At 70.3% G+C, this 57497-nt stretch carries 50 protein-coding genes, 5 tRNA genes and 1 pseudogene (1 of these 56 only partly in view); 19 read left to right on the top strand and 37 right to left on the bottom strand.

The genetic code is table 11. The features are described from left to right. Window positions 1-1571, bottom strand: the 5' portion of a protein-coding gene (gene recG / locus AMK22_RS13825; RefSeq protein WP_199883209.1) for an ATP-dependent DNA helicase RecG. 682 nt of this gene lie to the left of the window's left edge; only the first 1571 of its 2253 coding nucleotides appear in the window; the start codon lies at window positions 1569-1571; its stop codon lies off the left edge, out of view. 222 nt (window positions 1572-1793) lie between these two features. Continuing rightward, on the bottom strand, window positions 1794-3416 hold the full coding sequence (locus AMK22_RS13820) for a DAK2 domain-containing protein (RefSeq protein WP_073784829.1): 1623 nt from the start codon (window positions 3414-3416) through the stop codon (window positions 1794-1796). A gap of 256 nt (window positions 3417-3672) precedes the next feature. Between AMK22_RS13820 and rpmB the strand changes: the two genes are divergently transcribed. Then, a complete protein-coding gene (rpmB, locus tag AMK22_RS13815) occupies window positions 3673-3858 on the top strand; it encodes a 50S ribosomal protein L28 (protein WP_030928661.1) in 186 nt (61 codons plus the stop codon). Between the two features lie 122 nt (window positions 3859-3980). On the opposite strand, the gene thiD is transcribed toward rpmB, so the two are convergent. Both thiD and AMK22_RS13805 read right to left on the bottom strand, forming a co-directional pair. After that, window positions 3981-4811, bottom strand: coding sequence for a bifunctional hydroxymethylpyrimidine kinase/phosphomethylpyrimidine kinase (gene thiD / locus AMK22_RS13810; protein WP_073784827.1), 831 nt, complete (start codon window positions 4809-4811; stop codon window positions 3981-3983). 80 nt (window positions 4812-4891) lie between these two features. Continuing rightward, window positions 4892-5863, bottom strand: coding sequence for a thiamine-phosphate kinase (locus AMK22_RS13805; RefSeq protein WP_073784825.1), 972 nt, complete (start codon window positions 5861-5863; stop codon window positions 4892-4894). Window positions 5864-6186: 323 nt separating this feature from the next. Between AMK22_RS13805 and AMK22_RS13800 the strand changes: the two genes are divergently transcribed. Together AMK22_RS13800 and AMK22_RS13795 are read left to right on the top strand one after the other, a co-directional pair. Next, window positions 6187-6420 carry an Lrp/AsnC family transcriptional regulator gene (locus tag AMK22_RS13800; protein WP_073784823.1) on the top strand — a complete coding sequence of 78 codons (234 nt, stop codon included), beginning with the start codon at window positions 6187-6189 and terminating at the stop codon, window positions 6418-6420. 20 nt (window positions 6421-6440) lie between these two features. Next, window positions 6441-6926 carry a DUF3515 domain-containing protein gene (locus AMK22_RS13795; protein ID WP_073784821.1) on the top strand — a complete coding sequence of 162 codons (486 nt, stop codon included), beginning with the start codon at window positions 6441-6443 and terminating at the stop codon, window positions 6924-6926. Between the two features lie 160 nt (window positions 6927-7086). On the opposite strand, the gene AMK22_RS13790 is transcribed toward AMK22_RS13795, so the two are convergent. The 3 genes from AMK22_RS13790 to AMK22_RS13780 all read right to left on the bottom strand — a co-directional run bounded on the left by AMK22_RS13790 (window position 7087) and on the right by AMK22_RS13780 (window position 10237). Next, window positions 7087-8244 carry a D-alanine--D-alanine ligase family protein gene (locus tag AMK22_RS13790; RefSeq protein WP_073784819.1) on the bottom strand — a complete coding sequence of 386 codons (1158 nt, stop codon included), beginning with the start codon at window positions 8242-8244 and terminating at the stop codon, window positions 7087-7089. Between the two features lie 233 nt (window positions 8245-8477). Next, window positions 8478-9488: an NAD(P)H-dependent glycerol-3-phosphate dehydrogenase gene (locus AMK22_RS13785; RefSeq protein WP_073784817.1), complete on the bottom strand. Its 1011-nt coding sequence runs from the start codon at window positions 9486-9488 to the stop codon at window positions 8478-8480. Beyond that, window positions 9485-10237 carry a lysophospholipid acyltransferase family protein gene (locus AMK22_RS13780; protein ID WP_073784815.1) on the bottom strand — a complete coding sequence of 251 codons (753 nt, stop codon included), beginning with the start codon at window positions 10235-10237 and terminating at the stop codon, window positions 9485-9487. Before AMK22_RS13780 ends, AMK22_RS13785 begins: the two co-directional genes overlap by 4 nt. A 178-nt stretch (window positions 10238-10415) precedes the next feature. On the opposite strand from AMK22_RS13780, the gene cofC reads away from it, so the two are divergent. Together cofC and AMK22_RS13770 are read left to right on the top strand one after the other, a co-directional pair. After that, entirely contained in the window at window positions 10416-11090 is a 675-nt protein-coding gene (cofC, locus tag AMK22_RS13775; RefSeq protein WP_073784813.1) for a 2-phospho-L-lactate guanylyltransferase, read from the top strand. A gap of 10 nt (window positions 11091-11100) precedes the next feature. After that, window positions 11101-11304 (top strand): hypothetical protein, encoded by a 204-nt coding sequence (locus tag AMK22_RS13770; RefSeq protein ID WP_073784811.1) that lies wholly within the window; start codon window positions 11101-11103, stop codon window positions 11302-11304. A gap of 146 nt (window positions 11305-11450) precedes the next feature. On the opposite strand, the gene AMK22_RS13765 is transcribed toward AMK22_RS13770, so the two are convergent. From AMK22_RS13765 to leuC, 4 genes are all read right to left on the bottom strand, one after another. Next, the gene (locus AMK22_RS13765; RefSeq protein WP_073784809.1) at window positions 11451-12086 is read right to left on the bottom strand and encodes an HU family DNA-binding protein; all 636 of its coding nucleotides are present in this window, start codon (window positions 12084-12086) and stop codon (window positions 11451-11453) included. A 143-nt stretch (window positions 12087-12229) separates the two neighbouring features. Then, window positions 12230-12457: a hypothetical protein gene (locus tag AMK22_RS13760; protein ID WP_073784807.1), complete on the bottom strand. Its 228-nt coding sequence runs from the start codon at window positions 12455-12457 to the stop codon at window positions 12230-12232. 104 nt (window positions 12458-12561) lie between these two features. Continuing rightward, entirely contained in the window at window positions 12562-13155 is a 594-nt protein-coding gene (gene leuD, locus AMK22_RS13755; RefSeq protein WP_073784805.1) for a 3-isopropylmalate dehydratase small subunit, read from the bottom strand. Between the two features lie 5 nt (window positions 13156-13160). After that, entirely contained in the window at window positions 13161-14591 is a 1431-nt protein-coding gene (gene leuC / locus AMK22_RS13750) for a 3-isopropylmalate dehydratase large subunit (protein ID WP_073784803.1), read from the bottom strand. Between the two features lie 174 nt (window positions 14592-14765). Here leuC and ndgR point away from each other — a divergent pair, with 174 nt between their 5' ends. After that, on the top strand, window positions 14766-15482 hold the full coding sequence (gene ndgR / locus AMK22_RS13745) for an IclR family transcriptional regulator NdgR (protein WP_073784801.1): 717 nt from the start codon (window positions 14766-14768) through the stop codon (window positions 15480-15482). A gap of 263 nt (window positions 15483-15745) precedes the next feature. Here ndgR and AMK22_RS13740 read toward each other — a convergent pair. From AMK22_RS13740 to AMK22_RS13685, 13 genes are all read right to left on the bottom strand, one after another. After that, window positions 15746-15818 (bottom strand) — tRNA-Glu (locus AMK22_RS13740). A gap of 26 nt (window positions 15819-15844) precedes the next feature. Further along, window positions 15845-15916: transfer RNA gene (locus AMK22_RS13735), tRNA-Gln, on the bottom strand. 12 nt (window positions 15917-15928) lie between these two features. Further along, window positions 15929-16001 (bottom strand) — tRNA-Glu (locus AMK22_RS13730). A 61-nt stretch (window positions 16002-16062) separates the two neighbouring features. Next, window positions 16063-16135: transfer RNA gene (locus AMK22_RS13725), tRNA-Glu, on the bottom strand. Between the two features lie 26 nt (window positions 16136-16161). Next, a tRNA-Gln gene (locus AMK22_RS13720) sits at window positions 16162-16233 on the bottom strand. 87 nt (window positions 16234-16320) lie between these two features. Then, entirely contained in the window at window positions 16321-17040 is a 720-nt protein-coding gene (locus AMK22_RS13715; RefSeq protein WP_073784799.1) for an HAD family hydrolase, read from the bottom strand. Window positions 17041-17297: 257 nt separating this feature from the next. Continuing rightward, complete coding sequence (locus AMK22_RS39505) at window positions 17298-17450, bottom strand: hypothetical protein (protein WP_158072048.1); 153 nt, start codon at window positions 17448-17450, stop codon at window positions 17298-17300. Between the two features lie 182 nt (window positions 17451-17632). Further along, on the bottom strand, window positions 17633-18175 hold the full coding sequence (locus AMK22_RS13710; RefSeq protein ID WP_242433966.1) for a hypothetical protein: 543 nt from the start codon (window positions 18173-18175) through the stop codon (window positions 17633-17635). After that, on the bottom strand, window positions 18175-19803 hold the full coding sequence (locus AMK22_RS13705; protein ID WP_073784797.1) for an alpha/beta hydrolase: 1629 nt from the start codon (window positions 19801-19803) through the stop codon (window positions 18175-18177). Before AMK22_RS13705 ends, AMK22_RS13710 begins: the two co-directional genes overlap by 1 nt. Before the next feature lie 7 nt (window positions 19804-19810). Next, window positions 19811-20110 (bottom strand): hypothetical protein, encoded by a 300-nt coding sequence (locus AMK22_RS13700; RefSeq protein WP_073784795.1) that lies wholly within the window; start codon window positions 20108-20110, stop codon window positions 19811-19813. Between the two features lie 204 nt (window positions 20111-20314). Beyond that, window positions 20315-21787, bottom strand: coding sequence for a glutamate--tRNA ligase (gltX, locus tag AMK22_RS13695; RefSeq protein ID WP_073784793.1), 1473 nt, complete (start codon window positions 21785-21787; stop codon window positions 20315-20317). Continuing rightward, window positions 21780-22556 carry a fumarylacetoacetate hydrolase family protein gene (locus AMK22_RS13690; RefSeq protein WP_073784791.1) on the bottom strand — a complete coding sequence of 259 codons (777 nt, stop codon included), beginning with the start codon at window positions 22554-22556 and terminating at the stop codon, window positions 21780-21782. The genes gltX and AMK22_RS13690 overlap by 8 nt, the downstream gene beginning before the upstream one ends. Before the next feature lie 146 nt (window positions 22557-22702). Beyond that, window positions 22703-22891: a hypothetical protein gene (locus AMK22_RS13685; RefSeq protein WP_073784789.1), complete on the bottom strand. Its 189-nt coding sequence runs from the start codon at window positions 22889-22891 to the stop codon at window positions 22703-22705. A 579-nt stretch (window positions 22892-23470) separates the two neighbouring features. On the opposite strand from AMK22_RS13685, the gene AMK22_RS13680 reads away from it, so the two are divergent. The 8 genes from AMK22_RS13680 (at window position 23471) to AMK22_RS13645 (ending at window position 34208) form a co-directional block, all read left to right on the top strand. Further along, window positions 23471-27265: a sensor histidine kinase gene (locus AMK22_RS13680; RefSeq protein ID WP_073784787.1), complete on the top strand. Its 3795-nt coding sequence runs from the start codon at window positions 23471-23473 to the stop codon at window positions 27263-27265. Between the two features lie 9 nt (window positions 27266-27274). Beyond that, complete coding sequence (locus AMK22_RS13675; protein WP_073784785.1) at window positions 27275-27688, top strand: roadblock/LC7 domain-containing protein; 414 nt, start codon at window positions 27275-27277, stop codon at window positions 27686-27688. Between the two features lie 118 nt (window positions 27689-27806). After that, on the top strand, window positions 27807-28214 hold the full coding sequence (locus AMK22_RS13670; protein WP_073784783.1) for a DUF742 domain-containing protein: 408 nt from the start codon (window positions 27807-27809) through the stop codon (window positions 28212-28214). Further along, window positions 28195-28776, top strand: coding sequence for a GTP-binding protein (locus tag AMK22_RS13665; protein ID WP_073784781.1), 582 nt, complete (start codon window positions 28195-28197; stop codon window positions 28774-28776). The genes AMK22_RS13670 and AMK22_RS13665 overlap by 20 nt, the downstream gene beginning before the upstream one ends. Window positions 28777-29126: 350 nt before the next feature. Then, window positions 29127-32468 (top strand): sensor histidine kinase, encoded by a 3342-nt coding sequence (locus tag AMK22_RS13660; RefSeq protein ID WP_073784779.1) that lies wholly within the window; start codon window positions 29127-29129, stop codon window positions 32466-32468. 10 nt (window positions 32469-32478) lie between these two features. Beyond that, window positions 32479-32892: a roadblock/LC7 domain-containing protein gene (locus AMK22_RS13655; protein ID WP_009997645.1), complete on the top strand. Its 414-nt coding sequence runs from the start codon at window positions 32479-32481 to the stop codon at window positions 32890-32892. Window positions 32893-33004: 112 nt separating this feature from the next. Then, window positions 33005-33646 (top strand): DUF742 domain-containing protein, encoded by a 642-nt coding sequence (locus tag AMK22_RS13650; protein ID WP_073784778.1) that lies wholly within the window; start codon window positions 33005-33007, stop codon window positions 33644-33646. Then, complete coding sequence (locus AMK22_RS13645) at window positions 33627-34208, top strand: GTP-binding protein (RefSeq protein ID WP_014048542.1); 582 nt, start codon at window positions 33627-33629, stop codon at window positions 34206-34208. Before AMK22_RS13650 ends, AMK22_RS13645 begins: the two co-directional genes overlap by 20 nt. A 180-nt stretch (window positions 34209-34388) precedes the next feature. Here AMK22_RS13645 and AMK22_RS13640 read toward each other — a convergent pair whose 3' ends face one another. The 6 genes from AMK22_RS13640 to AMK22_RS13615 form a co-directional block, all read right to left on the bottom strand. Beyond that, window positions 34389-34592, bottom strand: a complete 204-nt coding sequence (locus AMK22_RS13640; protein ID WP_073784776.1) for an acyl-CoA carboxylase subunit epsilon — start codon at window positions 34590-34592, stop codon at window positions 34389-34391. Between the two features lie 90 nt (window positions 34593-34682). Further along, window positions 34683-36266: an acyl-CoA carboxylase subunit beta gene (locus AMK22_RS13635; RefSeq protein ID WP_073784774.1), complete on the bottom strand. Its 1584-nt coding sequence runs from the start codon at window positions 36264-36266 to the stop codon at window positions 34683-34685. Between the two features lie 450 nt (window positions 36267-36716). Then, window positions 36717-39095, bottom strand: a complete 2379-nt coding sequence (locus AMK22_RS13630) for a polysaccharide lyase 8 family protein (RefSeq protein WP_073784773.1) — start codon at window positions 39093-39095, stop codon at window positions 36717-36719. Window positions 39096-39198: 103 nt separating this feature from the next. Next, window positions 39199-43143: an endo-alpha-N-acetylgalactosaminidase family protein gene (locus AMK22_RS13625; protein ID WP_073784771.1), complete on the bottom strand. Its 3945-nt coding sequence runs from the start codon at window positions 43141-43143 to the stop codon at window positions 39199-39201. A gap of 282 nt (window positions 43144-43425) precedes the next feature. Then, window positions 43426-44295 (bottom strand): MBL fold metallo-hydrolase, encoded by an 870-nt coding sequence (locus AMK22_RS13620; protein WP_073784769.1) that lies wholly within the window; start codon window positions 44293-44295, stop codon window positions 43426-43428. 145 nt (window positions 44296-44440) lie between these two features. Beyond that, the gene (locus AMK22_RS13615; protein ID WP_073784767.1) at window positions 44441-44860 is read right to left on the bottom strand and encodes an ATP-binding protein; all 420 of its coding nucleotides are present in this window, start codon (window positions 44858-44860) and stop codon (window positions 44441-44443) included. Window positions 44861-44971: 111 nt separating this feature from the next. Here AMK22_RS13615 and AMK22_RS13610 point away from each other — a divergent pair, with 111 nt between their 5' ends. Both AMK22_RS13610 and AMK22_RS13605 read left to right on the top strand, forming a co-directional pair. Continuing rightward, window positions 44972-45793: a helix-turn-helix domain-containing protein gene (locus tag AMK22_RS13610; protein WP_073784765.1), complete on the top strand. Its 822-nt coding sequence runs from the start codon at window positions 44972-44974 to the stop codon at window positions 45791-45793. Continuing rightward, window positions 45790-46053: a DUF397 domain-containing protein gene (locus tag AMK22_RS13605; protein WP_073784763.1), complete on the top strand. Its 264-nt coding sequence runs from the start codon at window positions 45790-45792 to the stop codon at window positions 46051-46053. The genes AMK22_RS13610 and AMK22_RS13605 overlap by 4 nt, the downstream gene beginning before the upstream one ends. A gap of 63 nt (window positions 46054-46116) precedes the next feature. On the opposite strand, the gene AMK22_RS13600 is transcribed toward AMK22_RS13605, so the two are convergent. Continuing rightward, window positions 46117-46752, bottom strand: coding sequence for a LysE family translocator (locus tag AMK22_RS13600; RefSeq protein ID WP_073784761.1), 636 nt, complete (start codon window positions 46750-46752; stop codon window positions 46117-46119). Between the two features lie 382 nt (window positions 46753-47134). Here AMK22_RS13600 and AMK22_RS42295 point away from each other — a divergent pair, with 382 nt between their 5' ends. Then, the gene (locus tag AMK22_RS42295) at window positions 47135-47566 is read left to right on the top strand and encodes a DUF397 domain-containing protein (protein ID WP_384411382.1); all 432 of its coding nucleotides are present in this window, start codon (window positions 47135-47137) and stop codon (window positions 47564-47566) included. A 644-nt stretch (window positions 47567-48210) separates the two neighbouring features. Here the strand turns inward: AMK22_RS42295 and AMK22_RS13590 are convergent. Next, window positions 48211-49381, bottom strand: a pseudogene (locus tag AMK22_RS13590) (RHS repeat-associated core domain-containing protein); the annotation flags it as partial. A 774-nt stretch (window positions 49382-50155) separates the two neighbouring features. Here AMK22_RS13590 and AMK22_RS13585 point away from each other — a divergent pair. Then, complete coding sequence (locus AMK22_RS13585; protein WP_073784759.1) at window positions 50156-51388, top strand: glycoside hydrolase family 64 protein; 1233 nt, start codon at window positions 50156-50158, stop codon at window positions 51386-51388. A 31-nt stretch (window positions 51389-51419) separates the two neighbouring features. On the opposite strand, the gene helR is transcribed toward AMK22_RS13585, so the two are convergent. The 4 genes from helR to AMK22_RS13565 form a co-directional block, all read right to left on the bottom strand. After that, window positions 51420-53567: an RNA polymerase recycling motor ATPase HelR gene (gene helR / locus AMK22_RS13580; RefSeq protein ID WP_073784757.1), complete on the bottom strand. Its 2148-nt coding sequence runs from the start codon at window positions 53565-53567 to the stop codon at window positions 51420-51422. Between the two features lie 72 nt (window positions 53568-53639). After that, window positions 53640-53969, bottom strand: coding sequence for a hypothetical protein (locus AMK22_RS13575; protein WP_338014161.1), 330 nt, complete (start codon window positions 53967-53969; stop codon window positions 53640-53642). Window positions 53970-54151: 182 nt separating this feature from the next. Next, window positions 54152-55120 (bottom strand): hypothetical protein, encoded by a 969-nt coding sequence (locus AMK22_RS13570; protein ID WP_073784954.1) that lies wholly within the window; start codon window positions 55118-55120, stop codon window positions 54152-54154. Window positions 55121-55236: 116 nt separating this feature from the next. Next, window positions 55237-55878, bottom strand: a complete 642-nt coding sequence (locus tag AMK22_RS13565) for a PadR family transcriptional regulator (RefSeq protein ID WP_073784755.1) — start codon at window positions 55876-55878, stop codon at window positions 55237-55239. 94 nt (window positions 55879-55972) lie between these two features. Here AMK22_RS13565 and AMK22_RS13560 point away from each other — a divergent pair, with 94 nt between their 5' ends. Next, window positions 55973-56530 carry a YciI family protein gene (locus AMK22_RS13560; protein WP_073784753.1) on the top strand — a complete coding sequence of 186 codons (558 nt, stop codon included), beginning with the start codon at window positions 55973-55975 and terminating at the stop codon, window positions 56528-56530. Between the two features lie 289 nt (window positions 56531-56819). Here AMK22_RS13560 and AMK22_RS13555 read toward each other — a convergent pair whose 3' ends face one another. Then, window positions 56820-57344, bottom strand: a complete 525-nt coding sequence (locus AMK22_RS13555) for a hypothetical protein (RefSeq protein ID WP_073784751.1) — start codon at window positions 57342-57344, stop codon at window positions 56820-56822. Between the last annotated feature and the right edge of the window lie 153 nt (window positions 57345-57497).

The following is a 57497-nucleotide window of genomic DNA, read 5'->3' as shown; positions in this document are numbered from 1 at the left end:
CGGGGCTTCGCCTTCCCGGCCGACGCCTCGTCGTCGGCGTCGTCCCCGATGCGGGGGCAGACCACGTACGCCTGGTGGCCGTTCTCCACCTCCTCGCGGACCCGCTCCCAGGCGCGGCTGAGAAAGTGCGGCTTGTCCTTGGCGGGCACGACATGGCTGGCGATCGGCGAACGGCCGGCCGGCAACTGGTCGAGCACGGAGGTCTCCAGGTCGCCGAAGACGGTCATGGCGACCGTACGGGGAATGGGGGTGGCCGTCATGACCAGCAGGTGCGGCGGCTGCTTGCCCTTGGAGCGCAGGGCGTCGCGCTGTTCCACGCCGAAACGGTGCTGTTCGTCGACGACCACCAGGCCCAGATCGTGGAACTTCACCTTGTCCTCGATCAGGGCATGGGTGCCGATCACGATCCCGGCCTCACCGGTGACGAGGTCCAGCAGGGCCTGGCGGCGGGCGGCCGCGCCCATGGAACCGGTGAGCAGCACCACTTTCGTGCCCTGCTCGGAGCCGCCCAGCATCCCGCCCTCGGCCAGTTCCCCCATCATCTCGGTGATGGAGCGGTGGTGCTGCTGGGCGAGCACCTCGGTGGGGGCCAGCATGGCGGCCTGCCCGCCCGCGTCGACGACACCCAGCATCGCGCGGAGCGCGACCATGGTCTTGCCCGAACCCACCTCTCCCTGGAGCAGCCGGTGCATCGGGTGCTCGGTCGCCAGGTCGTCGAAGATCTCGGCGGAGACCTTCCGCTGGCCCTCGGTGAGGGTGAAGGGCAGCTTGGCGTCGAAGGCGTCGAGCAGCCCGCCGGACCGGGGCCTGCGGGCCACGGCCGGAAGCTGGGTGTCCGTGTAGCGACGACGGGCCAGCGCGACCTGGAGGACGAACGCCTCGTCCCACTTCAGGCGGTCCCGGGCGAGGGCGATGTCCGCCTTGGTCTGCGGACGGTGGATCTTCAGCAACGCCTCCGGGAGCGAGGCGAATCCACGGCCCTCGCGCAGCGCGGGCGGCAGCGGGTCGACGGCCTCCTGAGCACCGGGCAGCACGGTATCGACGGCCTTCGCGATCCGCCACGAGTCCAGTTGCTTGCAGGCGGGGTAGATCGGCAGCAGCCGCCCGGCGAAGGCGTCCACCGCCTCCGCGGCCTCGTCGGTGTCCTGGACGTCCAGCAGCTGGTACGTGGGATGGGCCAGCTGGAGCTTCCGGTTGAAGACGGACACCTTGCCCGCGAACATGGCCCGCCGGCCCGGCAGCAGCTCCTTGTGCGGCTTGTGGACCCCGTGGCCGAAGAAGACCAGCTGGAGGCGGCCGTGCCCGTCGGTGAGGGTCACTTCGAGCCGCTTGCCGCGGCCGTTGTTGAACGTCAGCACGCGGGCGTCGGCGACCTGGGCGACCACCGTCACGTGCTCGTCCAGCGGGAGATCGGTCAGCGCCGTGAGCCGGCCGCGCTCCTCGTACCGCCGCGGGTAGTGGTGCAGCAGATCACCGACCGTGTGCAGGTCGAGGTGGTCGGCCATCACCTTCGCGGTGGCTCCGCCGAGCAGCTTCCTGAGGGGTTCATCGAACGCAGACACGCGATCCATTGCACACCACACCACTGACAGATGCTGGACGCGCACCACCCGGAGCGTCCGATTCCGCTGCTCGGGGCAGTGACCGTGCCTCCGTCGGCGGCCGGTCCGGGCGCCGTCCCCGGGCACGGCGACAGCAAAGACGGGCCGGGCGGGGACACCTCGTCCGTGGTCCGCCGTCCCGTGCACGGACACTCACCGAGCGGCACCGTCCGGCGGGCCGGCGGTGGGCGGCTACTCCACCCCGATCAGCAACGGGGCGCTCTGCCGGCCGCCCCGGTACACCACCGTGTCGACCGCCAGATACCCCTCGCGCACGTGTTCCTCCAGCGCCTCGGCCAGGCTGTCCGGGACGTCCTCGCCCAGGACGAGGGTGACCAGTTCGCCGCCCGCCGCCAGCATGCGGTCGAGCACGCCGCGGGCGGTCTCCGGCACGTCCTGGCCGATGACCGCGACGTCGCCGTCGATCAGCCCCAGCACGTCGCCGGCCTGGCAGATGCCCGCCATGGTCCACGACTGCCGTTCGGCGACGGCGAGTTCGGCGTAGCGGGCGGCACCGGCCGCGGCGGTCATGGCCACGACGTCCTCGTCGAAGCTGCGGCCCGGTTCGTGGACGGCGAGGGCGGCGACGCCCTGGACGGCGGCCCGGGTCGGGATCAGGGCGACCCTGACCCCCTCGGCCCGGGCCTGCTCGGCGGCGGCAGCGGCGGTGTGCCGCAACTCGGCGTCGTTGGGCAGCAGGACGACCTCGCGGGCGTGCGCCCGGCGGATGGCGTCGACGATCTCGCCGCTGGCGGGCGGCTCCCCCGGGCGCGCCAGAACCGTCGTCGCCCCGGCCTCCTCGCACAGGCCGCGCAGCCCCTCGCCGGGGACCACCACGACGACGGCACGCTGCACGGGTTCGGCGGGGGGCGGCACCCGGTCCGCGCCGAAGTGGGTGATCCGGATGCGGTACGGGCGCCCGGCCTCGACACCCGCCTCCACCGCCGCGCCCGCGTCGTCGACGTGCACATGGACGTTCCACAGTCCGTCGCCGCCGACCACCACCAGCGAGTCGCCGAGCCCGTCGAGCCGCGCGCGCAGCCGGTCCACGGCGTCGTCGTCCGCCTCCAGCAGGTAGATGACCTCGAACGCCGGTCCGCCCGCCGCGCAGTCCCCCGGCACCGGCGCGACGGGCAGCGGGGCCACCGGCCCGGCGGCGTACGCGGGTTCGGGCGCCCGCCCGGAGACCGCCTCGACGAGTGCCCCGAGCACCGTCACCAGGCCCCGGCCCCCGGCGTCCACGACCCCGGCCCGGCCCAGCACCGCGAGTTGCCCGGGGGTCGCCTCCAGGGCCGCTCGCGCCCCCTCGTACGCCGCCCGCGCCACCGCCGCGGTCCCGGGGACGCCCGCCGTGCGCGCGGCGGCCTCGGCGGCCCGGTCGGCCACGGTGAGCACGGTGCCCTCGACGGGGTGGGCGACGGCCCGTCGGGCGGCGACGGCGGCGGCGGACAGCGCCCGGAGCAGGTGATGCGCGTCGTGTCCGTCGGCCAGCACCCCGGCCATCCCGCGCAGCAGCTGGGCCAGGATCGTGCCGGAGTTCCCCCGGGCGCCGATCAGCGCCCCGTGCGCCATGGCCCGTACCGCGTCGGCGGTCGCGGGCACGGTCGTACCGGTCTCGTGGGCGGCGAAGACGGCCTCGACGGCCCGGACCGCGGACTCCGCGGTCAGATAGAGGTTGGTGCCGGTGTCCCCGTCGGCGACCGGGTAGACGTTGATCGCGTCGATCGCCGCGCGCTCCCGGCCCAGCGCCTCCAGGGCCAGCGAGCACCAGGTGCGCACCGCGACGGCGTCCAGGTCGTCGGCGGGGTGTGGCACCTGTGGTCCTCCTCGGAATCGGCCGGTGGGGGTCGGCTGCACCGCAGAGTAGTCCCCGCGCGGCCGTCCCAGGCCGGGACGGGCGGGACCGGGGCGGCAAAAGCCATGGTAGTTTCGTTCTGCCGAAGCGGTCGTTGTATGCTGCTTCGGTTGCCCGATGAGAGTCGGGCCATTCCTCCGGTACCGCCACTTCAGTCATATGATTCCGGCGCGCCGGAATTCACTGTAAGTGCATCTGAAGTCTTTGGAGTGACCCGTGGCTGCCAACTGCGACGTCTGCGGCAAGGGGCCGGGCTTCGGCAACAACATTTCGCACTCGCACCGCCGTACGTCCCGTCGCTGGAACCCCAACATCCAGCGCGTGCGTGCCGTGGTCGGTCGGACGCCGAAGCGGCTCAACGTCTGCACCTCGTGCATCAAGGCCGGCAAGGTCGCGCGCTGACGTTCCCGTCGTAGCGCAGCCTTCCGGTTGCCCGAAAAGCCGGTCCATCTCGGTGGACCGGCTTTTTGTTGTGCGCTCGCGCCACGGCCGGGCGCGGGGCCGTCCACGGCGCGCGGGACCGCTCACACGCCGCGCGCCCGCCAGCCATGGTCGACGGGTCCGATCCCGGCACCCAGCGGGAAGCCCGCCGCGATCGCCCCGGTGACGTACTCCTTCGCGTTCCGCACCGCCGTGGGCACGTCGTGTCCCAGGGCCAGCCCGCAGGCGATCGCCGAGGCGAGGGTGCAGCCGGTGCCGTGGGTGTGGCGGTTGTCGTGCCTGGGTGCGCGCAGCCAGTGTTCCCGGTCGCCGTCCGTCAGGAGGTCGACGGGGTCGCCCGGCAGATGGCCGCCCTTGATGACGACCCAGCGCGGCCCGAAGCCCAGGACCGCGTCGGCGGCCCGCCGCATCCCGGCCTCGTCCGTGATGGTCGCCCCGGTGAGCTGCGCCACCTCGTCCAGGTTCGGGGTGGCGACCGTGGCGACCGGCAGCAGCCGCGTGCGTACGGAGTCGAGTGCTTCGGCGGCCAGCAGCGGATCTCCGTGCTTGGAGACCCCGACCGGGTCGACGACGACGGGGGCGTCCGTGCCGGCGAGGAGTCCGGCCACGGTGTCCACGAGCGCGGCCGACGACAGCATGCCGGTCTTCACCGCCTGCACCCCGATGTCGTCCACCACGGCGCGGTACTGGGCGCGCACCGCCTCGGCCGGCAGTTCCCAGGCGCCCTGCACCCCCAGGGAGTTCTGCGCGGTGACGGCGGTCAGCACGCTCATTCCGTGCACGCCGAACGCCGTCATCGTCTTCAGGTCGGCCTGGATGCCCGCGCCGCCGCCGGAGTCGGATCCGGCGACGGTGAGCACACGGGCGGGCGCGGTGACGGGCACGGCGACAGGCGTGGGGGCGGGTATGAGCATGTCCCGAATCTACTGGGCGCTCGTCGCGCCCCTGCCACGGGGCGATGCCCGGCGGCGGGCGACGACTTCGGCGCTCCGGATCACCGGGCGTCCTCTATGCCCCCGAAATGGTCCCAGCCGCTCTTGCTGGTCCAGGGCGCCCCGTCGACCGTCACCTGGGGCAGCGCCGAGGAGTTGAGGACCTCCCCGATCACCTTCCAGCGAGCGGGCAGCTTCACGTCCGGCGGGAACGTGGCGACGATCGCGTGGTCCTCTCCCCCGGTCAGCACCCACTGGAGGGGGTCCACGCCGACGGCCTGACCGATGTCGGACATCTGCGTGGGGATGTCGATGAGGCCGGAGCGGATGTCGATCCTGACGCCGCTGGCCTCCGCGATGTGCCCGAGGTCGGCGACCAGTCCGTCGCTCACGTCGGTCATCGCGGTGGCGCCGAGCCCGGCGGCGGCGGGGCCCGCGTGGTACGGCGGTTCGGGGCGCCGGTGGGCCTCGACGAAGGCGCGGGGCGAGCGGAAGCCACGCGAGAGGACGGCGTATCCGGCGGCGGACCAGCCGAGCCAGCCGGTCACGGCGACGACGTCGCCGGGCCGGGCTCCGGACCGGGTGACCGGTTCGTGGTTGCGCAGATCGCCGAGCGCGGTGATCGAGACGGTGATCATGTCGCCGCGCACCACGTCCCCGCCGACCACGGCCGCTCCGGCGACCTGGCACTCGTCGCGGAGGCCGTCCATCAGCTCCCCGGCCCAGGTGACCGGGAGTTCGGCCGGGACCACCAGGCCGAGCAGCAGCGCCGTCGGCACGGCGCCCATGGCGGCGATGTCGGCGAGGTTCTGTGCGGCGGCCTTGCGGCCGACGTCGTAGGCCGTCGACCAGTCACGGCGGAAGTGCCGTCCCTCCAGCAGGATGTCCGTGCTGGCCACGACCCTGCGGTCGGGAGCGGAGACGACCGCGGCGTCGTCGCCGGGACCGAGCCGTACCGCCGGAGTGGTGGTGAGCCGGGACGTCAACTCCCTGATGAGCCCGAACTCCCCCAACTCGCCCACGGTTCCCTTCACCGAGTCCCACCTCTCATCTGTCGCGCCGGACGGTCGCCCGGGCCGCCTCGACGGCCCGGGATCCGGTTCGTGGACCGGCCGCCGCCGCAGGGAGCAGTCTGCACCGGTTCCCGTCGGCGCGCCCCACCCCCTCCCGCGCCGCCGGGCCAGCGGTCGCGGGCCGTCATTGCTGTCGGTACTGTCAAGGCATACGTCAACTCGAGCCGTGCCCGTGCCACGCTGTGGGCGGCAACCGGCCCCCGGGTCTCCCCGCGGCCCGCGGCGACGCGATACCGTGGCGTCCCTTTCCCCCACATGATCCTCGTGGCCGCCCTGGAGGTTCCGTGGTACAGGCGTACATCCTCATTCAGACCGAGGTGGGCAAGGCGTCGACCGTCGCCGAAACCATCTCTGGTGTTCCGGGAGTGATCCAGGCGGAGGACGTCACCGGCCCCTACGACGTGATCGTGCGCGCGCAGGCCGACACGGTCGACGAACTCGGCCGCATGGTGGTCGCGAAGATCCAGCAGGTGGAAGGCATCACCAGAACCCTGACCTGCCCGGTCGTCCATCTGTAGTCCCCGTCTACGCTGGGCCGGTGACATCACCATGCCGCCGTCTCGGCCATCCCGTGCTTCTCGGTCCGTCCGTCGCCGCGCTGCTGCTGGCCGCGGTGGGCTGTTCCTCGGACGCGGCCCCGCCGGTCACGATTCCCACGCCGTCCGCGCAAGCCGCGGCGTACTGCCGCGCGCTGCACGAGGAGCTGCCTGAGACCGTCGCCGGACTCGACCGCGGTGACACCGCGACGAAGTCCGAACTGACCGCCCAGTGGGGGGACGGAGCGATCGTACTGCGCTGCGGCGTCCCCCGGCCCGCGAAGATGGACGACCCCTCGTCCAAGGCCGTCGAGGCGAACGGCGTCGACTGGATGCTGGAGCAGCAGGACGACGGCGGCCCGCTGTTCACGACCACCTACCGCAAGGCGTACGTCGAGGTGCGGCTCTCCGAGGCGTACGCCCATGACGCGAGCCCGCTGGCCGCGTTCGGCCCGGCCGTGCTGAAGACGGTGCCCGCCGCCCTCTGACCCCGGCGGCGGGGTGTCACACGCTCCGTGGCGCCGTACAGGGGCGTGCGCGGGTACGTGCGCCGCAGGGCGCGGGCGCCGTCCGTGGAACACACGCCCTGCGGGACGGCGCGCACGCCCCGCGCGGACCGCACACGCACCGCGCGTGGACGGCGCCGTCTCAGCGCAGGCCGGTCGGCCGGTTCAGCGCTGCCTGGATCAGCCGGTCCACCAGTTCCGGGTAGCTCACGCCGCTCTCCCGCCACATCCGCGGATACATGGAGATCGGGGTGAAGCCGGGCAGGGTGTTGATCTCGTTGATCACGAAATCGCCGTCCTCGGTGAGGAAGAAGTCGGCGCGCACCAGGCCCTCGCAGGACACGGCCTCGAACGCCTCGATCGCCAGGCGCTGGACCTCGGCGGTCTGCTCCTCGGTGAGCGGGGCGGGCACGATCCCGGAGGCCGAATCGATGTACTTGGCCTCGAAGTCATAGAAGTCGTGAGAGGTCACCGGAGGGATCTCGGCGGGCACGCTGGCACGCGGCCCGTCCTCGAACTCCAGCACCCCGCACTCGATCTCGCGTCCCCGCAGCAGCGACTCGACCAGGAACTTCGGGTCGTGGCGGCGGGCCTCCTCGATCGCCTCGTCGAGCCCGGACAGATCGTCGACCTTGGTGATGCCGAAGGACGAACCGGCCCGGGAGGGCTTCACGAACAGCGGCCAGCCGTGGTCCCCGGCGAAGTCCACGATGCGCTTGCGGACGGCGGACGGATCGGCGTCCCACTCGCGGGGGCGCACCACGAGGTACGGGCCGACCGGCAGCCCGAACGAGGTGAAGACCCGCTTCATGTACTCCTTGTCCTGACCGACCGCCGAGGCGAGCACCCCCGCGCCGACGTACGGTACACCGGAGAGCTCCAGCAGCCCCTGGAGGGTGCCGTCCTCGCCGTACGGGCCGTGCAGCACGGGGAAGACGACATCGACCTCGCCGAGCGCCTTGGGCACCGAGCCGGGCTCGCTGTACGTCACTTCACGGCTGCCGGGGTCGACGGAGAGCACCACGCCGCCCTCGGTGGACTCGGCCAGTTCGGCCACGTCCGGCATCCTGCGGTCCGCGATGGCCATGCGTTCGGGTTCGTCGGCGGTGAGCGCCCAGCGGCCGTCGGTCGTGATGCCGATCGGCAGGACGTCGTACTTGGTCCGGTCGATGGCGCTCAGGACGGCGCCCGCCGTGACGACCGAGATGCCGTGTTCGGAGCTGCGGCCGCCGAACACGACGGCCACGCGCGGCTTGCGGAGCTGCCGCTCCGGGCTCTGGGGGAGGTTCTCGCTGCTCATATCGCGTTGAGCGTACCTGCTGGTACCACGCGCGTCAGCGCGGCCGGGGCCGTCGGAGCGGTGGCGGCGGACGCCGTTCACCGCACCGCGCGCCCCGGAACCCGCCGCCCGGCGCGCCCTTCCCCCGGCTGCCCACGCCCTGCGCGCCGCCCACGCCGTACACGTGGTCGGCGCCTGCCGGCTCACGGCGCCGAGCGGGACCGGCACCGTGCGGAACTCGGGCCGCCCCGGTCTCAGCGCCGCTCGGGCTTCGCGCTGCGCGCCATCAGCTCGCGCAGCGCGACCACCGGCTGCTTGCCCCCGTGGACGATGTCGACGACCGTCTCGGTGATCGGCATGTCGACGTCGTACCTGTGTGCCAGATCCAGCACCGATTCACAGGACTTGACGCCTTCGGCGGTCTGCTTGGTGACCGCGATCGTCTCCTGGAGGGTCATGCCCCGGCCGAGGTTGGTGCCGAAGGTGTGGTTGCGCGAGAGCGGCGAGGAGCAGGTCGCCACCAGGTCGCCGAGGCCCGCGAGCCCGGAGAAGGTGAGCGGGTCGGCGCCCATGGCGAGGCCGAGCCGGGTCGTCTCGGCGAGCCCCCGCGTGATCAGCGAGCCCTTGGCATTGTCGCCGAGCCCCATGCCGTCCGCGATGCCGACGGCGAGACCGATGACGTTCTTGACCGCGCCGCCGAGTTCGCAGCCGACGACGTCGGTGTTGGTGTACGGGCGGAAGTACGAGGTGTGGCAGGCGGCCTGGAGGCGGCGGGCCACGGACTCGTCCCGGCAGGCGACGACCGCCGTGGTCGGGCGGCGTTCGGCGACCTCCTTGGCGAGGTTGGGGCCGGTGACGACGGCGATGCGGTCCGCGGAGACCTTGGTGACGTCCTCGATCACCTCGCTCATCCGCTTCGCGGTGCCGAGTTCGACGCCCTTCATCATCGAGACGAGGACGGTCTCGGAACCGAGATGCGGGGTCCAGTCGGCGAGGTTGGCGCGCAGGGTCTGCGAGGGCACGACGAGCACGGCGAAGTCGGCGCCGTCCAGCGCCTCGACGGCGTCCGTGGTGGCCCGGAGCGACGCGGGGAGTTCGATCCCGGGCAGGTAGTACGGGTTGGTACGGGTCGTGTTGACGGCCTCGGCGACCTCGGCACGGCGGCCCCAGAGGGTGACCTGGCAGCCGGCGTCGGCGAGCACCATGCCGAAGGCCGTACCCCATGAGCCGGTTCCGAAGACGGCCGCCTTCGTGGGGTGCGTCACTTGGGTCCCTCTCCTTCGGCCTTGCGGCGCTGTTCCGCACGGGCCGTGCGGTGGTCGTACGGCTGCGCGGGGGCCTTCTCGCCCCGGACGATCTCCAGCTGCTCGGTCACCGCGGCCATGATGACCTCGGTGGCCTCGCGCAGGACCTCGGGCGTCGGCTGTCTGTCGTAGAACCGGGAGAGGTCGACGGGCGGGCCGGCCTGCACCTGGAGCGTCTTGCGGGGGAAGAGCCGGATCTTCTTCTCCTTGGCGTACGGCGGCACCGCCAGATTGGCGCCCCACTGTGCGACCGGGATGACCGGGGCCCTCGTGAGCAACGCCACGCGGGCCGCTCCGGTCTTGCCGGCCATCGGCCACATCTCGGGGTCCCGGGTGAGGGTGCCCTCCGGGTAGAAGGCGACGCACTCACCGCGCTCGATGGCGTCGACGGCGGCGCGGAAGGCGTCCATCGCGTCGGACGTCTCGCGGTACACGGGGATCTGCCCGGTGCCGCGCAGCATCATCCCGACGAAGGGCGTCCTGAAGAGGCCGGCCTTCGCGAGAAGACGCGGCACGCGTCCGGTGTTGTACTGGAAATGGGCATAGGAGAGCGGGTCCAGATAAGAGTTGTGATTGACCGCGGTGATGAATCCGCCATCGGCCGGAATGTGCTCCATTCCCCGCCAGTCACGCTTGAACAGAACCACCAGCGGCGGTTTCGCGATGACCGCCGCCAGGCGGTACCAGAAGCCGATTCTGCGGCGGGACACTCGGACACCTTCCTCTAAGGACCTGAACTCTGCCTGGACTCTGCCTGGCTACTGACGGTCAAGTCTCGCCCCAGGCCCCTGCTCTGTCGAGAACACCGTACGCCCCGCTTTCCGGACCGACTCCTCGGGTTCTCGCGCCGGCAGGCGAGAATAGGCGGCGACGCGCAGCGAGGGGGAGATCGCCACGAACACCGACCCGGCCGGCCCGACCGGTTCCTGGACCCTGGTGGTCCCGTTGAAGCCCTTGGCCCTGGCCAAGAGCAGGCTCACGCCCACGACCGGCGACGCGCTGCGCCCGCGACTGGCCCTCGCGTTCGCCCGGGACACCGTGGCCGCCGCCCTGTCCTGCCCGGCGGTACGGGATGTGGTGGTCGTCACGGACGATCCCGGGGCCGGTGCGGCGCTCGCGACGCTCGGCGCGAACGTCGTGCCCGACGAACCGGGCCGGGGGCTCAACGCCGCCCTGGCGCACGGCGCGCGGACAGTAAGGTCCCGGCGCCCCGGGGCACCCCTCGCCGCGTTGGGCGCGGACCTCCCCGCACTCCGTCCCGCCGAATTGTCCCGGGTCCTCGAATTCGCCGCAGCATTTCCCCGCGCATTTGTCACGGATGCGGCGGGAATCGGAACGACATTCCTGTCGGCCGCGCCCGGGGCGGAATTGCACCCGCTTTTCGGCGGCCCCTCCCGGGCCCGGCACCTCGACTCCGGCGCGGTGGAAGTCGGCCTGACCGGCATCGATTCGGTACGCCAGGACGTGGACACCGGTGAGGATCTGCGCGCGGCCCTCGGCCTGGGAGTCGGCCCGCACACGGCGGGATGCCGGGCCACCGGCGCCGCACCGGCGGACCGATAGGCTGCCGTCCATGCAGGCGACCGCGTACACGTACGACCCCGAGACCCGCTCCGGCAGCGTGCTCCTCGACGACGGCACCCCGGTGGAGTTCGACTCCCGGGCCTTCGACGCGGGCGGCCTGCGGCTGCTGCGCCCCGGGCAGCGGGTGCGGATCGAGGGCACCGGCGAGGGCGCGGAGCTGCGGATCACACTGGTGACCCTGCAGACGTTCTGAACGGCCGCGGCTCCTCCACGGCACACCACGGACTCCATGACGGGCCGCAGGCTCCCTGAGGGGCCGCGGGCCCCGTAACAGCCGCGGGCCGGGCTCCCCGAGAGGAACCCGGCCCGGCGCGTACGAGCGGCCTGCGCTGCTCGGCCTCACTTCTTCCGTGCGGTGGTCTTCTTCGCCGTGGTCTTGCGCGCCGTGGTCTTCTTCGCGGGCGCCTTCTTCGCCGTGGCCTTCTTGGCCGGCGCGGTCTTCTTGGCCGCCGCCGCCGTCTTCTTCGCCGCGGCCGCCGTGGTCTTCTTCGCCGCCGCCGTCGTCTTCTTGGCCGCAGTGGTCTTCTTCGCGGCGGCCTTCTTGGCGGCGGCGGTCTTCGCCGCGGTGGTCTTCTTCGCCACGGCCTTCTTCGCGGCGGCCTTCTTGGCCGCGGCCTTGGCCGTCGTACGGGTGGAAGGACCGCCCGAGAGGCTGCCCTTGGGCGCCTTCTTCACGGCCACGTCATGCTTGGGGAGCTTCTTCGAGCCGCTCACCAGGTCCTTGAAGCCCTGCCCCGCGCGGAAGCGCGGCACCGAGGTCTTCTTGACCCGCACCCGCTCGCCCGTCTGCGGGTTGCGGGCGTAACGGGCCGGGCGGTCGACCTTCTCGAACGAGCCGAAGCCTGTGACCGAGACCCGATCCCCCGCGACGACCGCACGGACGATCGCGTCGAGCACCGCGTCGACGGCGTCCGCGGCCTGCTGACGGCCGCCGAGCTTGTCGGCAATCGCTTCTACGAGCTGCGCCTTGTTCACGTCTTCCCCTTCGGAGACATTGCCAGAACGAAAGTGTTCAAGCGTTTTCGCACGTTAGGCAGATATATACCGCAAATCAAACACGAAACGGGCTAATCACCCTAGTGCCGCAACGAAGTCGACCGCTGCGTCGTTCCGCAGAGTCACTCACCTTCGGGGAGTCGGCCCTCGTCGAGGTCCTTCATCAACCGGTCCAGACGCCTTGCCGCATCCGGGAGATCGTGCTTAGCCGCGGCCGTGATGACCAACAGCTTCCGGGACAGCGCCATCCGTACGCCCTCCGGGACTTGCAGTGCGCGCACTCTTGTGTGCGCTTCCTTCAATCGGTCGGCGACTTGGCCGTAAAGCTCGAGTTGGCTGTCGCGTTCCATGCACCGATTGTGCCATCTGGGGCGAGTTGTCGCCCGACGGGGTCTCAACAAGCGACTGCGCCCCCTGCCGGGAGGCAGAGGGCGCAGTCATGGAAACGTCCTGCTCAGACCTTGAGCGTACGCGGTTTGAAGGCCGGCCTGGCCGCCTCGTACGCCGCGATGTCCGCTTCGTTCTGAAGGGTGAGACTGATGTCGTCCAGCCCGTTCAGCAGACGCCAGCGGGCGTTCTCGTCGAGTTCGAAGTCCGCCGTGATTCCCTCGGCGCGGACCTGCCGCGCCTCCAGGTCGACGGTGATCTCGGCCGTCGGGTCGGCCTCGGTCAGCGCCCAGATCCGGTCGACGGTGTCCTGGTCGAGCACGACGGTCAGCAAGCCGTTCTTCAGCGAGTTGCCACGGAAGATGTCGGCGAACCGGGAGGAGATGACGGCCTTGAAGCCGTAGTTCTGCAGCGCCCACACGGCGTGTTCGCGGGACGAACCGGTACCGAAGTCGGGACCGGCCACCAGGACCGTCGCGCCGTCGCGCTCGGGGCGGTTGAGGACGAAGTCGGCGTCCTTGCGCCATGCCTCGAAGAGCCCGTCCTCGAAGCCGTCGCGGGTGACCTTCTTCAGCCAGTGGGCGGGGATGATCTGGTCGGTGTCGACGTTGCTGCGGCGCAGCGGGACGGCCCGGCCGGTGTGCGTGGTGAAGGCTTCCATGTCTCTCAGACTCCAGCGGGCGTACGGACGTCGGCGTCGGACAGGTCGGCGGGCGAGGCCAGGTGGCCCAGCACGGCGGTGGCGGCGGCGACCTGCGGGGAGACCAGGTGTGTACGGCCGCCCTTGCCCTGCCGGCCCTCGAAGTTGCGGTTCGAGGTGGAGGCGGAGCGCTCGCCGGGGGCCAGCTGGTCGGGGTTCATGCCGAGACACATCGAGCAGCCGGCGTGCCGCCACTCGGCGCCCGCGGCGGTGAAGACCTTGTCCAGGCCCTCCTCGACGGCCTGGAGGGCGACGCGGACGGAGCCCGGGACGACCAGCATCCGTACGCCGTCGGCGACTTTGCGGCCACCCAGGACGGCGGCCGCGCCCCGCAGGTCCTCGATCCGGCCGTTGGTGCAGGAACCGACGAAGACGGTGTCCACATTGATGTCGCGCAGCGGCTGCCCGGCGGTCAACCCCATGTATTCCAGGGCCTTTTCGGCGGCGAACCGCTCCGATGCGTCTTCGTACGAAGCCGGGTCGGGGACGCTGGCCGACAGGGGCGCACCCTGGCCGGGGTTGGTGCCCCAGGTGACGAACGGCGCCAGTTCGGCGGCGTCGATGACGACCTCGGCGTCGAAGGCCGCGTCGTCGTCGGTGCGCAGCGTCTTCCAGTACGCGACGGCCGCGTCCCAGTCCTCGCCCTGCGGGGCGTGGTCGCGGCCCTTCAGATAGGCGAAGGTGGTCTCGTCCGGGGCGATCATGCCGGCGCGGGCCCCGGCCTCGATCGACATGTTGCAGACGGTCATCCGGGCCTCCATCGAGAGCTTCTCGATGGCGGAGCCGCGGTACTCGATGATGTAGCCCTGGCCGCCGCCGGTGCCGATCCGGGCGATGATCGCGAGGATCAGGTCCTTGGCGGTGACGCCCTCGGGCAGTTCGCCGTCGACGGTGATCGCCATGGTCTTCGGGCGGGCCATCGGCAGCGTCTGGGTGGCCAGGACGTGCTCGACCTGGCTGGTGCCGATGCCGAACGCCAGCGCGCCGAACGCGCCGTGCGTGGACGTATGGGAGTCGCCGCACACGACCGTCGTGCCGGGCTGGGTCAGGCCCAGCTGGGGGCCGACCACGTGCACGACGCCCTGCTCGACGTCGCCCAGCGGGTGCAGCCGTACCCCGAACTCCGCGCAGTTCTTGCGCAGGGTCTCCAGCTGGGCGCGCGAGACCGGGTCGGCGATCGGCTTGTCGATGTCGAGGGTCGGGGTGTTGTGATCCTCGGTGGCGATGGTGAGGTCGAGGCGCCGCACCCGGCGGCCGGCCTGGCGGAGGCCGTCGAACGCCTGAGGGCTGGTGACCTCGTGCAGCAGGTGCAGATCGATGAAGAGGAGGTCGGGCTCGCCCTCGGCGCGCCGGACGACGTGGTCGTCCCAGACCTTCTCCGCGAGTGTCCTACCCATCGCTTTCCCTCCGGCCGGCGTCTTCGCCGGCCCAACTAGAGATGTGGTGCGCCACCGTCCGGACCCCCGAGCGGGGCGGTGGCCGCGGGCCGTTGTGCGGCCGCCCTTCCAGGTTGGCAACTTCTGCCGAAAATTGAACTTGCGTTTCACAGAGTGAGACGGGAGTATCGTCGTATGGACAACTCTAGCGGCGTCGGCGTTCTCGACAAGGCGGCTCTGGTACTGAGCGCCCTGGAGTCCGGCCCGGCCACCCTCGCCGGGCTGGTCGCGGCGACCGGGCTCGCACGACCCACGGCCCATCGACTCGCCGTGGCACTGGAACACCACCGTCTGGTGGCGAGGGACATGCAGGGCCGTTTCATCCTCGGCCCCCGGCTGGCCGAGCTGGCCGCGGCGGCGGGCGAGGACCGTCTGCTGGCGACGGCCGGGCCGGTGCTCACGCATCTGCGTGACATCACGGGCGAGAGCGCGCAGCTCTACCGGCGCCAGGGCGACATGCGGATCTGCGTGGCGGCGGCGGAGCGGCTGTCCGGTCTGCGGGACACCGTGCCGGTCGGCTCCACGCTCACCATGAAGGCCGGCTCGTCGGCCCAGATCCTGCTGGCCTGGGAGGAGCCGGAGCGCCTGCACCGCGGCCTCCAGGGTGCCCGCTTCACGGCGACGGCGCTCTCGGGCGTGCGGCGCAGGGGCTGGGCCCAGTCGATCGGCGAGCGCGAGCCGGGCGTGGCCTCGGTCTCGGCGCCGGTGCGCGGTCCCTCCAACCGCGTGGTCGCCGCCGTCTCGGTCTCCGGACCCATCGAGCGGCTGACCCGCCACCCGGGCCGGATGCACGCCCAGGCGGTCATCGACTCGGCCGCGCGACTCAGCGAGGCCCTGCGCCGGAACGGCTGACGGCCGTACGCTCCTCGCTCGCACACCCCGTCGCGCACTCTCCCGCGGATGTGCGACTCCTCCCCCGGCCGCCCCAGCGTCGTGGCGGCCCCATCCCGTTCTCCGCCGGAGCCAAGTCCCCTCACAGGCACCGGACATGACCGAACGACACCCCCTGCTCACCGGGAACGCGCCACGGGGCGCCGGACACGGGTCGACCCGCCCCGCGCACAAGCAGAAGGACCCTTCACCGGAGTGAAGGGCCCTTGTCCGTCCTGCTGTTGTACCCCCGACCGGATTCGAACCGGCGCTACTGCCGTGAGAGGGCAGCGTGCTAGGCCGCTACACAACGGGGGCTTGTTTCCTGCGTTTGCATTTCTGCGCTGGGCTACCAGGACTCGAACCTAGAATGACGGTACCAGAAACCGTAGTGTTGCCAATTACACCATAGCCCACAGTGATACAAGTACCCCCGACCGGATTCGAACCGGCGCTACTGCCGTGAGAGGGCAGCGTGCTAGGCCGCTACACAACGGGGGCCCTAGCGATCCTGCATCGAGTTCGACGGGAGCTACCCTGACGATCTCGCGGGAAGGATCTGTACCCCCGACCGGATTCGAACCGGCGCTACTGCCGTGAGAGGGCAGCGTGCTAGGCCGCTACACAACGGGGGCTTGTTTCCTGCGTTTGCATTTCTGCGCTGGGCTACCAGGACTCGAACCTAGAATGACGGTACCAGAAACCGTAGTGTTGCCAATTACACCATAGCCCACTGGAACGCAACCCCTTGCGGAGTCTTTGCTCCTGCTGCGCTTCCCGTTCGGATCTTTCGTCCCGCTCGGGCGGCGCAGGAAGAACATTACCCGAAGGTGTCCGGCGCTCCAAAACGGGTATCGCCCGCCAGCAGCCCGGGCAGCTGATCGAGCCCGCTGATGCGGACCAGCTCGGGCCGTCCGCCGCGCTCCTGCCGGTCCAGCCAGATCCCCGCGAGCCCCGCGGCGGTCGCGCCGACCGCGTCGATGTCCGGCTCGTCGCCCACGTACGCGACCTCCCCCGGCTCCAGCGCGAGCGCGTCGCACGCGGCATGGAAGGCGCCGGGCTCGGGCTTGGAGACGCCCAACTCCACGGCGCACACCACGGCCTCGAACCGGTCCCGCACGCCGAGTACGCGCAGCTTCCGGTCCTGGTTGTGGATGCTGGAGTTCGACAGCACCGCGTGCCGGAACCGGCCGGCCAGCCGGTCCAGGACGGGCAGGACGTCCGGGAAGAGCGACCAGGCGGCCTCGTAGTGGGCCGCGTGCCGAGCAAACCAGTCGTCGGCCTCGGCGTCGTCCAGTGCCCGCGAGAGGAATTCCCGGACCCGGTCCCTGCGCTGCCCCAAAAAGTCCGTCTCCCCGGCCGCGAACCGCGCCCAGTGCACATCGGTGATCGCCCGCCATGCGACGAGGGCCTGCTCCACGGCGCCGTATCCGTCGGGCAGGCCCTCCAGTTCGAGATGCGTGCGCATGCCGGCGCGGTCGGCGCCGCTGTAGTCGAAGATCGTGTCGTCGATGTCCCAGAGCACGGCTCGAATGACCATGCGGCCAGGCTAGCGGGCATGCGCCGAGCCCGGGAGGGCGTCGCACGCCCGCTCCCGGAGCCGCGACTGCCGCCGAGGCCGGTCCTGCCGCGGCGGGAGGCGACGAGCGCCGCGCAGCTGATCCCGCCGCACCCCGGGAGCGCCGGTTCCCCGGCACCGCCGCGGCCGATGCCCCGGCCGCGGACGGGAGTCGGCCCGGGACTCGGCAGCGGGAGACGACGGCGGACCGAAGACACGGTGCGTGATCCGGCGGGCCGTCAGGGAGCAGGGCAGCCGTGCCGTTCGCCGGAGGCGGCGGCGTACTCCTCGCCCGCGAGGGAGCCCTGGCATCGGTCTGCGAGGTCGTCGCCGTCCGCGTCCCGGAACCAGGCTGTCCAGGCCAGCCCGCCGGCGACCAGCGCCAGGAGCAACCCCCGACGTACAGGGACAGTCTCAGCCGCGTCATTCGTTCCCCCGGATCCGCGGATGCGATTGTGCCGATCACGGCCCACGACGGCCGTGCGGACCCGGCACCCGCTACCGCGGGCCGGCCGCGGGCGGGCGCGACCGCGTCTCGGGTAATGATCCGCCACGCGTCGGACCGCGCGCCGATTCAGAACTCCTGCTGCTCGACTCCGGGCGGCAGGAGACAGGGGGTGCTGACGATGAAGACCAGGAGGTCCTTGTCCACGGACCCCACGGAGACGAACTGCTGATCCTTCGGGTGCTTGGCGTCGACCACGTTTGCCGGCTCGGTGTCCTCGCCGACGACGAAGGTCTGGATGTCGAAACCCTTGTCCTTGAGGGTGTCCTTGATGGCGGTGACCGCTTCGGCATGGGCGGTCCGCGGAAGGGTTCCCCGGACCGAGTAGCGCAGGGTGAATCTGCCGTCGTCCGCCGACTCGCCCTTCTCACCCGTGCAATCCGTGAAGCTCGCGGTGGGACGGGCCGTCTTCGGGTCGAGCCGCGCACGCGCGGTGCCGACCATGGAATCGGTCCAGTGCTTGGCCCACTTCTCCGCCTTCTCCCTGCTCATGCGCGGAAGCGGGTCGTTCACTCCGTCGTCGGACATGCAGCCTCCCAGCAGCAGCGTCAGGGCCAGCGCCGCGATGCCCCGGCACCGGGGAATCACGTATGCGGTCGATGTCTGAGTCATCAGCCTGCACCTCCGCCCCGTGGACGGAGTCCGGCGATGATGCGGCCCTGGTTCTCCAGACTCTTGCTGCCGTCGTTCCAATAGCCGCCGTGGCCCTTGGTGTCCACATACATGCGCTGCGCCCCGAACTCCGCCTTCTTGGGGTCCGCTCCGAGCGTGGCATCGGAGAACAGGTTGGAGACTACGTCGTTTTCTGCAGCGCCCACATACAAGTGCCGGGCATCCACGTGGAGTTGGTCGGCACGGTCGACCGTCAGTCCTGGGCTGCCGACCACGACCATGTCGTCGGCGTCCAGTCCTGATCCCCCTGCGTCGGCGGCACCGGCCACCGTGGAGCCATAGCTGTGGGCCAGGACCGTGAGATGACTCCGCTCACCCTGATGGGCCGCCCTCAGACCATGGGTGAAGTCCCGCAGGGCTTCCGCCCCGTCCTGGGCGCGGCCTTGAGTCGCGATTCCCAGGTTCAGTTCCGCTTCCCTCACGGAATCGAAGTTCGCCTCCGGCGCGTTGTAGTCGAGCCAGGAGATGACCGAGACGCCGTCGGGCCCCGCAGATCCGTTCCAGTCAGCGGCGGAGTCCTGGAGTTTACTGACGCGATTGATCTGATCGCCCACGTTGTCCAGCTGGTTACTCGTCCCAGGAACCTGGACCGCGGTATGGCGAGCCGTGTCCGGGTTGCCGATGGCGACAATGGCCCGCCCGTCCTTCGACGTGTCGAACCCCAGCAGGTACAGCCGCTTGTGCGCGGGCTCCGCGTCCGCACGGTCCAGGCGGTCCTTGAGGGCGCTGAGTGAGCGGTAGCTGTAGCGATCGTGGTAGCCCAGGTCGCCCTCGCGAAGCGCGTAGTCGTTGAGCCGCATGTCCAGCGCCGCTCGGTTCGCGTCGTCGCGAGTGGCTGCGGGAAGCCCGTCCAGTTTGCCGATCTGGTCGGGGAAGGCCGCCAGGTAGAAGTCGCGCTGGTCGGACGGGAGGTCCGCCCACCAGTCGGCGGTGCGTTGCGGGTCTTTCCCGTTCGGAATGTTCTTCCTGTCGAGCCCGGCGAACTCGGCGATCCGTGCGGCGTCCTCCGCGGCGCTGGCAGCTCCGTACTGTTTGTCCAGGTCGAAGGGGTCGATCTGATGGAGCAGTTCGGTCGCTTCGTTGCTGACTCGTTCCGCTTCCGCCAACGCCCCGTCGATTCGGGCCCGGTAGCCTCCCAGCCCGGCGTTGGCCTGCTGCTGAACACCCTGATAGTCCGGGTCGTTGTGATACTTCGGGTCGACCACCTGCTTCGGCTCGACCCAGCCGTCTTCCGTGACGGTATGGCCGGCCGCCTCGGCATCCGAAACCGCATGGCGCAGTTTGCGCTGGGCGGCCTGCATCCGGGTGCTGAGCGTGTCCAGGACCGTGTGGATGAGTTGCGCGTTCGTCTGCGCCGTCTTCAGTTTGCTCTCGGTGGCTTCAAGCGCGTTGAAGCCGTAGTGGGCGGCAACGCCCGACCAACTTGCCTTGTGCAGCGGTCCGGAGACCCGCTTCCCGCTGCCGATCCGGGTGTCACCGAAGACCTCGGCCAGTTTCTGCCACGAGCCGGCGGCCGCTTCCAAATCGGAGAAGTCCTGACGCAGGAGTTGAGCGAAGAGCTCTGGCATTCCGGGCTCACCAGCCCTTGAAGCAGTTGCCGACGTCCGCATCGTTGATGCTGTGGCCATCGGCCACCAGCCGTAGGCCGTTCGCGTGTTCCGCGAGACGGTCCTTCAGGGTGGTCAGGGCGTCGCCCCAGCCGGTACCGACAGCCTCGATATACCCCTTGTCGTCCCATGCCCGGAATGCGGCGGCCGCCGCAGCCGTGTCGTCGATCGCCTTCCGTAAAGGCCCCTGCAAATTCTCTACCAGCGCGTCCGCAGCACCCGCCGAGGCGTACAACTCGGTTGCGGAGACGTTGAGATCCTCTGTCATCTGCCCTTCGTCCCTGCGTCACGCGCCCCTGTCGGGGCAAGGCAACCGATCTTAGCCGCACCAGACGTTCCCGTAAGCGAACGGCGAAATTCGGCTGAATCCCGCACCCGGCCCCGGCTGAAACGTGTCTCATGACCGAGAAAGGACGGAGGGGGCGGCCCCGGGTGAACCGGTGACCGCCCCCTCAGGGCGTGACCTGAACGGTTACGCCGCCAGCTTCGCCAGGGCCGCGTCGATGCGGGCGATGGTCTTCTCGCGGCCCAGGATCTCCAGGGACTCGAAGAGCGGCAGGCCGATCGTGCGGCCGGTGACCGCGACGCGGACCGGGGCCTGGGCCTTGCCGAGCTTCAGGCCGTGCTCCTCGCCGGCGGTGAGGATGGCGTTCTTCAGGGCGTCCGCGTTCCACTCGGCGTTGATCAGGTTGGCGCGGGCCGTGACGAGCAGGGCGTCGGAGCCCTCCTTCATCGCCTTGTTCCAGGACGCCTCGTCCTCCACCGGCGCATCCAGGAAGAGGAAGTCGACGTTGGCCGTGATGTCGGAGAGGACCGTGACACGGGTCTGCGCGTGCGGGGCGATCGCGGCGAACCGCTCCGCGTCGAAGGACTCCGGGGCCCAGGGGGCGAACGGGGCCTTCAGCCAGGGGCCGCACGCCTCGGTGAACGCCTTCACGTCCATCCTGCGGATGTGCTCGGCGTTGATGTGCTCGCACTTCTTCAGGTCGAAGCGCGCCGGGTTGGCGTTGACGTCCTTGATGTCGAACGCGGCCACCATCTCCTCGACGGAGAAGATGTCGCGGTCCTCGGAGATCGACCAGCCGAGCAGGGACAGGTAGTTGAGCAGTCCCTCCGGCACGAAGCCGCGCTCGCGGTAGAGGTTGAGGGACGCCTGCGGGTCGCGCTTGGAGAGCTTCTTGTTGCCCTCGCCCATGACGTACGGGAGGTGGCCGAAGGCGGGGATGTCCTTGGCGATATCCAGCTCGATGAGCGCCTTGTAAAGGGCGATCTGGCGCGGGGTGGAGGAGAGCAGGTCCTCGCCGCGCAGGACGTGGGTGATCTCCATCAGGGCGTCGTCGACCGGGTTGACCAGCGTGTAGAGCGGGGCGCCGTTGGCACGGACGATGCCGTAGTCCGGCACGTTCTCCGGCTGGAAGGTCAGCTCGCCGCGGACCAGGTCGGTGAAGGTGAGCGCCTCGTCGGGCATCCGGAAGCGGACGATGGAGGTGCGGCCCTCGTTCTCGTACGCGGCGGTCTGCTCGGCCGTGAGCTCGCGGCAGTGACCGTCGTAGCCGGACGGCTTCCCGGCGGCGCGGGCGGCGTCGCGGCGGGCGTCGAGCTCCTCGGTGGTGCAGTAGCAGTGGTACGCGTAGCCGCCCGCGAGGAGCTTCTCGGCGACGTCCTTGTAGAGGTCCATGCGCTGCGACTGGCGGTACGGGGCGTGCGGACCGCCCACCTCGGGGCCCTCGTCCCAGTCGAAGCCGAGCCAGCGCATCGAGTCCAGGAGCTGGTCGTAGGACTCCTCGGAGTCACGGGCGGCGTCGGTGTCCTCGATACGGAAGACGAGGGTGCCGCCGTGGTGCCGGGCGAAGGCCCAGTTGAACAGGGCGGTGCGGACCAGGCCCACGTGGGGGTTGCCGGTCGGGGAGGGACAGAAACGTACGCGTACGGGTGCGTTAGCCACGCTTGATCACCTTGTTGGTGAGAGTGCCGATGCCTTCGATGGTGACGGCGACCTCGTCGCCGACATGGAGGGGGCCGACCCCCGCGGGGGTGCCGGTGAGGATCACGTCGCCCGGAAGCAGCGTCATCGCTTCCGTGATGTGGACGACCAGGTCCTCGATCGAGCGGATCATGTCGCTCGTCCGGCCGAGTTGTCGTTGCTCGCCGTTGACCGTGGCCTGAATGGTCAGATCGCGGGGGTCGAGGTCGGTCTCCACCCAGGGACCGAGGGGGCAGGAGGTGTCGAAGCCCTTGGCCCGGGCCCACTGCTTCTCGCGCTTCTGGACGTCGCGGGCGGTGACATCGTTGGCGCACGTGTAACCGAAGATGACATCCTTCACGCGCTCGCGCGGCACTTCGCGGCACATGCGGCCGATGACCACGGCCAGTTCGGCCTCGTGGTGGAGCTCGTTCGAGAAGGAGGGGTACTCGATGGCGTCGCCGGAGCCGATCACCGAGGTGGTGGGCTTGAAGAAGGCGACGGGGACGTCCGGTACCTCGTTGCCGAGCTCCTTGGCGTGCTCCGCGTAGTTGCGGCCGATGGCCACGACCTTGTTGGGGAGCACCGGCGGGAGGAGGCGGACCTTGCTCAGCGGGACCTTGGTGCCGGAGAGCTCGAACTCGGCGTACGGGATGCCCTTGATGATGTCGAGGACGAGCCCGTCGGGACCTTCGCCCTCGACGGCGCCGAAGGCGACATTGCCGTCGATGGAGAACCTGGCGATGCGCACGGGATGCTGTCGCCCCTCACTTGCTGGCTGACTGAAGACTGAGGCTCCAGGCTAACGCCTCGGCCTGCGGGATCCGCCCGGAAGGAACGTCGTCCGGCGCGGGGTCGCGAGGCGGCGCGCGGGGTCGCGAGGGGCGGCCGTGCGTGCTACTCGGCGACCATGGCCGGGGCCGGGGCCTCCATCAGGATGGTGCGGCGGGGGTTGGCCGTCTGGGAGGGCAGCTCGACGGAGTGCTCCGGGCGTTCCGGCGTCCGCAGTTCGGCGACGTCCTCGAGGTGCGCCAGCGTGGTGCGGCGGGGGTTGGCGATGTTGCGGAGCGTCTGCGTCGTCTTCATCTGTCGCTGGGACCCTGTCGGTACGGGCGCCGCCCGGAGGGGCGCCGGTTGTCGGATGTGCCATCCCTGTAAAACGCCAGGCTAAACATCGAATTCCCTTGGAAAGCCCGGATGAGACGGCGATCATTGTGTGAGTTTGCTCACCACTCCAGGGATAAAAGTCCCAATTCGGTCACGTAATTACCTCCGACAAAACAGACATTCAGTAACTGAATCAACCATTCCGCTCCTGATCATGTCGACTGGGACACCCCGCACCGCCCGCCCATTGATGATCAATATTCCGTTTTGTCCATGATCACCGTCCACCACTGGTTACCCCTCCATCACAACGGGTCACCCGCATCCCGCCCTGACACGGGGCCCTTGTTGGAGATCCGGCACTGTGCTGGAATTCCACGCACCGCCGCGGGTTTCAGGCCGGCGCGCAGGGGCGCAAGCAGCGCCGAGTGGCGGCGGGAAGGGGGAAGAGCGCCGGTCACTCACGACCGACAGGGGCGGACACCTCGCCCCACGACGCCGACACCGTCCCACCCGCCTCGCGCGGAGGGGGCGCCTGGTCCAGAGGTTGCGACGCTAGTGCAGGGACGTTTCAAGAGGGATGGCGCCGGGTCTCCCCAGGCCCGCCAGGGCCGGGGGGAAGCCGCGGCGGAGCCGGAGCCGCACGGCGGGACCGACCGCGGCTCCTCGCCCCAGCACGCCCAGGGCCCCGGACCCTCCAGATCCGGCGACGGGGACGACCGCCGTCCCGGCAGCGCGCCGGACGCCGGCGGCGAGCCGGACGCGTCGTCCAAGTCCCGCGAGCCCTCCGGCGCGGGTTCGCGCATGGCCCTTCGCAACTGGCGTATCAGCACGCGCCTGGTCTCGCTGCTCGCACTGCCCGTGGTCGCGGCGACCACGCTCGGCGGTCTGCGGATCAACGACTCCATGAACGACATGCAGCAGCTGGACCACATGCAGCTGCTCACCAAGCTGACCACGCAGGCGACCGCGCTCGCCCGGGCGCTCCAGGAGGAGCGCGACAGCTCGGCCGGTCCGCTGTCCCACGGCGGGACCACCAGCAACTACAAGGTCAGCGTCCCCCGCGACAAGACCGACAAGGCGCAGGCCGCCTTCCTCGACGCGACGACCTCCATCGGCGACCCCTCCGGTGACGAGGCCCTCGAGGGCATCTACGCCAGCGTCAACCACATCGCCACCCAGCTGGGCGACATCCGTGACATCCGCAAGGACGCGTACGCCAAGGGCACGCCGAGCCTCCAGACCATCGACCAGTACAGCCAGCTGATCACCTCGCTGCTGAGCCTCTCGCAGGACATGGCCCAGGCCACCAGCAACTCGGAGATGATCAAGCGGACCCGCGCACTGGCGGCCTTCTCCTCCGCCAAGGAGTACGCCTCGATCCAGCGGGCGATCATCGCCGCGGCCCTGCCCGTCGGCGGCAAGGAACCGCATCTCGACAAGAACGACCAGGAGTTCGGCCGCGGGGCGTTGCGCAAGGAGGGCGCGGCCATGCGTTCCTTCGCGGCGGTCTACTCGGCCACCGGCAACAACGCCGCCGACCTGACCTCCACGCTGACCAACGGCAACCCGGAGATCAAGGCCGCCGAGACCTACGCGAGGAAGGTGCTGGAGAGCCCCACGGGGCTGAGCGGCACGGCGCGCCGTTCCTACATGGACTGGTACGACCAGAGCTCCACCAAGATCAGTGCCATGACGACCATCGAGGCCACCCTCCTCGGTGACATGGAGAGCAAGGCCCGCGAGCTGCGCGACGAGTCGAAGCGCGAGGCGATCATCAGCGGTGCGCTCATCCTGCTGGTGCTCGGCGTCTCGCTGGTCGGCGCCTTCGTCGTCGCCCGGTCGATGATCCGTTCGCTGCGGCGGCTCCAGGACACCGCTACGCGTGTCGCGCAGGACCGGCTGCCCGAGATCGTCAAGCATCTGTCCGAGGCCGACCCGCAGGACGTCGACACCTCGGTCGAGTCCGTCGGCGTGCACTCCCGGGACGAGATCGGCCAGGTCGCCGCGGCCTTCGACGACGTGCACCGCGAGGCGGTCCGGCTCGCCGCCGAGCAGGCGCTGCTGCGGGGCAACGTCAACGCGATGTTCACCAACCTCTCGCGCCGCAGCCAGGGCCTCATCCAGCGTCAGCTCTCGCTCATCTCCGAGCTGGAGTCGCGCGAGGCCGACCCGGACCAGCTGTCCTCGCTCTTCAAGCTCGACCACCTCGCGACCCGCATGCGCCGCAACGGCGAGAACCTCCTCGTCCTCGCGGGCGAGGAGCCGGGCCGCCGGTGGACGCGGCCCGTCCCGCTGGTCGACGTGCTCCGCGCCGCCGCCTCCGAGGTGGAGCAGTACGAGCGCATCGAACTGGCCGCGGTGCCCGCCACCGAGGTCGCGGGCCGGGTCGTCAACGACCTCGTGCACCTGCTCGCCGAGCTGCTGGAGAACGCGACGTCGTTCTCCTCCCCGCAGACGAAGGTCCGGGTCACCGGTCACGCGCTGCCCGACGGCCGGGTGCTGGTCGAGATCCACGACACCGGCATCGGTCTCTCCCCCGAGGACCTGGCCGCGATCAACGAGCGGCTGGCCTCGCCGCCCACCGTGGACGTCTCCGTCTCCCGCCGCATGGGTCTGTTCGTGGTCGGCCGCCTGTCGCTGCGCCACGGCATCCGGATCCAGCTGCGGCCCTCCGACTCCGGCGGTACGACCGCGCTGGTCATGCTGCCCGTCGAGGTGGCGCACGGTGGCAACCGCCCGGCCCCCGGTCAGGGACCCGGGCAGCAGCCCGCCGGGGCCCCCGGCGGGGTCCTGGGCGCGGGCGGCGGCCCCGGCGCGGTGGGCGGCCCCCGTCCCGGCCCGGGCGGCGCTCCCTCGGTCCCGGGGGGCCAGAACGGCCCGCGCGGCCAGGTCGGCGCGGGCCCCGGTCCGCGTGCGGCGCTGCCCACGCGGGACGGCGGTGCCCGCCGTTCCCCGGACGAGCAGGGCCGGCAGAACACCGGATTCCCGTCCGACGGCGGTCCGCAGGACGTCTCGCGCCCGGCGCCGCGTCAGGGCGGCGGCCTCGCCGGTGCGTTCGGCAACGCCGCCCGGCTCGGCACCCGCGGCCAGGGCGGCAGCACCGGACGTACGGAGCCGAACGGGCCCGACCTGTTCGACGAGAGCCGCGGCAGGGGCCACCAGGACGCGCGGGGCCCGCAGGGCCGGCCGGACCTGGCCGCGTGGCAGCCTCCGCAGGCCCCACAGCCTCAGCAGGCCCCGCAGGACCCGTTCGGCCACCCCGGCGCTCCGGCGGACTCCGGTCGTCAGCTGCCCCCGGTCGGCGGCCCGCGTGCCGAACTGCCCGGCGGCAACCCCCTGCCGCAGCGCCCGCAGCAGGCCGGGTGGGGCACCGGGGACCCGGCGCAGCCGGACGCCCCGCGCGGCCACGAGGAGCCCGAGACCACCGGCCTGTTCCAGCTGCCGGGGAACCCGCAGCTCGCGCCGCGGCCGTCGCTGGACGACGACCGGCAGGGCCCCGGCTCCACCGCCGAGTTCGCGCGCCCCGACTTCTCGGCCCCCGCCCCGCAGGGCCAAGGTCCGCAGGGCCGGTCGCCGCTGGACGGGCCGTCCCAGGACCCGGCCGGCACCGGCCAATTCACCCGTCCGGACTTCGCACAGCAGCAGGACCCCGCCGGCACCGCGCAGTTCGCCCGCCCCGACTTCGGACAGCAGGCGCCCGCGCCGGTACAGGACCAGGGTCTGTCGGCGCCTCGTCAGCGGAGCCGGGAGGACGAGGACTTCGGCGCCCCGCGTCCGCCCGCCGCGCCCACCACCGCCGGTGACGGGCAGTACCGTCCGGTCGCGCCGTCGCAGGCCCAGCCCGAGGCGCTGCCGCCCGCGGCCGGTCCGGGCGACGGCCGTACGCCGCTGTACGACACCCTGGAGACGAACTGGTTCCACGGCCCGCAGCAGGGCGGCCAACAGCCGCCCGCCGGGCCGCAGGGTCCGGCTTCCCCGGCGCGCGCGGAGCAGCAGGACCCCTCGGCTCCCGCGGCCCCGCACCTCACGGGAAGCGACTCCGTTTCCCCCACAAGCTCCTGGCGCCCCTCGCCGAACGACGAACTCGTACGGCAGGCGGAGCGGGCCAAGAATCCCGCGGCAGGCGGAGTCACCACGTCCGGACTGCCTCGCCGGGTCCCTCGCGCCAACCTGGTGCCGGGCACCGCCCAGCAGCAGAACCACCAGTCGGGTCCGCAGGTGTCGCGTGCGCCCGACGACGTGCGCGGGCGGTTGACCAATCTCCGCCGGGGCATCCAGCAGGGTCGGCAGGCCAACAACCAGTCGACCGGCAGTTTTCCACTCGGCCCCACTCACCAGCAGGAGCGTTAGTTGAGCCCGATGAGTCAGGCCGCGCAGAATCTGAACTGGTTGATCACCAACTTCGTGGACAACACCCCCGGGGTGTCGCACACGGTGGTGGTCTCCGCCGACGGACTCCTGCTGGCCATGTCCGAAGGTTTCCCCCGTGACCGTGCCGATCAGCTCGCGGCCGTCGCCTCCGGTCTGACCTCGCTGACCGCGGGTGCCTCCCGGATCTTCGAGGGCGGCTCCGTCAGTCAGACCGTGGTGGAGATGGAGCGGGGCTTCCTGTTCCTGATGTCCATCTCCGACGGATCCTCGCTGGCCGTGCTCGCGCACCCGGAGGCAGACATCGGTCTGGTCGGCTACGAGATGGCCCTCCTGGTCGACCGCGCCGGCACCGTCCTCACCCCGGACCTCCGAGCCGAACTCCAAGGCAGCCTGCTCCAATAGGCGGCCACGAACCGACCACCAGGAAACGCCCTCAGACCCTCGCCCGTCCGGCCGCCTAGAGCCCCCACCGGCCCTTCAGACGGCAAGCCGACACTCTGCTGTCACGCCCGGAGGATTCATGACCCCGCCACCCGCCTCATCCGACCCGTACGGCGCACTGCACCACGCGTCGTACGACGGAGAAGGCGACCAGCCGCTGGTCCGTCCGTATGCCATGACCGGCGGCCGGACCCGGCCCCGCTACCAGCTCGCCATAGAGGCTCTGGTCTCCACCACGGCCGACCCCGCGCACATGGCGACGCTGCTCCCCGAGCACCAGCGGATCTGCCACCTGTGCCGCGAGGTCAAGTCGGTCGCCGAGGTCTCGGCCCTGCTGTCGATGCCGCTCGGCGTGGCCCGGATCCTCGTCGCGGACCTGGCGGAAGCCGGCATGGTGGCCATCCACCAGCCGGGCAACGGAGAGGCCGGCGGCGCGCCGGATGTGACACTGCTCGAAAGGGTGCTCAGTGGACTTCGCAAGCTCTAGCGGCGGAGCGGCCCGGGCCACCACCTCGGCGAAGATCGTGGTGGCGGGCGGCTTCGGCGTGGGTAAGACCACGTTCGTCGGTGCCGTCTCGGAGATCAACCCGCTGCGCACCGAAGCCGTGATGACCTCGGCGTCCGCGGGCATCGACGACCTGACGCACACGGGCGGCAAGACGACGACGACCGTCGCGATGGACTTCGGCCGGATCACGCTGGACCAGGACCTGATCCTGTACCTCTTCGGTACGCCCGGACAGGACCGCTTCTGGTTCATGTGGGACGACCTCGTCCGCGGCGCCATCGGCGCCGTCGTCCTCGTCGACACCCGCCGCCTCGCCGACTGCTTCCCCGCCGTCGACTACTTCGAGAACAGCGGCCTCCCGTTCATCATCGCCCTCAACGGCTTCGACGGACACCAGCCCTACACCCCCGACGAGGTCCGCGAAGCACTCCAGATCGGACCCGACACCCCGATCATCACGACGGACGCCCGGCACCGCGCCGACGCCAAGAGCGGACTGATCACCCTCGTCGAGCACGCGCTGATGGCACGGCTCAAGTAGGTGCAAGTCGGTAAAGCGGTACGGTAGTTGCAAGTGCGACCCGCGGGGGCGGGACTGTGTCCTTAGACACGATCCGCCCCCGCCTTCATAACGTTTCGACAGAGAATTGCCGCGTATTCAGCACCCGATGCGGTCAATCGGTGCCGCTGCGCTCACATGAGCCTCGCCTTTTGGCGGGGCTCGCTCTTTATGCCCGTTTTATCCGAGGCTTGGACCACTCGGAATGGCTGATTCCGAGTGTTTGGAACGCGACCGCTCCCCGTGCTGGAATTCGACGAACTTCTGAGTAGTACGGCCCTGAACGAAATACGGCACACCGTAGGTGCCGACGCCGAGAGGTTGTTGTTCGAGTGAGGCGAAGCAAGGATGGCTCCGCGGCGCAGCCTGAGCGGGGCAATTTCACCCCGCCGTCGCGTGCCGCGGCATCGCCCGCCGTCGCGCCCGCGCACACGGGGTCGGGCGGCAGCACCAGTCGGCTGGCCCCGCGCAACTGGCGGGTGCCCACCCGGCTGAACGCCATCCTCCTCATTCCGGTGCTGGTCGGCCTGGTCATGGGCGGCTACCAGGTGAAGGGCTCGGTCGACACCTGGCGCGGGGCACAGGACGCCGAGAAGACCGCGCTGATCGTCCGCGCGGCCTCCGAGTACGGCCAGGCCCTCCTCGACGAACGCGACCTCTCGGCCCGCCCCCTCCTGTCGAACGAGCGCGACGACGCCACGATCGACCGGGTCCGGGCCACCACCGACGCCGCCGCGGCCAAGTTCGACGAGGCCGTGAAGGGCATGCCCGCGACGCGCGGCCTGGAACGGCGCCTGCAGCTGTTCCGGCTGGAGGAGCCCAAGCTCCCCGAGCTGCGCAAGTCCGCCTACGCCGAGGGCATGGACCCGGTGAGGACGGAAGAGGGCTACGTCCAGGTACAGCACTCCCTGATGGAGTTCGCCAACGAACTGGGCCTGGGCACCGGCAACATCACCAGCTACGGCCGCACGGTCTACGCGATCCAGCTGGCCCAGGCCGCAGAATCGCTTCAGCGCTCCATCGGCATGCATCTGCTGGTGCGGCCGAGCCGGAAGGGCGCCACCTTCGACGCCCAGGTGAAGGCGTTCGGCTCGTACAACTACCTGGAACGGATCGCGCTCGACGAGTTCGGCTCGGGTGGCACGGAGGCCGACTCGAAGCGGCTGAAGCAGGTCATGACCGCCCAGGCGGCCGCCGGGGCGAAGGAGCTGAAGAAGGCCGAGCAGCGGGCCGAGGCGGCCGGCACCCCCTTCGTCGACCCGCCGAGCGTCGACGGCTCGGTCTTCGACGGCATGGCCCAGCAGATCGCGCGGGGCGAGTCCCCCGAGAAGCTGGCCGCGAAGGGCATCACTCCGGAGACCTGGCTGGCGGCCGCCACCGCCAAGTTCGACGGCTACGCCACGATCGAGAAGGAACTCGTCGACAAGGCGGTGGCCGAGGCGGCGGACATCTCGTCCGGCGCCCGCAACGACGCGATCGTCGACGCCGCCGTCGTGGTCGTCGCGCTGCTGGCCGCGTTCGTCCTGGCCGGGCTGATGGCACGGCAGATGAGCCGTTCGATGCGCGAGCTGCGCACGGCCGCCTTCCAGATCGCCGAGCAGCGGCTGCCGATGCTCGTCGACCAGCTGTCCAGGAACGATCCGGGGATGGTCGACACCCGTGTCCGGCCGCTCCCGATCGACAGCCACGACGAGATCGGCGAGGTCGCCCGCGCCTTCGACCAGGTGCACCGGGAAGCGGTCCGGCTGGCGGCCGAGCAGGCCATGCTGCGGGGCAACGTCAACGCGATCTTCACCAACCTCTCGCGCCGCAACCAGTCGCTGATCGAGGGCCAGCTGACCCTCATCACCGATCTGGAGAACAACGAGGCCGACCCGGACCAGCTGGAGAACCTGTTCCGGCTGGACCACCTGGCCACCCGCATGCGCCGCAACGGCGAGAACCTCCTCGTCCTCGCCGGCGAGGAGCCCGGCCGCCGCTGGAACCAGCCGGTCCCGCTGGTCGACGTGGTGCGGGCCGCCTGCTCCGAGGTGGAGTCGTACGAGCGCATCGAGGTGTCCGGCGTACCGGAGACCGAGATCCACGGCGAGTCCGTCACCGACCTGGTGCATCTGCTGGCCGAGCTGCTGGAGAACGCCACCACGTTCTCCTCGCCGCAGACCAAGGTGCGGGTCACCGCGACCCGGCTGCCCGACGGCCGCGTGATGATCGAGATCCACGACAAGGGCATCGGGCTCACCCCCGAGGACTTCGCCGACATCAACCACCGGCTGGCCAACCCGCCGACGGTGGACGCCGCGGTGTCCCAGCGGATGGGCCTGTTCGTGGTCGGCCGGCTGTCCGACCGGCACGGCATCCGGGTCCAGCTCCGCCCCTCGGGGGAACAGGCCGGGACCACTTCGCTGGTCATGCTGCCGGACGCCATCACCCACGGCGGCGGTGGCGAACCGACCGAGGCCCAGGGCGACTTCACCGTCTCCTCGATCATTCCCGAGCAGCAGGGGACCGAACAGCCCGCGCCCCGGCCCCAGATGCGCACGGCTGCCGAGCTGGGCTTCGACGACTCCCGTTACGAGCAGCCGCCGGCCGGTTCCGCGCCACTGGACCCGGTGGGCCGCTCGCTGCTGCGCGAGGAGCGCCGGGCGGCTCTGGGCGCCCAGACGGACGGTGAGCAGCCGCGGTTCGCCCAGGAGCCGCATGCCGCCGGCCGGCCCGTCGACGGCGCGTACGCGCAGAACAGATACCCGGAGCACGGGTACACCGGGAACGAGCACGCCCAGAACGGCTACTCCCAGGAGACGTACGGGCAGACGCAGTACGGACAGGAGCCCTACGGGCAGGACCAGTACCGGCAGGCGCAGTACGGGCAGGAGCCCGGACGGCAGCCGTACGCCCCGGAGCAGTACGGGCAGGACCAGTACGGCCGGACCTCGTACGAGGGCGGCTACGCGCCGCACCCCGGCGACGACGGCTCGGTCGCACGGCCCGGCGCCGTCGCTCCGGGCGAATATCCGGAACCGGCGTATCCGGAACCGGCATATGCGTCCGGTGATTCCTCCGGGACGGTGCCCGAGGAGACATTCGCCACCGGCCCGCAGCAGGACGAGTGGACGGACCGGGACGGCCACCCGCAGACGCACGAGCCCTCGCCCGGAGCGGAAGCGGAAGCTGCCCCGAGCACCCCCGCCGAGGCGCCGGAAAGCGTAGGCTTCAACCGTCCGGGACCCACTCCGAACTCCGGCCACGAGCTGACCGAAGCCGGTCTGCCGCGCCGGGGCAGTCAGCAGCACTGGCAGCCCACCGGCCGCGGAAACACCCGGCCGCCCGCCGCGCAACAGCCGCAGCAGCAGGACGAGCTGCCGCCGCGGCAGTCGCCCGCGCGACAGGACGCGAACGGCTCCGACGACTGGCGTTCGAAGAACGACGAACGCTGGGAGCGGGCCGAGAAACTCCGTGAGCCGAAGGCGGGCGGGGTCACCCCGTCCGGACTCCCCCGGCGGGTACCCAAGGCCAATCTGGTCGAGGGTACGGCGGAGCAGACACCGCAGGGCGGCCCACAGGTCTCCCGCGCACCCGAGGACGTCCGCGGCAGGTTGAGAAACCTGCGGCGGGGCGTGCTGCGGGGACGTAACGCGGGTTCGGACACGAGTAACACCTACAACCAGGAGCGTTAGTGTGAGCCCGATGAGCCAGGCGGCGCAGAATCTGAACTGGTTGATCACCAACTTCGTGGACAACACCCCCGGGGTGTCGCACACGGTGGTGGTCTCCGCCGACGGACTCCTGCTGGCCATGTCCGAGGGATTTCCGCGCGACCGTGCCGATCAGCTCGCGGCCGTCGCCTCCGGTCTGACCTCGCTGACCGCAGGTGCCTCCCGGATCTTCGAGGGCGGCGCCGTGAACCAGACCGTGGTGGAGATGGAGCGCGGCTTCCTCTTCATCATGTCCATCTCCGACGGATCCTCGCTGGCCGTGCTCGCGCACCCGGAGGCCGACATCGGTCTGGTCGGCTACGAGATGGCCCTTCTCGTGGACCGTGCGGGCAACGTCCTCACGCCGGATCTCCGAGCCGAGCTGCAAGGAAGTCTTCTCAACTAACAAAAGGAAGTCTTCTTAACTGATAAACGGACAGTGCGTTTCGCGCCACCGGGTCATAAGGTGCGGTGGCGCGGCCCCACTGGGATCGGGACCGGCAGGCGGAGGAGGAATCGTGACAACACCCCCAGACGGGCACCGGTACAACGGCGGCCAGGACGTGCCGGGTGAGCACGGGAGCAATCCCTTCAACTTCCCCTCCGCGCCCAGCGGACAGGGCACGCAGCAGCAGTACCGGCCGTTCCGGCCCCATCGGTGGCCGCAGCAGCCGGAAGAACACCCGCAGCAGCCGTCGAGCGGTCCGCAGGAGCCCGCCTGGCCCCCGCAGCGGCCGTACCGCGACGCCCCGCCCCGGCCGCCCCGTATCCAGTCCGTGCCGCCGCGGCAGGTCCCCGAGCCGGCCGCCCCCGCCGCGCACAATCCGCTCGTCCGTCCGTACGCCATGACCGGCGGCCGGACCCGACCGCGCTACCAACTCGCGATTGAGGCGTTGGTCAGTACCACGGCCGATCCGTCGCGGCTGCAAGGGCAGTTGCCCGAGCATCAGCGGATCTGCCGGTTGTGCTTCGAGATCAAGTCGGTCGCCGAGATTTCGGCACTGCTCTCGATACCCCTCGGCGTTGCCCGGATCCTCGTAGCCGACCTGGCAGAGGCCGGACTCGTCGCTATCCATCAGCCCGGCGGCGACGAGTCCGCCGGTGGCCAGCCAGATGTGACACTGCTCGAAAGGGTGCTCAGTGGACTTCGCAAGCTCTAGCGGCGGAGCAGCCCGCTCCACTACCTCGGCGAAGATCGTGGTGGCAGGGGGCTTCGGCGTGGGTAAGACCACGTTCGTCGGTGCCGTCTCGGAGATCAACCCGCTGCGCACCGAAGCCGTGATGACCTCGGCGTCCGCGGGCATCGACGACCTGACGCACACCGGGGACAAGACCACCACGACGGTGGCGATGGACTTCGGCCGGATCACGCTGGACCAGGACCTGATCCTGTACCTCTTCGGTACGCCCGGACAGGACCGCTTCTGGTTCATGTGGGACGACCTCGTCCGCGGCGCCATCGGCGCCGTCGTCCTCGTCGACACCCGCCGCCTCGCCGACTGCTTCCCCGCCGTCGACTACTTCGAGAACAGCGGCCTTCCCTTCGTCATCGCCCTCAACGGCTTCGACGGACACCAGCCCTACACCCCCGACGAGGTCCGCGAAGCACTCCAGATCGGACCCGACACCCCGATCCTGACCACGGATGCCCGGCACCGCGCCGACGCCAAGAGCGCGCTGATCACCCTCGTCGAGCACGCGCTGATGGCACGACTGCGCTAGGCCGTGTCGTAGTTCCGTGACCGGCACGCCCTCGTGCCCGGTGACACCCGTGGGTGTCACCGGGCACGAGGCGGGTGCCACCAGGAGCGAGGCCCGGGAAGAGAAGTCCGTACGACGTACTGATGCCCCGCACTCACCGGAAGACCGGGAGTGCGGGGCATCAGCGCGTCGTGGTGTCCGTCAGTGCTGCCAGGAGTGCGGGGCGCGGAAGCCCGGGGTGCGCTCCAGACGGCGCCACCCGGCGGTGCTGCGGCCTCGGTGGGCGGGGGTGGCGGCGGGCTGCGCGGCGGCGCGGGCGAGCAGGACGGCGGTTATCGCGGCCAGCTCCTCGGGGGCTGCGGTGCCCTTCTCGACGCGCAGCACGGATGCTGTGGCAGTGCTCATGGGAGGTCTCTCCGTCTTCTCGACAGGTCTTCTCGGCAGGTCTTCGCGGACCCGGCGGCTTCGCGGTGTTCCCGCGACGGCGGCCGCGGACTACTGCGGGGGGTTGCCGTGCTTGCGCGACGGCAGGTCGGCGTGCTTGGTGCGCAGCATGGCGAGCGAGGCGATCAGCACCTCGCGGGTCTCGGCGGGGTCGATGACGTCGTCGACCAGGCCGCGCTCCGCCGCGTAGTACGGGTGCATCAGTTCGGCCTTGTACTCCTTGACCATGCGTGTCCGCATGGCCTCCGGGTCCGAGGCCTCGGCGATCTGTCGGCGGAAGATCACGTTGGCGGCGCCCTCCGCGCCCATCACGGCGATCTCGTTGGTCGGCCAGGCGTACGTCAGGTCGGCACCGATGGACTGGCTGTCCATCACGATGTAGGCACCGCCGTACGCCTTGCGCAGGATCAGCGAGATCCTCGGCACGGTGGCGTTGCAGTACGCGTAGAGCAGCTTCGCGCCGTGCCGAATGATTCCACCGTGCTCCTGGTCCACACCCGGGAGAAAGCCGGGTACGTCCAAAAGAGTGATGATGGGGATGTTGAAGGCATCACACATCTGGACGAAACGGGCCGCCTTCTCGGAGGCCTCGATGTCCAGGACACCGGCCAGGACCTGCGGCTGGTTGGCCACGATCCCGACGACCTGGCCGTCCATGCGGGCGAGGGCGCACACGATGTTGCGGGCCCAGCGCTCGTGGATCTCCAGGTAGTCGCCGTCGTCGACGAGCTCCTCGATGACCTTGTGCATGTCGTACGGACGGTTGCCGTCGGCGGGGACCAGGTCCAGCAGGACGTCGCCGCGCCGGTCGGCCGGGTCGTCGCCGGCCACGGCCGGCGGGTTCTCCCGGTTGTTGGAGGGCAGCAGGCCGAGCAGGTACCGGACCTCGGCGATGCAGGTCTCCTCGTCGTCGTACGCGAAGTGGCACACGCCCGAGGTCTCGGCGTGCACGTCCGCGCCGCCGAGGCCGTTCTGGGTGATCTCCTCGCCCGTGACCGCCTTCACCACGTCCGGACCGGTGATGAACATCTGCGAGGTGTCCCGCACCATGAACACGAAGTCCGTGAGCGCCGGGGAGTAGGCGGCGCCGCCCGCGCACGGGCCGAGCATCACGCTGATCTGCGGGATGACGCCCGATGCCTTGGTGTTGCGCTGGAAGATCCCGCCGTATCCGGCGAGCGCGCTGACGCCCTCCTGGATACGGGCGCCCGCGCCGTCGTTCAGCGACACCAGCGGGGCACCCGCCGCGATCGCCATGTCCATGATCTTGTGGATCTTGGTGGCATGGGCCTCGCCCAGGGCGCCGCCGAAGATCCGGAAGTCGTGCGCGTAGACGAAGACCGTACGGCCGTCGACCGTGCCCCATCCGGTGATCACGCCGTCCGTGTGGGGCTTCTTCTGCTCCAGGCCGAAGCCGGTCGCCCGGTGCCGGCGCAGCTGCTCGACCTCCCGGAACGACCCCGGGTCGACCAGCAGTTCGATGCGCTCACGCGCCGTCAGCTTGCCCTTGGCGTGCTGCGCCTCGGTCGCCCGGTCGCTCGGTCCGCGACGGGCCTGCTCACGCATCGCCAGCAGTTCGGCCACCCGGCCGCGGGTGTCGCTCGGCTCGCCCGGAGTTTCGTCCACAACGGTCATGCACCGACCCTACGAACCCCGGCAAGCAAATCCTGCCGTCGACTCCGTACAGTCTCCCGACCCGATTCCTGGCGGAGCCTGACAGTGCCAGGGCGCCATGCAGGCGAAGTACCAGCTTTCGACGGTCCGGAGTTGTGCGGTTCCAACAAAGTGCGCCTGTGGTCTGCCACACACTCCTGTCAGCCTCGGAGTGTGCTCCGGTCGGGCGTTCCGCACGAGGGTACGCCCCCTCGGAGGTTCCGCGGTCCGCGGTGCCGGGGGAGCTCGGGACGACCGTCGGCCCCGGGGGACGGCCGGGGAGGCCGGAAGCTCCGGGAAGCCACGTCGGGTGGCCGGGCAGGCTCAGGAAGCCGGAATGGCCGGGGAAGCCGGGGAGGCTCAGGAAGCCGGAAAGACCGGAAGGGCCCGCCGGCTCATGGAGTCCGGCGGGCCTCCCCCGTCACGGCGTCGCTATCGGACGTCGCAGCGCAGAGTGCGCCCGTCCGTCCCCGGCCGGACCCTCAGCACCAGGCGCCGCCCGGTGGCGAGCACCTCGATGCCCGGGTCCGTCGAGACGACCCGGTGCACCGGCCGCTCCCAGACGACGTCCACCGGGGCGCCGCTGCGGTCGGGCCCGCTGACGCACACGGTCATGGTGCGCCCGCGCTCGCGCACGAGGACGCTCGCCGGGGCGGTGGCGGAGAGCGGCCCGGCCTCGCCCGGCTGCCAGAAGTTGGCGGCGGTGACGCCCAGGGAGCGCACGGAGACGGCCTGAACGGCGGCGGTGTTGGTGTGCACGGTCAGCCACCGCCGGTCGGCGGCGCGGGCGGTGACGGCGCGGCGGGAGGCGCCGGGCATCAGCAGGTACGCGTAGTCGGCGTCGACCGGGTCGGTGCCGTGGTCGAGCCACAGGGTCTGGTAGCGGCGGGTGCGGCGCTCGGTGGAGCTGGTGGTGTTGATGTCGGACCAGGCTCCGGTGCGGTCCTCGCGCAGGGTGCGCAGTCCGGTGGCGCCGCCGGGGAACACCCAGCCGCCGTGCCCGTCCAGGTGGGCCCAGCGGGAGCCGGGGTCCGCGGTGAACGCGGCGGTGCCGTTCTCGCCGATCATGCGGTTGTCGACGACCGTCTCGACGGGTGTCGCGTCCGTGCTGGTGATGCCGGCGCCGAGGCAGACGACCGTGTCATCGAGGCAGAACCACGACTTGCAGGCCTGGAGCGTCGAGCCGAGGCCCTTGAGATGCTGGCCGACCGCCGCGAACTCGCCGTCGGTGGTGCCGCCGACCCAGGCCGCCGAGGGCTTGGCCGCGCCCCACTCGCCGCCCGCCCGGTCGGCGAGCCGCTTGGTGGACACGGTCGTGCCGGGCAGCCGGTACGGGTCGACGGTCGGCCAGAACCAGTCGGTGTACTGGTCGCCCTGCCGGTCGCCGGGCCACCAGTAGAGCATTCCCGCGCCGGTGTGCCAGCCGCGCGGGTTCTCTCCGTTGCCGCACTCGTAGTACGAGATCCGCTTGGAGGCCATGGAGAGACCCGCGGCCCAGTGCGGACGGCGGTGCACGGCGCGGTCCATGCCGGCGAAGAGGTGGTGGCCGATCCGCTCGGGCGCGGCGCGCACGGCACTGGCCTGGACGGCGTGCAGCCGGGACAGGTCCGCGATGCCGTACTGGGGTGCGGCGAGGACGGGGCTGGTGCGGTCGCGGGCGATCCAGCCCTTGATCATGCCGTGCCAGCGGTCGCGTTCCTCCGCCGAAGCACCCTGGGCGAGGAGCGCGATGCCGGCGATGATCCCCTGCCCGTGGAAGTGGTCGCCGCGCAGGATCCTGAGGTCGTCGCTCTTGAGCACGCCGCGGCTGATGGCCCGGCCGTTGACGCTGTCCATGACCAGGCCGTTGTAGATCAGCGGGGCGTAGGCCCTCTCGACGCTGTCGAGGATGATCTGCCGGTTCGGGTCGGTGACGGCCCAGGTGGACCCGGCGAGCAGCGCGAAGAGGCGGCCGAGCCCGTCGAGCATGACCTGGCCGTAGGTGCCGGAGTAGGCGATGGTGGTGTGCTGGATGAACGACCCGTCGGTGTACAGGCCGTCCCCCGTGGTGACGTAGGGGAAGACGGGCGAGAGCGCGTCGCGGGCCAGCTCGATCTTGGCCGGGGCCCGGCCGAGGACGCCGCGCATGACGACGGAGCGGCACAGGTCGACGCGGTTGGCGCCGGTGGAGGTGCCGCTGTAGTCGCGGAGCACGGAGTCGGGAATGAAGTGGTCGACGGCCGCGCAGGCGGCCTCGACGCGGGCGGTGCCCAGGTGCTCGTACAGGACGGCGGTGATGTCCATGAGGAGGCGCGGACTGCCGATCTGCCATTCCCACCAGTTGCCGTACGGCTTGACGGAGGCGTGGTAGGCGGTCGCGGCGAGGTGGTCGTAGCCCCGCACGATGTCGGCGAGGAGGGCGGCGTCGCCGGTGGAGCCGGTACCGGGCTGGGCGTACGCCTGGGTCATCGTCCACAGCCTGCTGTACGCCTGGGTGATGCCGGCCGGAGGGTCGTAGGGGGCGTCGGGCCACAGCGAGCCGGACTGCGGGTCCATCGTCGACCGGAACGTCCGCGCCCGGGTGCCGAGGGCGGTGAGGCGGGACGCGTAGGGTTCGGCGGTCGCGTCGAAGCCGGTGCCGAGCGTGATGACGGTCCACCGTCCACGCAGCTCGTCGAACTCGTCGGCGCCCATGGCGCCGATGCCGGTCGCCGCCGTCGCGGAGGCGGACGTGCTCGCTGCCGCGGCCGTGCCGGGGACGGCGACGGCCAGGGCGGCGCCCGCCGAGAGGGTGAGCAGGGTGCGGCGTGACCATTCGGGCGGTGTGGGCATGTGCGGCTCCGTTCTTCGCGGGGTCGGGGTCTGTATGTGTGGGGGTGGGGACGGGGCGGGTGTCCGCCGGGCGGCGCACCCGCCCCGGGTCTCGGGAGGAAGCTCAACTTCCGCAGTGGAAGCGGGCGTCGCCCCAGTCGGCGTGGTCGTTCCCGTTGCCGTCGCCGCCGTCGTCGACGATCAGGTCGACGTACCGGGCGCCGGTGAGATCGGCGGTCAGCCGCCAGGGGCCGTCGGCGGCCTTCAGCAGCGGTGATGCGGCCGTCTCCTTGCCGTCGGCGGCGACGGTGAACCGCACGCTGCCGCGCGTGGTCTGGATGTCGTCCACGCCCACCTCCGCCGTGAAGGAGGCGCAGTTGCCGCCCAGGTAGTAGCGGACCCGCGCCGGGGCGTGGGTGCCGAGGCCCTTGGTGTAGACGGTGCCGCCGATGGTGAGCGGTGTGCCGTCGCCGCCGCCCTGTTCGCCGTTGGAACGGTCGCGTTCGACCGGCCCCCAGCCGTTCTCGGCAAAAACCCAGTCGAGGTCGCTCGCCCAGCTGTCGGTGGCAGGCGGGGGCGGCAGGGTCCGTACGGAGGTCTGCGCGCCGAGCGCGCGCCGGGCGCCGCCGACCGTGTAGGAGGCCCCCGAACTCAGCTGGTACGTCTGGTACTTCGCATCGACCGGCGGGGTGACGTGCCAGCTTCCGGTGACCTCGGCGCCCGGGGCCACCGTGTCGAAGACGACGGCTCCGGCGGGCTCGGCCGTCCACCCCTCGGGGACGGTCAGGCTCAGCGCCACACCGTTCGCCGCGGTTGTCTCGTGGTTGGTGAAGGCCGCCCGGACGGTGTGGGCGGTGCCCGGCTCCAGGGTCTCGGCGCCCGGGTCGACGGCGAGCGTGCCGCAGGCGGCGAGTCCGTCGGCGGGGGCCGGCCCGAGGTCGGTGACGGTGAACGCGTCGAGGACGAAGTCGGCGCCGTCGGGGGCGTCGCCACGCTTGCGCAGCCCGGTCCAGGTGTCGCCGCAGCCCGCGGTGACGGTCTCGGTGAAATGGCCGGTGACGCGCTGCTGCCCGATGGGGGTGGCACGGGTCTCGACGGAACGTGGTGTGCCGTCGGCGGCGATCCGGTCGTAGCCGTCGACCCACTCGTACGCCCCGGCGTGACTGGACTGGTAGTCGTACTCGACCCGGTAGCGGTGGCCGTCGGTCATCGGCACGGTCCACGGCGCGGTGCGGTAGACGAGCCCGGAGTTCTCCTCGTGGGACTTGAGGGATTCTCCGCCGCCGATCACGTCGTCGACGAGCTTCCCGTTCCAGCCCGACCGGGTGTACGGGGCGTGCAGCCGGGAGAGGACGGTGCGGGGGTCGGTGGAGCCGCCCGCGTCACCCTTGAGGAAGGGGCCCCAGCCCTGGTCGACGTCCTCGAAATCCTCGTACACGACGGTGTTCTTCCTGGTCGCCGGGGCGTTGGCGACGATGCGCACGTCGTCGACGCGGACGCGCGCCGCTGCTCCGCCGGCCGCCTCGACGCGCAGCGTGGTGCGCCCGTTCGCCGGGGCGGTGAAGTTCACCTTGGCGCGCTGGACGTACGTGCCGTGCCAGTCGGAGGCGGCGACCTGGTCCTTCACCGTGGAGCGTTCGACGGATACGGCCTTGCGGCCGGTCCTCCCCTTGGTGTCGTCGTCCACCGAGAGAGTCGTGCGGCGGGTCTTCCCCGGCTCGACCTCGATGAGCGCGGAGGCGGTGTAGCGCCTGCCGGGCGTGAGCCCGTCGATGCGCTGCTGGATCGCCGCCGGTGAGCTCCCGCCGAACCGGGCGCTGTTGCGTCCCTGGCCGTCGGTGTCGCGTGCGACGGCCCCGGTACGCGTCCAGGAATCGAGCCGGGCGTCGTTGAAGCCGGGGTCGCGGACCGGGGTGTCCTCGCCCCAGCGAGGGTCGGCGGCCTTCGGCGCACGGCCCGGGTGGAGGACGTACGGCTGTCCGGCCTCGGCGGTCAGCGTGATTCTCCCGTCGACGGCCCTGACCGTGCCGGCCTCGACCCGGCCGTTGACGGTGAGCTTGTAGACGGTGTACGGGCCGTCGGACGGCACGGCCCAACTGGTCGTTCCACCGGCCTTGTTGTAGTGGTACAGCTTCTTCCCACCGTCCCAGGGCAGCAGGTAGTCGGTGCCGCTGAGGACCTTGCGCCCGTGGTCGTAGAAGGTGCGCCGACCGTCCTCGACCGTGCCGCGAAGGCCGCCCGTGAAGGTGATGTCGTTCCCCTCCCAGCGCGTGATCCTCTGCTGCTGGAGGAACTTGGCGGGCAGGTCGCGCTGCCAGACGTTGGCGTAGAAGGCGTTCCAGTCGGTCTCGCCGGTCCAGCCCTCGAACTCGGCGATGGCGGTCTGCCCGAGGACCGGATCGTTGTTCCAGGTGTCCCGCTCGCCGTTGCGTATGAAGCGGATGATCTTCGAGTTGAGGCCCTTGTTGGTGGCGCCGCCGTAGTCGAGGTCGTTGGCCCAGTGCGACCAGAGGGTGCCGCGCTCGAACTTGTCGGACCACTCGCTGCCGACGTTCCACCCCTGCTTCCGCAGGATCTGGAGGGTCTTGTCCGCGATCCAGCCGTGCGTGTAGTAGACGTCGATGTAGAGGAAGCCCAGGTTGCGGTCGGTCTCGTCGCGCAGCTGCTGGAAGCGCCGGGCCAGGTCACCGCTGTTGAGGTCGCGGCGCTGGTCGATGTAGTAGCTCTGGCCCAGCCAGTTCCAGCCGGGCCTGTTCTTGTCGACGAGCTGCTCGTCGAACTCCCTGGCCTCCGGGTACGCCTCCGTGGCGTTGACGTGGACGCCGAAGGTCGCACCCCACTTCTTTCCCTTCCTCAGAAGGGAGTTGAGGTCCTTCAGGCCCCCGGCGCGCTCGTTGTAGTCGCCGCCGTAGTCGGGGTGGGCGGAGTCGTGCCCCTCCGAGGCGTACCCCTTGAGCACCGCCAACTGCCCGAGCCCGTCGGTCGCGAGCGAGATCCGCTTGACGTCGTCGAGCGTGCGCAGGAAGGGGTGGGTGGCCTGGCTGGCGAAGTTGAACGGGATGTGGGTGATGACCCGGTCCGGGGTGTCCTCGCTGCCGGGCGCGGTGATGCCGATGGTCCGGAACGCGATGGCACCGTCCTGCCAGTCGACCCTGCGGTCGCCGTTGGCGTCGGGCGTGACGACGACCTTCGCCCAGGGCAGGTCGTCGCCGCTCTCCGGCTTCGGCGCGCCCTCGCCCCGGTAGGTCCACTGACCGGACCAGACGCCGACCCGGATCCTGCCGCCTTCCCCGTCCCCGTCCCCGTCCTTGCGGGCCTGGTGCCAGAACCGGGCGTCGTCACCGCCGGTGGCCCCGGAGGGCTTGTCGTACGAGGAGTTGGACTCGACGGCGGCGGCGAGCGAGCCGGTGTTGACGATCGCGTACGAGGCCCCGACGGGCGCCGCGTCCGGGGCGGTGTCGGCGGTGACCGGGGCGAAGACGTCGGCGGTCCGGGTGGAGTCGGTGTCGAGCCGGGTGAAGGCGGTGGCCGCGCCGGTGTCGGCGGAGCCGACGGAGACCAGGTCGTGGCCGGGTATCTCGATGGTCCCGACGCGGTGCGCGCCGGTGTCGCGGACGGCCGTGATCCTGAAGGTGGTGGCACGTCCGGAGACGGAGAGCGAGGCGTCGATCTCGACGCCGGGCAGGTCGGGGAAGGTCAGCGTGTAGCGCGCGGTCGTACCGGTGACACGGGGCGAGCTCTTGAGCCGTACGGGGTGCGGGGTGCCGTCGAGCGTGACGGACGTGACCGGCCGGGTGCTGCCGAGCAGCCGGGCCCCGCTGGACCTGTCGGTGTACGCCAGGACGCGCGGGAAGTCGTCGGCGACGGCGACGGACAGCTGCGCGGAGGCGATGACGGCGGCGTCCGCCGGTACGTCCGCCGTCTCGGCCGCGGCAGGTGAGTCGGCGGCGAAGGCCGCGACGGGTGAGGGGGCGGCGAAGGCCGTGGCGGGGAGAGCGGTTCCCACCAACGCCAGTACTGCGGCTGAGGCGGCGGCTGTAGCGCCCGCCGAAGTGAATCTTCGCGACATGTGCACTGCGTAGTCCCCGCGCCCGGACACCGTCAATGACCTGCGACGACTCCGCGTGCTCCAGTCCAACAACCGCGATACGTAAGTCCAAGTGACGGAACGTGACCAGTACCCGGGGGCACGATGCCGGACCGTCCGCCACGCGAACGGCGCCATCGGCACGGGGCGGGGCGCCCCCGTGCTCCAGTCCACAACCGCTTTACGTGGATGGCGGGTGGCACGACCGGGCAGACGGCAACACCACGCCCACCACCTCCTCGATCGGCCGCCGACAAGCCCTGCTCACCAGCGGAGGGCGGTGAAGTCGATCGGCCGGGGCCGCAACGACCCCGTGCGTTCCGCCAACGCGCACAGCCGCCGGGACATCTCGTCGGCGTCCAGCCGGCACCGGTCGCCGTGCCCCGGCAGCACCCACTCGAACCGCAGATGCCCGGCCGTCCGGGCCAGGGAGGCAGCCAGTACCTCGATGGAGTACCAGGTCACGCTCTCCGCGACTTCGAGATCACCGGTCGTGCGCGACCAGTAGAAGCTGTCACCGCTGAAGCAGTACCGGTCGTCCGCGAGGTAGAGCACACTGCCCCGGGTGTGGCCGGGCAGCGGATGGGCGGTGACGCCCTCACCGATCTCGACGGGGTCGAGCCCCCGGATCACCTGGTCCGCGTCCGGTACCGCGTCGAGGTCGCCTTCGTGGATCCACAGCCGGGCACCGAAGTGATCGGCGTAGCGCCGCCCGTGCGCGACGTGGTCGCGATGGGTGAGCAGCACGTCGGTGACGGGGCCCGATGCCGCGTACCGCTCGGCGAGTCCGGGGCTCCAGCGCGGGGTGTCGACCATCATGACCGTGCCCGAGGGCCGAAGGAGGAGGTAGGAGTTCGCGCCGGCGGTGCGCCGGGAGTTGTGCCCGCAGACCAGTACGCCGTCGTCCAGCGCCATCGGGAACGGGTCGAGTGCCGGGTCGATCCGCCCCGACGCGGGACGGATCGAGCGGGTGTGACAGGCGAAGGCGGCGGCATGTAAGCGCCGCGCCTCCGCCTCGTCGTCCGGTTGCCGCAGGATCCGCGATGTCCTGTCCTCCTCGACGATCAGGTCGGGCGCGAATTGCCGGGCGACGTCGCAGTTGGTGCAGCGATCGTCCACGTACCAGTCGTCCACGGCCGGGTTCCTTCCACTTCCACGGGAACGACCCGTCGAGGGCCGCTGTCCCAGAAATAACCGACGCACGACCGAAACCGGTAGGACCCGCCACTCTGGTATTTCCGGTTCTGTGCCCCTCTCGGAGCGGGCCAACCGGAGGGAATCACCGGCCGCGCACCGCGAACTCGCACCACACCACCTTGCCGGGGTTCCGCTCCCCCACGCCCCACTTGTCCGCGAGCGCCGCCACCAGCAGCAGCCCCCGCCCGCCTTCCGCGTCGGGCTCCGGGGCCGCATCGGCCGGACCGACCTTCCCGTCGCCGCTGTCGTGGACCTTGACGCGCAGGATGTCGTCCGTCGGTTCCAGCTGCATGCTCACCTGGTACCCCCGCCCGGGTGGGACGCCGTGCAGCAGGGCGTTGGTGACGAGTTCGCTCACGCAGAGCAACACGTCGTCGGCACGGGACTCGCACGCCCAGTCGACGAGCGCCTTGCGTACGAACCGCCGTACGAGCGGCACGGATCGCCGCTCACGACTGTGGAACGACGTGCAGGAGTACGGGAGTTGATTTACCTCATTCACACCACCAAGGTCACACAAAGTCACCAGCTTTGATCAGCGTGTGAGGCCGTACGTCGCACACGTACGGCTTCTGACGGGTCATACGGGTTTCACAACGGGGAGAGGCAATCCATGCACTCGGCAAAGAGGAACAAGCGGATCACGTCCTGGCACCTGATCGGCGCCCAGTTGGCGACGTTCCGCAAGGCGGCACGGATGACGCAGGCGGCACTGGCGGACCGGTGCTGCGTGGGCGAGGAGACGATCGCGTCGGTCGAACAGGGGCGCAGGCCGCTACAGGCGGACTTCGCGGTCCAGTTGGACGAACTGCCGGAGACGAAGGGGGTGTTGCAGGTCGCGGTGGCGAGGGTGCCGAAGAAGGAACGGTTCCCGGCGTTCGTACAGGACTTCATCGACTATGAGCAGGATGCGCTGACGCTGCTGTCGTACGAGAGCCAGGCTGTACCGGGCCTGCTCCAGATCGAGGAGTACATCCGGTTCCTCTTCTCCTGCCTCTATCCACCCCTCGAAGAGGACGAACAGGAAGAGTGGGTGGCAGCCCGGCTCGACCGGCAGAGGCTCCTGCAACGCAAGCCCCGTCCCATGCTGCACTTCATCCTGGAGGAGAGCATCCTCCGCAGCGAGATCGGGGACCCCGCCATAATGCGAGGACAGATCGAACACTTGCGCCGCTGCATGGAACTCCCCTTCCTGGGGCTCCAGATCATGCCGATGAAACTCCCGAGGCATGCCGGGCTGTCGGGGCCCATGGTGCTGTTGGAGACCCCTGACCATGACCATCTCGCTTATGTCGAGGGGCAACTGACCAGTTACCTGCACGAGGACCCCGACGACGTCAGTGTGCTCCAGCAGAAATATGGGATGCTTCGATCGCAGGCGCTCTCCGTCGAGAAGAGCGCGCGCCTACTGGACGAACTGCTTGGAGAGAAATGACCCGCGCAGCACACCCGGCTCCCCGTACCACCGCCCTGGCCTGGTTCAAGTCCAGCTACAGCACCGACCAGGGCGGCAACTGCATCGAAGTCGCCTACGACTGGCGCAAGTCCAGCTACAGCAGCCCCCAGGGCGGCGACTGCGTCGAGGTGGCCGCCCACCCCGCCGCCGTGCACATCCGTGATTCCAAGGTCGTGGGCGGCCCGATCCTCACCGTCCAGCCCACCACCTGGATCGCCTTCATCACAGCCACCGCCTGACAACCCACCGCCCTCGGCCCGCTGTTCGGGTCGAGGCACCGGTGAATGTGCAGGGACGCCCCGTCAGTCGCTGAGCCCCAGTCGCAGCGCGAAGACCCCGATGACGGTGCCGGTGACACGATCGAGGATCTTGCGCGCACCGGGTTTGCGCAGCCACGCGCTCAGTGCGGTCGCGGAGGCGATCAGGACACCCGACCAGATCAGCCCCAGCACGATGTGAACGACGGTCAGCAGCAGCCCCATCGAGAAATGCGGCGCACCCGCCGGGATGAACTGGGGCAGGATGGCGACGTAGAAGACGCCCATCTTCGGGTTGAGCAAGTTGGTCACCGTGCCTTGTCGCCATCCCCCGACCAATGTGTCGACTCCGGCACGGGCCTCGGCCGGATCGATGGTGGGCCGCTCCTGGCGGAAGGTGTCGCGGATCATGCGGACGGCCATCCAGAGCAGGTAGGCGACACCGGCCCAGCGCAGGATCTCGTAGGCGACGTGCGAAGCGGTGAGCAGGGCGGTCACCCCGAGGGAGGTGAGAGCGCCCCAGATGAGGGTTCCGGTCTGAATCCCGAGGACGACCCCCCATGCCCGGGTCCTGCGGCCCAGGCCGGCGGTACGCAGGATGAGGGCCGTGTCGAGGCCGGGAGTGAGGGTGAGGAGCCCTACGACGAGGGCGAAGGACCACAGCGCGGTGCTTATTGCCATGGAATGCCAGCCTATCCCGGAACGCGCACTCCAACGGCTCCGAGCCGACTGCGCGATACGTCACCGAGCAGGAACCGCAGGCAGCGCGCACCGCCACCGTCGAGCGCGCCACGCCCACCATCCCGAAGCAGAATCGCACAGATTGAGGTTAATTACCCGACTTCCACTACTGCTTGGATTCTCATTGATCGCCGTCTTTCAAAGCTCTCCTGGTGATACCGTTCTTTTTCTCTGGCAGCATGGGCGAGGGGGCGAAAGGCGCAGCCATCTTCGCCCTACGAACCAGTCGGGCCTTTACGCACATCTGCTGCCGACCGTTACTCAAAATGCGCAGCCGCACTGACCTTGCGTGTGCATATTTTTAAAATCGCATACATGTGAGATGGGGAAAGCAAGTGAATCGTTGCTGATGAGGCCAGGTCCAGCATGGGTGGCCGTTGCCGTCGTGGCCATGTCGGCAACCGGCTGCACGGCCGGCGGCGGCCCCGAGGCATCCGGGAGTGCGGCCGCCACGGGCTCCGCGGAGGGGGCGCCACCCGGCGCCCCGCCCCACCCCCTGGCCTGGTTCAAGTCCAGCTACAGCACCGGCCAAGGCGGCGATTACGTCGAGGCGGCAGCCCACCCCGCCGCCGTCCACATCCGCGACTCCAAAGTCGACGACGGCCCCATCCTCACCGTCCGACCTGCCACTTGGCCCACCTTTCATCATCGTCGCCGGGCTCTGACCACTCTCCCTCCACACGACGGCACCGCCACCGTCCTATTCCGCCCTGGCCAACTCGTCGCGCTACCGGGGACGATGACCCCTTACTGAGAATTGTTTCCAGGGACGCGAGGCCCAGTATGCCGCCCTCGCGATCGCGCAGTCAGCCTGCGAATGAATGAGCCAGTCGGCCAAACTGCCGGGGACCAGGCGCAGTAGGCGACGGTCAATACAGCTACCACCAGGCATCCCGGGGTGACGAAGAATTGACCGACATCTCTGACCCTGCTGATCATTTCCCCGGTTCCCTGCAGGAGACCTGACGCAAGGACACAAAGACCAGTCAGCCCCAGAATATAAATTCCAGCCGTCAAGCGGGACAATTTTCCAGCCGGCCTCACGTCGGCACCCGGCGAGATGAATACGGGTGCCACCACAGGAGCCAGGGCGGCATAAAGAAGTGCGACTATCGACACAAGGATGGTCGAGGTGCGTGAAACATATCCCCAGAGGTGATCGACGAAGCCTCCTGGCTGCGTCGCCGTCGCACCAGCGGCCCCGACGAGTAGCAGCCATATGTACGCCAGGCAGAAAGCCACTCGATTTTTAATATTCCTGTCGACGTTTCCCATGTTTTCCTCAAACTCTTCTTTCACCGTCTGAGCGCGCAGATCTACTGGTGACCGGGTGGTGCAGCCGTACACCACCCGGTCACCTCTATCTTCGTTCGGATCGACGTTTACGGGTAAGACTGGTCAGCAGTGGCCTCGGCGGGCGTACCGGCCAACATGCCATCCCGCTCCTATCGTCGTGGCTCCGCCTACCACGTCTCCGTTCACGCTCTTCCCTCGAACGACATAACCTGCTGTGGCGCCAGCGCCCCAAAGTCCTGCACCGTAAGCGAAGCAGCCCCTGGTAGAACGGCCGTTGATTCGCGGTGCCCTGTGTTTACTGGCGCACGTGTAGCGGCTGACGGAACGCACCTTTGACGCCGCGTGCCTCGCCCTGTTGATCGTCCGGACAGTGCGATATGCGCGGTAAGCCCGTACACCCCATGCCACAGCTCCGACGCCGGGTATGAATCCAGCGGCGGTGAGTGCGATGTCCCACTTGTACTTACGGACGACCCGTCCGGCCCTCTTGGCCACTCGCTTGGCCTTGCTCCACCAGCTCTTGCCGTCGAGGTCGAACTGGTTGATCGGGTCGCCCGGGTACGCGTAGCTGTTCGCGCCACCGCCGTACACCGGTTCGAGAGACAGGAACCGGCCTGTGAGTGGGTTGTAGAGGCGCACACCCATGAGGGTGAGTCCGGTGAGAGTCTCGGTTGAGCGTTGCTTGGCGCCGAGCCAGTTGTAGCGGGTGGCTGCCTGGCCGGTGCGTGGGTTGCCGTACTCGTCGGAGTCCAGGGCGACGGGGGGCTTGTTGGTGTCAAGTGGGAGCTGGAGTGCGATGTCGCCGTGGATGGTGGTGAGCTGCAGGATCGTTTCGCCGGACTTGCTGGTGGTGGCGGCGAGGTCGCCCGTGGGGGGAGGTGACGTTGCGGGTCAGGGCTCCGGTGGTGGTGTCCTCGGTGATCCATCGCGGGTTGTCGCCGTCGCTGGAGTAGTGGTTGACCTTGGAGCCGGTCTGGGTCCAAGTGGAGCCACTACCGGTCTCGGTCTTGAAGGAGCGGAAACGCAGGCTGGCGTCGAGCTGCCAGGTCTGGCGCTTGCCGCCCGAGGTCTGCTGGTGGGCGAGGTCGTTCGCGTAGTAGCCGATGGTGCTGCCGGGCAGGGCGGTGGTGCGGCCGAAGGCGTCGTAGGTGTAGCCGGTGTCGACAAGTCGGTCGGCGCCGTCATAGGTCTGGTTGGTGGTGGTGCCGCCGGTGGCGGTGCAGCCCAGGCCCGAGGTCACCGGGGGCGAGGTGAGGGACTCGCGGTTGGTACGGCCGCGGAGAAGCCCAAGGGCCGCCCGGTTTCTTCCGTGAAATCTCTTTCGAGGTGCGAGTGTCTTCCACAGCGGCCCAGAGAGTTATCAATTCCCGTTTTTATGCAATCTCTTCGCCTTGGAAGTCTTCCAAATATCCTCAATGATCAGGGTAGCCAGAATGATGGTGTAAGCCGCCGGGAGGAGGGACCACCAGGACCCCCAGGACGAGAGAGTGAAAATCACTCCCCCTATCATGAATACAATTTTCCCAGAGCGATCCCCTGCCCAGCTTCGCGCCATGCCCCCCCACCCCACCTATCTAAATGTGAGTAATTCAGTCGACGGGGGTTTCGATCTCGCGAACCCCCGCCAACCGGGATTCTACCTACCGTCGGCCGCAGCCCTTACCTCGGGAGCCGGGTCCGCACCAGACATACTTTTTGAACCATTTTGCCGCTCTAGTTCGTGCCAGGGAATCGACCGATCGCGTGTAATTTCTGTACTGCGACTTCAGGTCAGCAGTGCATCCGATCATGGAACCGGTGCAGTCGCCGAATTGCGATCGATTCTTGAAGCAGCCTTTTACTTTCCTTGCCATCTTGCGGGGGCTTTTAGCAATTCGCCACGCTTGGCGAAAATTCCTGATCCTGGAGAAGGGGGAAATGAACGATGGCCGAGGCTTGACGCTCTCGCCGGGTCGCCGGAACACTGGTGCGCACCTGCGGACGCCGCCGGGCCCCACCCCGTACGACCGGCTCCGCCCGCACCCCCACACGTCTCGGGAGTCCTCTCGTGATCTCACGCAGAACGTTCCTGACCCGCGGCGCCGCCGCCTCCGTTACTGCTCTCACCTCTCCCCTCTGGACCGAGGCACTGGGGTCGAGTGCCTTCGCCGCAGCCCCGGCGACCTGTGAACTCGCCCTGGAGAACCGGTCGTTGCCGGGCAGGGTCAACGCCTATGTCACCGGTCACGAACAGGGCACCGGCAGCTGGGTGCTGCTGCGGGCCGACGGCAGTATCCACCGGCCCGACTCCCCCGCCGCGCCGCAGACGCCGTTGCCCGTCGACTGCGCGATCCCGTTGAACGCGGCGGGCGGGGCGCCCGTCGTGCTGACGCTGCCGCAGATGTACGGCTCGCGTGTCTACTTCGTGCGGGACGACACCCTGGATTTCTTCCTCAACCCCGGCCCGGCCCTGGTCGAACCGGCGTTCGCGACTCCCACCGACCCCAACTACGGGCGCACCTGGTCGTTCTGCGAATTCACCTTCGACCCGCAGCAGTTGTACGCGAACATCAGCTATGTCGACCTGGTCACCGCGCTGCCGATCGGCCTGACCCTGGAGGGCGACGCCACCCACACCGTGGCCCCGCTCCCGGACGGTGCGGTCGGGCGGATCGCGGACGGGCTCACGGCCCAGGCCGCCGTCGACGGGCAGCCCTGGGACAAGCTGGTGATCCGGGGTGCGGACGGCGGGGTGCTGCGGGTGATCTCGCCGCAGAACCTCATGGCCCCGTTCTTCGACCGACCGGACGAGATGCCGTTCCGGGACGCGTTCACGGCGTACATCGACCAGGTCTGGGAGAAGTACCGCTCCACCGATCTGCGGATCGACCTCCAGGGCGGCCGGGGCGTCCGGACCGGTCGGGTCACCGGTGACGTGCTGACGTTCGACGGCGGGCACGCCTTCACCAAACCGGTCTCCAGGGACGTCTTCACCTGCGACCACGGGCCGTTCGCCAACGACCCGGGCGCCCCGGACGACAAGAAGGCGCTGCTGGCCCGGCTCGCGGCCGGGTTCAACCGTTCCCTCATGCTCACCCACCCCGACCAGCCCAACGGCATTCCCGCGGCGGACTGCTACCGGGGCCCCGTCACCAACCACTGGGCGCGCGTCGTCCACGCCAACAGTCCGATCGGCTACGCCTTCCCGTACGACGACGTGCGCCCCGACGGCGAGCCCGATGTCTCGGGCGCCGCCAACGACGGCAATCCGCGCCGCTTCACGGTGAGCGTGGGGGCCTGAGACCCCCAGCCCCTCGACCGGAGCGCCGCCGTCAGGTGCTCGTGAGGACGACGAGCTGCCGGGTCGCCCGCGTCATCGCCACATAGCGGTCCACCGCTCCTTCGACGCCCTCGCCGAACGCATCCGGGTCGACGAGAACGACCAGGTCGAACTCCAGCCCCTTCGACAGCTCCGGGGTCAGCGACCGGACGCGGGGCATCGGCCGGAAGGCGGGATCGCCGATGACGCAGGCGGTCCCGTCGGCGTGCTGCGCGAGCCAGGTGTCGAGGATGGTGTGCAGGTCCGAGACCGGTCCGTGGACGACGGGGAGGCCACCGCTGCGGATGGAGGTCGGTACGTTGGCGTCGGGGAGCGCGGCCCGGACGACCGGCTCGGCCTCCGCCATGATCTCCTCGGGCGTGCGGTAGTTGATGCTCAGGGAGGCCAGGCCGATCCGGTCGAACCCGACGCGCTCCAGCCGTTCCCGCCACGACTCCGTGAACCCGTGCCTGGCCTGGGCCCGGTCCCCGACGACGGTGAAGCTCCGGGACGGGCAGCGCAGCAACAGCATCTGCCACTCCGCGTCGGTCAGTTCCTGCGCCTCGTCCACGACGACGTGCGCGAACGGACCGGCCAGCAGGTCGGGTTCGATGCCGGACGGGACGGTCCCGCCGGCCAGGGTGTCCTTCATGTCCTGGCCGTGCAGCATCGTCACCGCGCCCTCGCCGTCGTCGTCCGCCCGGAGGATGGTGTCGATCACCCTGGCCATGTGCTCGCGTTCCGCGGCGAGAGCGGCTCTGTGCCGTTGCGCCCGCCGCGACGCCTCCGGGTCGCCGAGCCGCTGCCGAGCCGCGTCCAGGAACGGCAGGTCGGACACCGTCCAGGCCGCGGCGTCCGTACGCCGCAACAGCCGGACCTCGTCCGGGGCGAGCCAGGGGGCGCACATCCGCAGGTAGGCGGGTACGGACCACAGATCCGCGACGAGGTCGGCCGCTTCGAGCAGCGGCCACGCGCGGCCGAAGGCCGTGAGCAGCTCCCTGTTCCGCAGCAGCGAGGTGCGCAGCAGCTGCTCCGGGGCGTCGCCCCCGTGCTTGTCCACCAGGATCGTGAGCAGTTCCTCCCAGACCTGGTCGCGCGCCTCGTTGTGCGCGGTACCGGGTTCCGCCGCTTCGAACGCCGCAGCCCAGTCGGCCGCGGTCAGCGGGATGTCGGACCAGTGGGTGGTGACCGTCATCGCCTCGGTGGGCGGCTCCTCGTAGAACCGGACGGCCGTCTCGATCGCCTTCACCAGGTCTGCGGACGACTTCAGGCGGGCCACCTCCGGGTCGGTCTCGGTCCGCGCCCCGGCCCCCTCGGCGACGAGGTCCCGCAGGGTGCACGTCCGCACGCCCTCCTCGCCGAGGCTGGGCAGGACGTCGGCGACGTAGCCCAGGTACGGCTGGTGCGGGCCGACGAACAGCACGCCGCCCCGGCGGTGACCGACCCGCGGGTCGGAGTGGAGGAGGTAGGCGGAGCGGTGCAGGGCGACGACGGTCTTCCCCGTGCCCGGACCGCCGTCGACGACGAGGGCGCCGCGCGATCCCGCTCGGATGATGGCGTCCTGGTCGGCCTGGATGGTGCCGAGCACGTCCCGCATCCGCTCCGACCGGTTGCCGCCGAGGCCGGCGATGAACGCGGACTGGTCGTCGAGCGCGGCGTGGCCGACGAACCCGTCCGGGGTGAACACCTCGTCCCAGTAGTCGCTGATCCGGCCGCCGGTCCAGCGGTACCGGCGACGGCTCGCCAGGCCCATCGGATTGCCGTGGGTGGCGCCGAAGAACGGTTCGGCCGCCGGGGAACGCCAGTCGACCAGCAGCCTGCGCCCCGAGTCGTCCGCCAGACCGAGCCGTCCGACGTACACGGGCTCGGCACCGTCCGCGCCGACCATGCGGCCGAGGCACAGGTCCAGGCCGAAGCGGCGCAGGGTGCGCAGGCGGGCGGTCAGCCGGTGGATCTCCGTGTCCCGGTCCATCGCCTGCCGTCCCAGACCGCCGGGCGCCCTGCGCTCGGCGTCGAGGCGTGCGGACAGCTCGGCGATCAGTTCGTCCAGGCACTGCGCGATGGCCGCGAAGTGCCGCTCGTCTTCGGAGACCAGCGCCGGATCGGCCTTGGCCGCGAGGCGGTCGGGAAGGTCGAAAGCGCTGGTGGTCAGGTGGTTCACTGCATCAACTCCGATGTGGGCCGTCGGCGGAACGGTTTCGTCGTACGGCCGCCTGCGGCCGTTGGTCGTCGGTCACGCGGAGGCGGGCTGCCTCTCCCGGGCCGCCAGGTCGAACAGCAGCCGCGCCGCCGCTCCGGCCCGGTCCAGGTACGCGGCCATCAACTCGGCCGCGCGCCGGGGCACGTCCGCCGGTGACGGGGGCGGCGTCCCGGTCATCAAGGCGCGCACCGACCAGCCGACCGGCACCATCTCCACACCGACCCCGGCCAGCCGCTGCGCGAACTCCTCGTCCGGCGGCGCGCACACCCGCACCTCCGAACCCAGTTCCCGCAGCCGCACCGTCAGCCCCAGCAGCGGCTCGACGCCCCCGCGCGAGGCGAAGGCCGACAACAACACACGCATTCCGTGCTCCCATTTCCGCAGAACCCGACCCAGGGCGGAGATTCTGCGGCACGATGGGGGCCTTGCCGCAAGGCCCCCACTGCGTTATAGGTTGAGAGTGGCAAGGAGCGGGTTCTCCCCTTGACCATCCATCGCACGGACGCCGACCGCACCTCCGGGCCCGGGGCTCCGCACAACCGCCCTCAAGCGCCGAAGCGTTGGATCAGCGTCCGCATCGTCTCGAATGCGGGCTTCGGGGCGTAGTCGTCGGTGGTGAGCCCGAAGCGGTGGAACAGCCCCGGGTTCGTGCTGTCGGCATCGCGCAGCGCGAAGTGGGTGTAGCCGCTCAGGTGGAGTTCCTTCGCGTGCGCGGCGACGACGCGGACGACGGTATCGACGACCTCGGCCTGACGCCGCGGGGAGCGTTCCGGCCCGGTGGGCCAGCCGTGCTCGGTGATGTGCAGCGGCAGGTGTCCCAGGCCCGCCGGTGCCAGCACCGCGTCACGGTGGTGGCGCAGCAGCCCTTCGACGGACGCAGCCAGATCGGCGGCGGGCACGGGATGGAACACATCCGGGAAGAAGTCCAGCCCCACGTAGTCGAGTTCGGCGATGAACTCGGCTCCTCCGAGAGCGGTGAGGTCGGTGACGAAGGAGGCGCCGGGCCCGAAGAGCGGCGTGGTGTTGAAACCGACCCGCAGATGCGTGTGTCCGAGTTCGCGCGCCCGCGCCTTGGCGGCGGACACGCCCCGGACGACCGCCTCGCGCACGCCCGGGTAGTAGCCGTCGAGCACGGGGTTCGACGTGACGTTCGGCTCCTCCGCCACTTGCAGCGTGTCGGTCGACGCCCCGTATTCGGTGACGAGTTCGCGCAGGAAGGCGCAGTATCCGTCTGCGTCGGCGTCCGTCGGGCGGTACTGGGCCACCAGATCCAGGCGGCGGCCCCGGACGGCGTAGCGGGTCGCGTCGGCGGGCGTCTCGATCGGGTGCGGGCCGTCGCCGGGGCGGGTGTCGCTCCCGAAACCCGTGTAGGCGCGCACCAGGAACGGGCGCCCGGCCCGGCCCTGGAGTCGGTCGAGCGCGTGGGAGATGCGGGCGGGGTCGTCGGGCGGGCCGGCGGCCAGTCCTCCACTGTCGTCACCGGCGACCGCGCCCGGGTAGATCCCGAAGATCAGTCCTTCGGGATCGGTCGGGCGCAGCCGCTCATGGGCCTTTGGGAGCAACCCTTCGGAAGCGGTCGGGCGCAGCCCCTCACGGGCGTTCCGGGGCAGCGCCTCCTGAGTGTCCGGCGTCACGCGTCCTCCCCCGCTTCGCTTTCCAGCTCCCGCTCCCGCTCCTGCCCGGCCGCGGGCCGCGCCGCCGGGGCTCCGGGCCAGGCCAGTTTCCCGGTCCGGATGTCGTCGACGACCGCGTCGATCCAGGCCAGTTCGGCGCGCGCCAGACCCGACGCGTACTCCGCCTCGATGACGTGCAGCCGGGGCACGCCGGCCGTCAGCGCTTCCGCGAGGCGTTCCTCGTCCGCCGCCGTACGTCGCCCGAGGCGCCGGGCCCGTTCGGTGAGGGCCTCGGCGGCCCCCTCCGGCCCCAGTGCGCCGAGGTAGCTGACGGCGCCCAGGAACTGCGAGAACTCCCTTTCCGGCGTACGGATCTGCTCGTCCAGCCGCCGTACGAGTTCCTCGCGCCCCGCGTCCGTGAGCGCGTACACGGTCCGCTCCGGGCGATTGCCCGAGCGCTGTCGGCCCTGAGCCGTCACCCATCCCGCGTCCGTCAGGGCGGCGACGATGTTGTAGAGCGTGCCGCGCGTGATCGCGACCGCGTGGTTGTCGCTGCGTCTTCGCAGCTCGGAGAGCATCTGATACGGGTGCGAGTCCTGCTCCAGGAGCAGACCCAGCACGGCGAGCACGATCGGGTTGTCGAGTGCACGACGAGGCATGGTCGAAATCTATCAGTCCAAATAGACTATTGAGCGACGCCCGAACGAAATCGGCCAACTCACGTGAGCGGCGGGAGTGATAGAGAGTCTGGGCATGGAGTTCTTCTGCTACCACCGCGACCGACCCGGCTCCACCGCGCTCCGATACGCGCTGCTGGAGGAGCACTTGCGCTACATGGACCGGTACGAGAAGGAGATGACCGCCCGCGGCCCCACGCTCGCGGACGACGGCGCCACCCCCACGGGGAGCGTGCACATCGTCGACCTGCCGGATCCCGCCGCCGCGCGGGCGTTCGCCTTCGACGAGCCCGGCTACCAGGCCGGCGCGTACCGGGACGTGCTGCTGCGCCGATGGCGCAATGAACTCGGGCGCAGCATGTGGGACTTCTCCGGCGGCCGTGCCGGGGGCCGCCGGTTCCTGGTGCTCGGCCTCGGCGCGGAGCCGGGCACCGGCCCCGACACGCCCACGGGCCGGGACGAGTTGATCGCGTACGGCCCGCTGCTGTCCGACGACGGCACCACCTGGCTCGGTACGGCGGCACTGGTCCGGGCGCAGGACCGGGACACGGCCCGCGCCGCGCTGACCCCGGGCCTGTACGCCGATGTCGAGGTCCACAACTGGCGTTTCGGCGGGCGGCCCGTCACAGGCTGAGAGGGCCCCAGGATCCCCCGCCCCCTCCGGCACTCCGAACCCCGGGCTCCTGGATGCCCGGAGTCCCGGATTCCCGGGCTCTCGGGCTCTCGGGCTCTCGGGCTCTCGGGTTCTCGGGACTCCGAGGCTTCGCCTCGCCGCAGACGTGCGCCGCTTCACAAACGGGTGTCCACAAACGAGTGCCGGCCCCCGACCGGTCGCCGGGGGCCGACATCACGCGCGTGCCGCGCACGGCATACCGCGCCGCGCCTGTGCGGTTCGCGTGCGTGGTGCGATGCGAGGCGTACGGTCAGCAGCCGCCGCAGTTGTAGTACGTGACGTCCCAGTGGTTGCCCTCGTCGGCGTAGATGTTGCCGGAGCCGGCCTTGTACTGCGGGGCGCCATCACCGCGCACCCCGATGTAGGTGAAGGTGTTCTTGACGTAGTTCGTCAGGCAGGTCGACTTGGCGAAGTCGAGCTTGTAGCCGTTCCAGTGCGAGTACGTGCCACCGGCGTGCCCGGTCTCGGTGCCGCCGGTGATGTTCAGCGCGCAACCCGTGGCGCTCTTGAGGGTCTGGGCGCCCTGGGCGGTGGGCAGGTTGAGCTGGTCGAACGAGGTGCAGGTCGAGACGTTGCGGTCGGAGCAGCCTCCGGAGGACGACCACGTGATCCCGGACGAGCTGAACCGGGCGGTGGCCTGGGAGTGGGTGAGCTTGGTGACGGCGTGCGCCTCGGTGGCACCGCCGCCGAGGACACCGATGCCGGGCGCGAAGAGGACGCCCAGGACGAGGGCGAACGCGGTCAGGACGGGGCGCAGTGTCATACGGGACACCATGGGGGGACTCCTCCTGGTCATGACAAACAAGGGCCAGGGAGATGGTGCCCGACTTCTACGCGCGTCGCCAGGGGGTGGCGGGATCGCGTGGACCGCATCGCCGATTCCGGCATCCGCACCCGCACCCGCACCCGCACCCGCACCCGCACCCGA

Origin of the sequence: Streptomyces sp. CB01580, assembly GCF_001905795.1 — a bacterium.
Taxonomy (GTDB): domain Bacteria; phylum Actinomycetota; class Actinomycetes; order Streptomycetales; family Streptomycetaceae; genus Streptomyces.
The sequence above is the reverse complement of the archived record's forward strand: the minus strand, read 5'-3'. Positions and strand labels throughout refer to the sequence as shown.

Bases quoted from the DNA above. Each gene is read 5' to 3' on its own strand.
- AMK22_RS13605 (WP_073784763.1), top strand. From the start codon at position 45,790: ATGACCCGCGCAGCACACCCGGCTCCCCGTACCACCGCCCTGGCCTGG.
- ndgR (WP_073784801.1), top strand. From the start codon at position 14,766: ATGGACAACTCTAGCGGCGTCGGCGTTCTCGACAAGGCGGCTCTGGTA.
- AMK22_RS13610 (WP_073784765.1), top strand. From the start codon at position 44,972: ATGCACTCGGCAAAGAGGAACAAGCGGATCACGTCCTGGCACCTGATC.
- AMK22_RS13670 (WP_073784783.1), top strand. From the start codon at position 27,807: ATGACCCCGCCACCCGCCTCATCCGACCCGTACGGCGCACTGCACCAC.
- AMK22_RS13715 (WP_073784799.1), bottom strand. From the start codon at position 17,040: ATGGTCATTCGAGCCGTGCTCTGGGACATCGACGACACGATCTTCGAC.
- AMK22_RS13600 (WP_073784761.1), bottom strand. From the start codon at position 46,752: ATGGCAATAAGCACCGCGCTGTGGTCCTTCGCCCTCGTCGTAGGGCTC.
- AMK22_RS13630 (WP_073784773.1), bottom strand. From the start codon at position 39,095: ATGCCCACACCGCCCGAATGGTCACGCCGCACCCTGCTCACCCTCTCG.
- AMK22_RS13705 (WP_073784797.1), bottom strand. From the start codon at position 19,803: ATGCCAGAGCTCTTCGCTCAACTCCTGCGTCAGGACTTCTCCGATTTG.
- AMK22_RS13575 (WP_338014161.1), bottom strand. From the start codon at position 53,969: ATGCGTGTGTTGTTGTCGGCCTTCGCCTCGCGCGGGGGCGTCGAGCCG.
- AMK22_RS13555 (WP_073784751.1), bottom strand. From the start codon at position 57,344: ATGGTGTCCCGTATGACACTGCGCCCCGTCCTGACCGCGTTCGCCCTC.
- AMK22_RS13560 (WP_073784753.1), top strand. From the start codon at position 55,973: ATGGAGTTCTTCTGCTACCACCGCGACCGACCCGGCTCCACCGCGCTC.
- AMK22_RS42295 (WP_384411382.1), top strand. From the start codon at position 47,135: ATGGGGAAAGCAAGTGAATCGTTGCTGATGAGGCCAGGTCCAGCATGG.
- AMK22_RS13790 (WP_073784819.1), bottom strand. From the start codon at position 8,244: ATGAGCAGCGAGAACCTCCCCCAGAGCCCGGAGCGGCAGCTCCGCAAG.
- AMK22_RS13685 (WP_073784789.1), bottom strand. From the start codon at position 22,891: ATGAAGACGACGCAGACGCTCCGCAACATCGCCAACCCCCGCCGCACC.
- AMK22_RS13675 (WP_073784785.1), top strand. From the start codon at position 27,275: ATGAGTCAGGCCGCGCAGAATCTGAACTGGTTGATCACCAACTTCGTG.
- AMK22_RS13710 (WP_242433966.1), bottom strand. From the start codon at position 18,175: ATGACTCAGACATCGACCGCATACGTGATTCCCCGGTGCCGGGGCATC.
- AMK22_RS13635 (WP_073784774.1), bottom strand. From the start codon at position 36,266: ATGACCGTTGTGGACGAAACTCCGGGCGAGCCGAGCGACACCCGCGGC.
- AMK22_RS13655 (WP_009997645.1), top strand. From the start codon at position 32,479: ATGAGCCAGGCGGCGCAGAATCTGAACTGGTTGATCACCAACTTCGTG.
- leuD (WP_073784805.1), bottom strand. From the start codon at position 13,155: ATGGAAGCCTTCACCACGCACACCGGCCGGGCCGTCCCGCTGCGCCGC.
- thiD (WP_073784827.1), bottom strand. From the start codon at position 4,811: ATGCTCATACCCGCCCCCACGCCTGTCGCCGTGCCCGTCACCGCGCCC.
- AMK22_RS13565 (WP_073784755.1), bottom strand. From the start codon at position 55,878: ATGCCTCGTCGTGCACTCGACAACCCGATCGTGCTCGCCGTGCTGGGT.
- AMK22_RS13770 (WP_073784811.1), top strand. From the start codon at position 11,101: ATGCAGGCGACCGCGTACACGTACGACCCCGAGACCCGCTCCGGCAGC.
- AMK22_RS13625 (WP_073784771.1), bottom strand. From the start codon at position 43,143: ATGTCGCGAAGATTCACTTCGGCGGGCGCTACAGCCGCCGCCTCAGCC.
- AMK22_RS13700 (WP_073784795.1), bottom strand. From the start codon at position 20,110: ATGACAGAGGATCTCAACGTCTCCGCAACCGAGTTGTACGCCTCGGCG.
- AMK22_RS13760 (WP_073784807.1), bottom strand. From the start codon at position 12,457: ATGGAACGCGACAGCCAACTCGAGCTTTACGGCCAAGTCGCCGACCGA.
- leuC (WP_073784803.1), bottom strand. From the start codon at position 14,591: ATGGGTAGGACACTCGCGGAGAAGGTCTGGGACGACCACGTCGTCCGG.
- AMK22_RS13640 (WP_073784776.1), bottom strand. From the start codon at position 34,592: ATGAGCACTGCCACAGCATCCGTGCTGCGCGTCGAGAAGGGCACCGCA.